The sequence below is a fragment of the Calditrichota bacterium genome, from assembly GCA_020637445.1.
Lineage (GTDB): Bacteria > Electryoneota > RPQS01 > RPQS01 > RPQS01 > JABWCQ01.
Window position 1 is genome coordinate 1,211,103 of record JACJVZ010000001.1, and the last position, 57,671, is coordinate 1,268,773.

Genomic DNA, 57,671 nt, shown 5'->3' on the forward strand with positions numbered 1-57,671 from the left:
GAGGGAGATAACGCGCTGGACGGTGCTCATGTTACTGCCCTGCCGGAATACTATGAGCAAAACGAGTGGTATCCGCAAGACGTCGTTCGAATCTCCGAACCGGCAACGCTGCGCGATGTGCGGTTTGTGTTGGTAACCGTATTTCCCGTGCAGGTGAATCCGGTGACGCATGAAGTCAGGACATACACGAGCGTCGATATCACGGTAGAAAATCACGGCGGCCACGGAGCGAACGAAATCACCCATACGCCGCGGTTCATTTCACCGGCCTTTAAGGAACTATATCGAACCATTCCGAATTTCGAAGGCAGTTGGCTTGACGAGTTGCCCGTGCTTCCGGGCAGCCATTTGTATGTATGCGATCCAAACGCAACTGTCGTAGCGGCCGTTCAGCAGCTTGTGGATTGGAGGAGAAAGCGCGGCATCGACGCCCACATTGCGACACTGACCGATACGGGCCCGACGTCAACGAACATTCGGGACTACATTGTCAACGAATTCGCGGCCAGCAACGGCGCTCTGGAATATGTCACATTGGTTGGCGATCCGGGTTCGTCGGCTCCCTTGACGGTTCCGACCGGCGGAACATTGGATAACTTCTACGCCATCATGGGCGGCGGCAATCCAGATCCGGTCCCTGATCTTGCAGTCGGGAGATTCCCGGCGACAACCACGACGGACTTGGGCGAGATGATCAATAACGTGATTGATTACGAATCCAATCCGTACATGACCGACACAGGCTGGTATGAACGCGCATGGTGCGCTGCGCATACGAGTTCCGTGCCTTCTAATCCTTCGACGAAGGAATACATGCGCCAAATGATGCTTCATCACGGAATGCCGACCGTATACTTTGACGTATTTGGTGGTCACATTAATACGACGACTCTTCAATCACGATTGAACGGCGGGGTGTGCTTCTTCAATGACCGTATGTCCTGGATCAGCGAATTCACGACTTCGGATCTGTCAGGCGTGAATGTTGGGCCCCGCTTGCCGTCAGTTTGGGTTGTGACTTGCGCAACGGGCACTTTCAGTTCAATTGGCTCGGCTCTCAATGAAGAGTTCGTGCGTGGCGGTCATTCAATCGGTTGCGTAGGGATGTCCGGTGCGGGCACGCACAGCCGTTATAACAACATCCTTGACGGCGGAGGCATGCAGACGATTTTCGTTGACGACGTCCGCGAAACAGGCATGGCCGTTGTTGGCGCAAAACTTGAGCTATACAGGAATTATTGGGACGTCGCGGGCGGCGCTGAACAGCCCGACGTTACAAATTTCGCAGCGTGGTGCAACTTGCAGGGCGACCCGGGTGTTCCGGTGTTTCTTGCCCGGCCGCAAACATTGTCGGTTACGCATCCGACTTCCGTATCACGCGGAACAAACAACATTAACGTCACCGTTATGAGCGATGGCAACCCCGTTGCCAATGCACTGGTCGGATTGGTCAAAGGAACCGAAACTTTTTCACGCGGCTACACGGATGCGGCGGGACAAATCAATCTTGCCACAAGTTTGCCGACGACGGGCACGATGTACATTACGGTTACCGGCAAGGACCTCTACCCCTATCAAGGAACAATCAGCGTAGTCAGCGTCGGCGCATCGCTTGCTTTCAGCTCGATCGGCATCGACGACGACAACACGGGTGGAACAGTCGGCGACAACAATGACATTCTGAATCCGGGCGAAACGGTCGATTTGGATATCGTTTTGCAAAATACAGGAACGAGCTCGACGGTAACCGGTATCACCGGTACATTGACAAGTGCGACGCCGGGTGTGAGCATTGTAAATGGGGTTCAGAGCTATCCGAATATCGGAGTCGGCGCAACGGGTTCTCCTACTTCGCCATTCCGTGTATCCGTCGGCGCAGTGTTCAACAACGAACCCGCGACACTTTACTTGTCGGTCAATTCGTCGGCCGGAAATCAAACGGTCAGAGTGGACTTGACGCCTGAAGCGGCAAGCGTTGCTTATTCAACCGCATCTTTCCCAGACGGAAACAACCGACTCGACCCGGGAGATACGGGAACTTTCACCGTAACGATAAACAACGACGGATCACGTGCGCTTTCCAGCGCCTCGGCAATTTTGCGTTCGCTCAGTCAGTATGTGGTTGTCAATGACTCTCTGGGAACATACGGCAATGTGAGTGCAGGCGGGAACGCGAACAACTCAGGCAATCCGTTCAACGTTTCCGCACTGATCACGACACCGGCAGGATACCAAGCTCCGATGCAACTCGTCGTCACGGACGTAAACGGCGTGCGCGATTCAACGAATTTCCTTCAGGCAGTGGGAATAGCCGCGGCGACGAGTCCGACTGGACCGGATGCATACGGCTATATTGCTTATGAGAACAGCGACACTCAACCTCCGGGCGCCGCTCCCCAATTTGAGTGGATTGAAATCTGTCCGGGATTGGGTGGAACGGGTACGTCTCTTGGCTTCACCGACGGCGGAGAAGACCAGGACGATATTTCGACTCGCGTGCTGCCATTCTCTTTCCAATACTATGGACAGAGCTATGACACGATTACGATTTGTTCTAACGGTTGGGTTGCATTCGGCAATACGACTCAAATTGACTACCGCAATTATCACATCGCTTCGCCGTTAGGACCTCCCAACATGATCGGCGCCTACTGGGACGACCTCGTGGTGGACAGTATTGCCAACGGCGGTGTTTATGTAAAGAGCGATGCCGCGAATGGTCGCTACATTATCGAGTGGATCACGCGCTGCATGTGGACTGGACACGTCGGCGACGTACCTGTGGCACCGCAAGTTTTCCAAGTGATTCTTTACAGCCAGGATGCGGAGCCTTCGCCGACCGGCGACGGAAAGATATTGGTGCAGTACCAAGTTGTAACTCCTCATCCGAATTCCGCGTCATTCGACAACGACTATGCGACCGTAGGAATACAGAACTACGACCATACGCAGGGCCTTGAGATTTGTTATTGGAATGCCTACACACCGGGCTCGACTACACTGGTAAATGGTCGCGCGATTATGTACACGACTGATGAGACTGGCGTTGTTAATCCGCACTTCGCCTTGCTTTCACCCAACGGCGGAGAGTTGTGGCTGCAAGATTCGACCGTTAGCGTCGTGTGGTCTCCGGGGCTTGTGACCGGAAACGTCAACATTGACTTGTCGCGAAATGGCGTTTCGGGCCCGTGGACAAGCATCGTATCGAACACTGCAAATGACGGGCAGTATACCTTTGCGGCACCTGCGCCGACGTCGGCGACATGCCGCGTCCGGTTAACTTCGATCGACATGCCGGACTCCACGGATATCAGTGCGGGCGATTTCACGATTGCTACGGTTCTGACTGTCATGAGCGACGACTTTGAAAGCGGAGCGGCAGGTTGGACTCACACGTCACCGAACGGCTGGGGTGACCAATGGCATATTAGCACTGAACAAGCCAACAGCCCGACCCATTCGTACAAGTGCGGCGACACAGGCACGGGCACTCATGCGAGTCTGCTGGACGCTCAGCTAACGTCTGCGGTGGTCAGCGCGATACCCGAGAACGCGGTGATGCAGTTTGAGCACATAATCGACAGCGAATTGTCATCGGCATTTCCGGACTCTGCCTACGACGGCGGCTGGGTTGAAATTTCCGTTGACGGAGCGCCGTTTGAAACGATCTATCCGCTTGAAGGATATCCCAAGACGACCCGCTACTCTGCGGGCAGTGGCGCTCCGTATTCCGGTCCCGTTCCGGGGCAGCCTTGTTATGCAGGCTCGATTTCGGAATGGGCAACTGAGCAATTTGACCTCTCTGCCTATGCCGGAAGCGACGTGCAGTTCCGTTGGAGATTTGCTTCAGACGGCGGGACGAACTTGGAGGGTTGGTACATTGACGACGTGCAAGTCTATGGCATCGGATTTTCGAATGATCCGACCATCCCGATTGCGGTCGTCATTACGGTGTCTGGAGAAGATGTGACGTTGAGCTGGGAGCCGGACGGAAATCCCGGCTACCGGGTCTTCAGCAGTACAACGTCTGACTTCCAGTTCCCAACGCTTGAAGCCGAGACGACCTCGACTTCCGTAACGTTGACGGGCAATGCTTCCGTGGACCTGAAGAAGTTCTACTACGTGGTTGGCTGGAACGGCCAATAATTAGGATTTTGTGTAAATTGAAGGGCCGGCGCCGCAAGGTGTCGGCCCTTTTTTCGGGCTATTGAGGATGTGAGAAAGATTTGGCAGGTCACTTATCCAAAATTTCTTATTAATATTTGAAAATATTATAATTAGACAAACAAATCGAAATTTCCTAAAACGCTTATTTAATTGCAATCCGGCCGGAAATCGATTAAATTATAGGTTCAGAGATTTTATGTGCTAACATGAGAAAGAGCTCTCCGATGCCAACGAAAGTCAGATTTTGCGCCACGCATGTAATGGCAGGACTAATAGTCCTGATGACATTGAATGCTTTTGCAGGGACTGCCCAGACCGGACAGTCGACCAGTCGAATTCCAGCGACTCCGGCCAACTTTTGGGAATTTGCGGGTCCTCAGGACGTCCAGCCAATTCCATTTGAAGTAATCGACCCGGATCAAAACGCAGTGCAAGTTCGTTTTCACGATCCCGTGCTGCAATATGATCAGGTAACGCTTGAAGGTCAGATGTTCACCTCCGTCAAGATGCACGGAGAAGGAACGACGATAGAACAGGGCGAACCTGATCTGCCGCGCTCCACAAAACTGATCATGATCAGCCCGACGGGCAACGTGCGGGCGGTTGTAACATCTTCGTCATACACAGTAGTTCCCAACATCGACGTCGCTCCGAAGCAGCCCTATGAAGGCGAACCGCTTGCGAACCGCCTCGACGGAATGAACTTCGCCTATGACAGCGATATTTATTCGCAGGATGCTTGGTATCCTCAAGATATCGCTGTCATTTCTTCGCCTGCCACTCTTCGCGACGTACGATTCGTATCACTTGCCGTGGCGCCGGTTCAATACAATCCGGCACGCCGTGAGCTTCGAGTTTACGACAATCTCGAAGTCGAAGTCGAGAACATTGGCGGAATTGGCGAGAACGAAATTGTGATCACGCCGGTGTTTGTTTCGCCGAGTTTCAAGAAGCTATACTACCGCTTCGAGAATTTTGCGGGAAGCGCGTTGGACGAACTGCCGGTGCTGCCGGGCAAGTACCTTATCATCTGCCCGAACAATACGAACAATACGAGTCAGGCTCAACGGCTTGTCGATTGGCACCGCCGCAAAGGATTGGACGCGTCTTATGTAACGCTCGCACAGACGGGTGCGACGGAACCGCTTATCAGGTCGTATATCTCTACTTTGTACTACAGTACGAATGGAGCCCTTGAGTACGTATGTTTCTTCGGTGATCCGGGCGCAAGTTCGACTTTTTCCACTCCGACGAATTCCACGACTTTCGACAATGAATATGGCGTCGTGACACCGGCAGGCGGACCAAACCCTGATCCCGTACCGGACATAGCGGTTGGCCGCCTTCCCTCGGAGAGTGACTTGACATTGGAAGCGCTGGTCAACAAGACGATCAATTACGAATCAGCGCCATACTTCGGTGATCCCACGTGGACCAAGCGGTCCTTTTGCGCCGCGCACACGGCACAAATTAATTCTAATCCTTCCACGAAGGAATATACGCGACAAATCATGCTTCAGGATGGCATGTCGTGTCCGTCAGTAGGCGTGTTTCCAGGCTCCATTAACTCGACCCAAATAAACGGAATCTTGGACGATCTGATCACGGTGTTTAATCACCGAATGTCTTGGATCAGTGAGATGACGAATTCGGCATTGGCGAGCGCGCCTGCCGTGGGCGGAACGGATTCGACCGGCGGCGCCTTGCCTTTGGTCTATTCAATGACCTGTGGTACGGGTAACTTCCAGACTACTGGCCAAGGGTTGTCAGAAGAATGGTTGATTCCGCCGACACAAACTCCGGCGTCGCCGCGCGGCGCGATTGGCTGCGTCGGCCTTCAAGGATCCGGAACTCACGTTCCGTACAACAATATCGTGGACGCCGGTGCGATGTACGGAATTTTCGCGTTGGACATTCATGAGATGGGCGTCATCAATATTGCCGGCAAGCTTGAACTCTACAGAAACTACGCAACGTTTGACAACACACCTGTAAACAACTTCTGCCATTGGGCGAACCTGATGGGCGATCCGGCGACAGCGATTTGGACAAAAAGCCTTTATCCCACCACCGTCGTTCACGCGAACACGATCAATCGTGGAACAAACAACGTAACCGTGACGGTGACGAACCCTGGTCTCCAAAATGTCGAAGGCGCGCTGGTTTGCCTACTGAAGGGAACCGAGACTTTTGCCCGCGGCTATACGAATGCAAACGGACAGGTTAACCTTCCGGTCGCGACTCCGACCACGGGCACGATGCTCGTTACAGTAACAAAGGAAGATCAGCGCCCTTATCTTGGCAATATTACCGTTACGAACGTTCCGGCGAATCTTACTTACAATTCGGTCAGCATTGACGACGACAACATAAGCGGCACGATCGGCAACAACGACGACGTACTGAATCCCGGCGAAACGATTGACCTAAATATCAACGTGACCAACACGGGAACGTCAACGACCGTGGCAAGTATCAGCGGCACGCTGACGTCGCCATCGGCAGGAATCACGATCGTGAATGGTTCACGTTCGTATCCCAACATCGCTCCCGGCGGCAATGCGAACCCCACTTCGCCGTTTAGGATTTCGGTTTCTTCGGTATTTAATAACGAACCGATTCAGTTGTTCCTTGATCTTTCGACGGATCAGGGACCTTACACTGTTCGGCTTGACTTGACGCCCGCGGCACCGGACGTTGCCTACACAAGTTTCTCGTTCGGCGGTCCCGGCGGCAACCTGAATCCGAATGAATCGGGTACTTTCACTCCGACAATCACAAACAGCGGAGCACGACCGCTAATTGGCGCGGACGGAATTTTGCGTTCGCTCGATCCGCGCGTAAGTGTAACGGACTCGGTAGGTATTTTTGGAAACATCAGCGCAGGCGCAACCGGCAGCACAGCAAGCAACACCTTCTCTATTGCCATAAGCAGCGCAATGTTCAACGGCCATGAGACGACGATGCAGCTTGTCGTGTATGACGACAGTGGTTTTAGAGACAGTGTGAATTTCGATCTGACGATCGGCATTTTCACGTCGACAAGTCCTTCCGGTCCGGACGCGTATGGGTATTACGTCTTTGACAACACGGAAACTCAGCCGGCCAACGCGCCGTCTTCTTACGAGTGGTTGGAAATTGCGCCTGCCATCGGCGGAAGCGGAACGAATTTGAACATGAGTGATACTGCGGAAGACGATGACGATACACAAGTCCTAACTCTTCCGTTCAACTTCATGTTTTATGGAAATACTTTCAGTCAAATCACAGTTTGTTCTAATGGCTGGATTGCCTTCGGTTCTTATCCGACAATGATCGACTTCCGCAACTACCGCATGGGCTCGCCGATAGGCCCGCCGAACATGATCGCGGCTTACTGGGACGACTTACGGGTTTCGGGTGCGACTGAAAATGTTTACACGTACTACGATACAGCAGAGAACTACTACGTGATCGAATGGAGAGCGCGCACATTGTGGACGAGCGCCGTCGAGATCTTTGAAATTATTCTCTACGACCCGGTGCACTATCCCTCTGCGACGGGCGACGGCAAGTTCAAGGTGCAGTACAACACCGTTAACCTTAGTGCCAACAATGCAACGAACGACAATCCGTATGCCAGCGTTGGTATTCAAAATGAAGATCACGCGATTGGTCTCGACTACTATTACTGGAACAGCTATGGTCCGGGTGCGGCACCGCTTACGGCCGGCCGCTCTACCATGTACACGACCGACGAAACCGGGCAGTTGAATCCGTCCGTTGAAGTCGCAACACCGAACGGCGGCGAAACGTACTACCTTGGCCAGCCGCTCAATGTACTCTGGTCGAGCTCAGCAATTTCCGGCACCGTAGACATCGAGCTAAATCGTAATTATCCCGGCGGCGCTTGGGAAGACTTGTTCACCGGTACGACGAATGACGGTGTGCAATCGTGGATTCCGACGGGTTCCGCGACGAACAATGCTCGTATTCGAGTTATGTCGGTTGATTTCCCGGCGGTTGGAGATACTTCGGATGCGGACTTTACGTTGATCGTTCCCACTGTTTCGCTCAGCACACCGAACGGCGGCGAGCTTTATGCGCCGGGCGGTCACGTTGAAATCGTTTGGTCCGCGACGGGATTGGGCCCGGCGAAGGTCGAACTGAACCGCGACTATCCAGGTGGAACGTGGGAAGTGCTTTCGGCAGCCGCGCCAGGCGGTTTGGCTTGGACTGCAACGGGACCGACGACCAATCACGCAAGAATTCGTGTTTCGGGCGTGGGATATCCCGCTGCATTCGACGAATCCGATGCCGACTTTACAATCGGCGTCGCACCTGTCGTAACTCATAAGCAGAAAGCTGACCAGGCCTCCGGCGCCGCAACGTTTGTGGCGTTGCTGCAGGATGACACGCCTGGTTCCGACGTCATGCGCGCATATTATCGTGTCGTGGGCGGAGGTTCGTTTGATTCCGTAGCATTCTCGGCAACCGGAAACCAGAATGAATATGCGGCAACACTTCCGGGGTTGGTGGACGGCAACTATGAATACTATGTGCAAGTTGTTGACGCCGAAACACTGACCGATCGCGTTCCCAACAGTGGAACGTATAAGTTCCAAGTTGGAGACATTTGCACGCCGTGGATTTCGCACGACGACGGTACTGCCGAAAACTACAACTGGGTGGACGGACCGGACTTTGAGTGGGCTGTCTACTATGACGTAACCAATTACCCGTTCAACCTGTGCTCAATTCAATACGCTGTGAATCCGACTGCACCGACGGAAATGAAGGCTTCGGTCATCGTGAGCGTATATCTGGCGGATGGTCAAGGCGGGAGCCCGGGAACGTTGGTTGTGCGCGACACCACCGGAACTACAAATGTGGTGGGCGGATTGCCCGGCGGCGCGGCATGGACGAATGTCGTATTCGGCAGCGTGCCGGTTACCGGTCCGTTCTATGTTAGCGTGAAGAACATCGAGCCTCGCGATTGTCCGGTGGCATTCGCATTGGATACGGATTCTCCGACGGGCAATTCTTATTTTTACGATGCCTGCGACGATACTTGGTATGCTGAAAGCGCTGCGACCGACAATGCCCGCAACGGTAACCGCATGATTCGGGTGAGCGGATTTAATTTCGATGCGCCGACGATAACGATTATCAGCAGCGGCAGCGACGTCGTGCTGAACTGGACATCGACCGGTGCACCGTTCTACAGAATCTTCTCGTCGACGAACGTGAACGGACCGTACGATACGTTGGTGGGATCGACGTCCAACACGACATTTACGCATGTTGGCGTGGCTAACACGCTGCTCCAGAATTTCTACATCGTCGTTTCTTCTGCAACGCCGTAGTTTTTCGGAACTGAATACAAAAAGCGGCGCGTCCCTCATGGGCGCGCCGCTCTTGTTTCTGCACGAAAGGAAAAGCCGTCGAAACATCGACGGCTTTTTTGTAGCGGGGGTAGGATTCGAACCTACGACCTTTGGGTTATGAGCCCAACGAGCTACCAGACTGCTCCACCCCGCAATAAGACACGTAATATAGGGGCTTAGGATTGGAGAGTCAAGTGCTTATTTACTCCGGTTTTCCTCATCATAATCTGGGGGAAGTTTTACGAGACAGCTCTCAACGCGGCGCGGGGTAGCTCCCAGCACTCGGATGACAATTCCATTAATTTCAATCTCTTCACCCGGCCTTCCGATATGACCCAGTTGATCTGACAAAAGGCCAGAAAGAGTTGCATAGTCGCCGTCTGGCGGCCTCCACCCTGTTGCCTCAGCAATATCCGAGAGGTCTGCGAGGGCTGAAACAAGGTACTTTCCTGCGGCCAGTCTTTTGATGTTGCCGCTCGGAATATCCTCGCTGGCCTCATACAATGGTCCAACCATCTCGCGGAAGATGTCTTTGAGCGTGACGATTCCATCCGTTCCACCGTGCTCATCGACCACAATAGCCGCAGGAATTCGCTGCTGTTTGAACTGCTCGAGCATCTCGACCAAAATCTTGGACTCTGGAACAAACGCCGCGGGCCGCATTACCTCGCGAATGGAGTCGCGAGGAAACAGGAGGTCGCGCGAATACAAAAACCCGACGATATTGTCGATGTTTTCGTCATAGACGGGTATGACGCCGTGGCGTGAATCAGTCACGGTCTCGATGACTTCCTGCATACTTGCATTTGCCGGCAAAGCGATCAGGACGGGCCGGGGAGTCATGATGTCTCGGGCGCGCACGTCCTTGCTGTGGAGATACCGTTCGAGAATCTCCGACTCTTTCTCTGTAACCGTGCCCTCACGTTTTGCCCGGCTGAGGACAGAGTCGATTTCACGTCTAAACAAAACGTCATATGTGTGCACGTTTTTTGTTGCCGGATCAGCGCTGCGGCGAATCATCCGTTCGAGCGGCGTTAGAATTGCCCGCACTGGCAGGAACAGCCAGAACAAAACATAGAGCGGCGCGGAAAGAAATCTGACCATCGGGTTGGCAAAGGCCATTCCCAGAGTTTTGGGGATCACCTCGCCAAAAACAAGTACGATCAGAGGAGAGATCACCATGGTCAAGAATTCCGGTAGACCTGCCTGATCCGCCCAAAGCACGAGCACAAACGAATACCCGACCATCGCCAGATTGTTGCCGACGAGTGTAGTGAACAGGTACCGCTCCGGAACAGACGACATGAAGTCCGCGAAACGCACACCAATCCGTCCGGCCTTTTTCCATCCGCCGATGATAATCCGGTCAAACGTCGTATAGGCGATCTCCATGGACGAGAAATACGCGCTAAGTGCCAACGCAATTAGTACGAGAATCAGGAGGTCCATGGTTTTCCAATTGTTGCAGCGAGTTTGCCTGCGGACAGTTCAAGCAATGCGGACGAAAACTCCTCTACTTGATTGTGACGCAGCTTGACACAAAGCCTTGTGCCGTCTCCAGTGGCGGAAAAGTCAACCGGCGCAGAGAATTTTCCGGCCAATTGATAGACAATACTCTGCAAGTCGTAGTCTGCTTCGATTTCCGCAGTCACTCCCGTTCGATGTCGTCTTTTGGGCGTCGCATCCAAGGCGAGCGCAACACACTCACCATAGGCTCTGACCAGTCCGCCCGTGCCGAGTTTTGTGCCGCCGAACCAACGTGTCACGATCACACCGCAATTTTGCAATTCATGTTTCTTGATTTCCTGCAAGATCGGAATTCCCGCCGTACCTTTGGGTTCACCGTCATCGCTCTGTCGCTCTATCAAGTTGTCATTCCCTCGTACTATGTACGCCCAGCAATTGTGCGTCGCGTCGTAGTGGGTCTTTCGCATCTCGGCAAGCAACGTCTCAAACGCCGGTTCATCATCGATGGGACAGACATAGGCAGAAAAGCGCGAGCCCAGCACGCGCGTTTGCGCCGTGCCGGGCTCTGCCAGAGTTAGGAAATCTTCAGTCAGCATCGACCGATGAGTTACCCCTTGCGATGCATTAAGGTAGCCTGCGCCGCGGCCAGTCGAGCGATCGGCACGCGGAATGGACTGCACGAAACGTAGTCCAAACCGGCTCCATCAAAGAAAATCACGGACGACGGTTCGCCGCCGTGTTCACCGCAGATACCGACTTTGAGTTTCGGCTTCGTCTGACGGCCGCGCGACGTACCCATTTCGACCAACTGGCCGACGCCGTTTTGATCGATTGCTTCAAACGGATCCGCGGGAAGCAGTTGACTCGAAACATAGTGCGGTAAGAAGCGTCCGGAATCGTCGCGGGAAAGTCCCATGCAGGTTTGCGTGAGGTCATTCGTACCGAAGCTAAAGAACTCGGCCTGCTGAGCGATTTGATCGGCGCAGAGCGCGGCGCGCGGCAACTCTATCATCGTGCCGACCAAGAAGTCCACGGACACACCGGCTTCTTTAAAGACTTCTGCAGCGACGCGGCGAATTACGTCGCCTTGCGATTTCAGTTCACCGGGAGTCATGACGAGCGGCACCATGACTTCGGGATGCACGTCAATACCTTCCTTCTTCACGATTGCGGCCGCGGAGAAAATCGCGCGCGCCTGCATTTCTGTGATCTCAGGGTAAACCACGCCCAAACGACAACCGCGATGTCCGAGCATCGGGTTCATTTCGTGCAAGTCTTCGACCTTGGCTACAATCTCCTTAGCGGATACGTTGAGCTTCTTCGCGAGGTCATTCACGGCAGCGTCGCCATGTGGCAAGAACTCATGCAGCGGCGGATCGAGCAAGCGGATGGTCACAGGCAACCCATTCATTACGCGGAAAATGCCTACGAAGTCTTCCCGTTGATAGGGCTCGAGTTTCGCAAGAGCTTTCTTGCGGCCTTCGAGATTGGGAGCGAGAATCATTTCACGAACGGCATCAATGCGGTCACCTTCGAAGAACATATGCTCAGTACGAGTCAAACCGATACCTTCGGCGCCGAACGCGAGCGCATTGCTGCACTGATTGGGCTGATCTGCGTTTGTGCGAACTTTCATACGGCGGTATTTGTCGGCCCAGCCCATCATCTTTGCATAGAGCTGGAACATCGGCGCATCTTTGGGATCAAGAGTTTTGTCGAGCAAAACTTGAATCACTTCGGACGGCTTGGTGGGAATATTGCCTTTGTAGACGTCGCCCGTCGATCCGTTTAGAGAAATCCAATCACCCTCTTTGACAGTAACTCCGCTGGCCGAGAACGTTCCCTTCGAATAGTCGATGTGAATCGCTTCGCAACCCGCGACACAGACTTTACCCATTTGCCGCGCGACCAACGCCGCGTGCGACGTCATGCCGCCGCGCTGCGTGAGAATACCCTGCGCCGCGTTCATGCCGCGAATATCTTCCGGACTGGTTTCGATACGCGCGAGAATCACCTGCTCACCTTTGGCGGCCCACTCTTCAGCGTCGCTGGCATGGAAGACGACTCTTCCCGTGGCCGCGCCGGGACCAGCGTTCAAACCGCGTGCAACCGGAGTTTCAGCTTTGAGTTTGTCCATGTCAAAAATTGGACGAAGCAACTGGTTCAACGCATTCGGATCGACGCGCAGTACAGCTTCTTCTTCGGTCAAGAGTTTCTCATCGACCATTTCGACGGCAATACGAATCGCGGCCATACCGGTACGTTTGCCCGCACGGCACTGCAGCATCCACAATTTCTTGTCTTGGATTGTGAACTCGATATCGTTCATGTCCTTATAGTGCGACTCGAGTTTGTCGGAGATATCAAGGAGCTGTTTGTAAGCATCAGGCATCGCTTCTTCAAGGGACGGATATTTTGACTTGCGGTCGCCTTCGGGAATCTTGTGATTCTCTGCCCACGTCTTGGATGCCTTCAGAGCAACTTGCTGCGGAGTGCGTGTACCGGCAACGACGTCTTCGCCTTGAGCATTAACCAAGAATTCGCCGTAGAAAACCTTTTCGCCGGAGGCAGGATCACGCGTGAAGGCCACGCCCGTCGCGCAGTCGTTTCCGAGATTGCCGAAGACCATGGCTTGCACGTTGACGGCAGTACCCCAGCTTTCGGGAATCTTGTTCAAACGGCGGTAGACGATCGCGCGCTCGTTCATCCATGAACCGAAGACTGCGCCGACGGCGCCCCAGAGTTGTTCATACGGATCATCCGGGAAGGCCATGCCTTTGCGTTCACGAATTGCTGCCTTGAACTCGCCGACGAGTTCTTTCAATTGATCAGCCGTGAGTTCGGAGTCATACTTGACGCCGGCTTTTTTCTTCTTGGCATCAAGCATGTCTTCAAACGGATCGTGTTCTTCTTTGGTTTGCGGCTTAAGATCCAGTACGACGTCGCCATACATCGCGACGAATCGGCGGTAGGAATCATAAGCGAAGCGCGCGTCACCGGAGCGCTTGATCAATCCTTCTACGGTTTTGTCATTCAAACCGAGGTTGAGAATCGTGTCCATCATGCCGGGCATCGAAGCACGTGCGCCGCTGCGGACGGAAACGAGGAGCGGGTTTTGGTTGTCGCCAAACTTTGCTCCGGTGAGTTTTTCAACGTAAGCAATGCCGTCTTTCACCTGTGCAGTCAACTCTTGCGGATAAGAGCGGCCGTTTGCATAGTAATATGTGCAAACTTCGGTCGAAATTGTAAAGCCGGGAGGCACGGGAAGTCCCATGTGGTTCATTTCGGCGAGGTTCGCCCCTTTTCCGCCCAACAGGTCTTTCATGTCGGCGCGACCGTCCGCTTGGCCGTTGCCGAAGGTATAAACGTACTTACTCAAGGTTTTCTCCGGAAATGTAGTCTTAGGAGGACGATATGAAAACCGTCCAAAGGAATGTAGGCTATTTGAGGAGCACGGCCTTAACCGTGCGTGATTCGTTCTTGGTATTCAGACTTAACATGTAGATTCCCGACGCTTGCGCGGAAGCATCCCAGTCAAGCGAGTTGCTTCCGACATGTGCGAGGACCTTTTGCTCGTAAACAAGTTGGCCCCGAATATTGTACGCTATAAACAGGACTTCTTGCGCGACTGGGGAATCGTAAGATAGAGTGATTGCAGGATTGAACGGATTGGGGTAGGCAGTCTTTAACTCGAAACTCTTCGGAAGGGAAATCTGTTCCAAAGAGGACGTTATCACACGGTGGACGGCAGACTTTAGAATCCAACCGTTGGGATCCAGCAAGACGGAGTCGAAATCGGCAATATCGGCAGTGGACCACTCACCATTTTGATCCGGTATCACCCAGATTGTATCGAGAATAACGGCATCGTTAACATATCCGGCGAGCTCGATGGGCATCGTGTATTTGTTCGTGGATTGAAGCTGGTTGACCGTGAGCCGCGGCGCGCCAGAAATATCGTAGAGCACCTCGTAGCGGGGATAACCAACTCCTTCGAACACCCATTCGTCAAAGAACCACTGCAGCGTCGAGTCATAATGGGATTCGCACACAGATTGAAACTCTGCGGTCGTCGCGTTGGCGAAAGCGTATTGCTCGCCATAGTCTCGAAGTGTCTCGAAGAACAGCGAATCTCCTAAGACCCAGCGCAGCATATGCAAAACACAGCCGCCTTTGGCATAAACGATGTTTCCCCAATAGTAATCGGGATCATAGATCGTGGACGAACTTCCGGCATTTCGAGCGCCGACTTGAAGATCGACCCGGACATAGTTTCGAAAATCCGGTTCGCCGCGCGTCCACTCCATGCCAAGCGCTTCGCAATAGGAAGCAAATCCCTCGTTCAGCCAAAGATCACGCCAATCCGCGATAGTCACCCAATCACCCCACCACATGTGCGACATTTCGTGGAACAAAAGCCAATCGTAAGCATTGTTGGACCCGACGAGGTCATCACGGTGCGAAACGCACGTGACGTGTTCCATGTCACCTTTGCGGGTCATGTTGTAGCCAAAACGGTCAAAGACAAACGGCCCGAAATGCGCTGCAAACGAGTCCAGACAGGCCGGAACGGCCGTGAAATGAGTTTGCGCCTGTGTCCAACGCGACGGGTAAACGAAATTCTCGATTACGGGATCACTTTCGCGTTGCGTCATGATCAGGTAATCCGAGACTGACACAAAGAGCAAATAGGTCGATACGGGTTGATCGAGCCGGTAGTGCCACGTACTGGTGCTATCCGCATGCAAGACAGAGTCAAGTCTGGCCCCTGCGCTCACACCAACGAGATGCGGGGGGACGTGCAGCCAGATTTCCCATTCGGTTTTGTCATTGGGATCAGAGTAAATCGGAATCCAATTGTAATTTGCAGGCGGCGGATGAATGTCTAATCCGTCTCCCATCGAATAGCAAATCTGCGGCTTCCAGCTTAATTCCCCGGCGAAGCGCATGCCTCCCCAACTGTCAATTGAATCCGGAGTACCTTGATAGAACAACGTGAAATCAACCGTATCTCCAAGCTGCAGCGATGGACTCAAGTATACCTGCAGGGAGTCCTCGCCCACTCTGCCGATGGAATCAACCGTGTGAGAAAGGCTCGATGTTGAGTCAATGGTCAAGCCCGAAGTGAGCCTTAGGTCAATTCGCGGCAAGGGTGCTTCATCAACCGCTACCAAGTACCGCGCAGACCCGCTGATGTGCTCTTGGTCGAGATCGACGGTTAGATCTGACCAGATTTTGATCGTGTTGTATTGATGAAGCGAGTCGTCGAGTGTACCGATCCTGCCGTGTCGGCACAGCGCGTGCCGGTTCGGCTCGGAGTAGTCAACTATGCCGAATTTGTCCCGGGGCTGGCCAAAGGCAAGAGCGGGAATCAATATCAACAAAAACAATATCATAAGTAATCAGTTTTACCGAGCAGAAAACAACTCAAGTTACGCTTTTCTGACCCAATATGCAATAATTCGCTTTGGAGACAAAAGCACAAAAGGCCCTTTTCGGGCCTTTTTATTCAGAATAAGAGCGTTCTGTTAGAGGGTTCTGCGCAGGAAGGACCGTGCAGTCTTCTCAAAAATAGGTGAATCAGCGCGCTTACAAACAGTCGACGGTCCACTTTCCTGAATTGCCTCGACTCGGTAGAAGCGCTGGTTTTGGCTGGCACTCTCGTGGTCGTCATAGGTCGTATCCGTTGTGACGGCAATTGGAATAAAGGGTTCCTGCAGTGACGGAGCCGCATATATTTTGTAAGTCGCGTTCTTACTCGTTGATGGCGACCATTTAAGCCCAATGATCTCTCCGGGAATGACAATGAGATTTCGCGCAGGCGCGACTTTGGGAGTGCCTTCACTAATTTGAGCTTGCGAGATTTCCCAGTACTTGTTTGCGTAATAAACAAACTTTAGCACAACCGAATTCTGCCCGGCCAGCGCATTCAAGCCGCCTTCTTCAATCCAGTTGTGACCCGGCGCATCCATGTCGTCCGCACGCCAAATTAGAATCGGGAACGACGTACCGTTGTCCGTGCTCGCGAGAATTCTCGCCGCCGAGGTTTCACCGGTATTGTGTCCAGTCAGCATGCTACAAAATGACAAGGTCGGGCTCGCAAAGGAACTCAAATCAAACGGCGTGGTCACATAGGTCGAGACTCGCCCCGGTTCCTCACCCATCAGAACGATACTCCTCTCCCCTTCTTGATCTTTGATCAAAGAGAAGGTTCCATTCGAGCCGCGTTTTCTCATCCAATTGAGAGTTTCGGCTACGGGAGTAATTTCTACGATTCGGTCCGCATAGTTTTCCACGACCAACTGGTATTCGTCCGTAACAGTCGTATTGCTCGGGAGGGAGCGATCCGCCGCACGCAAGCGATAATAAACGGTTGTGCCAAGCGGCTGCGCGGGAAGTTGAGCGGAATAGCCACTCACTCCACCTTGCATAGAGACAGTTTCAAATCCGCCGTTGTTAATGCGATAGTCGCAAGCGACGAAGTCTATCTCGCTTTCATCTTGTACGTCGGCAAAGATCGGAATCGGCGCACCGGGATGATGCCACGCTCCAATCGGAATATGTGTGATCACCGGAGGTGTCAAATCGTGTAGCACGGGAATTTCAAACCACTCGAGAATACTGCGGATCAGGTGTACGCGGGTGGACGGAGCATGCGCGTCATTGAGTGCTCCAAGCTCGATTGACGCGCCGACCGTGCGATAGGTCTCGCCGGCATTGGCAACACCAAGACAATAGACCGCGTTCGATCTGTCATTATTCAGAATCTCGAACGCGCCATCTCGTGCTTGGATCCGGTCAATGAAACTGTTTTCACCGCTGTAAGAGAATTCCATGCCGTCCGTAAACCGTCCACGGACACCGGCAATCGGCCCGGCATCGCCATAGCCGTCGGAGACGCCTTCAATGCCGAAATAGGGATGAAGAGCGGTCTGATAGTCGAAGGCCCATACGTCACCACCTTCCCAATAGCACGCACCTCCGTCGTCCAAGTAGGCGGCGATACGCTGCGCGGATTGAGTGGACAACGGTTGTTGGTTCGGATGGACGCCGCAGAATATCCATATGGATGCGTAGCGAGAGAGATCCGTCGGCAATACTGTGGCCGTTTCATGTTCTATACCCAAGACGTCCAGTGCTCCGACAATCCCCGGAACTTGCTGAGGTTCGGAATCGAGCACGTAGAGCAGCACAGGTACTTGGCCGATGCGATAACGTCCCCAAAAATCCTGGTCATCGTTATTGGCGGCGGTTAGTGCAACATTGTATTCAAATGGAAAACCGCGCGGGGTAATCGAGTCACATACAAAATCGAAAGTAACCGTTTCGGTCGCTCCGGCATCAATGCTGTCGGCAGTCCAGCGCGTATTTTGAATATGCAGATAATTGTGGTCGGGCAAGCAGTCTGCTGCCGGCAGCCGCAAAGGTTCTCCGCCGCGATTGACGAGCGTGAGTACAAGTTCCAACTGCTCGCCTGCTTCGGGAAGACCGTCTCCGTCCCCTTCGAGTTCAGAAAGTGACTGCGACTCCAGTTCGATTTGCGGAGCTTGCAGTAAGATTGAAAAACTTCCGGCGAACCGCGCATTCGTTCCGGTGCCCAGCCACGCCTGAATAACTGCGGCAGCACCATTTTGCGCGGAAGACGAGATCGAGTACGATGCAGTCGCGTCGAGCCAATCTTCTGTTTGCGGAGCGAGCGCGGGCACACTCAACGTTAGCGGCGATATGGCCAGCGCACTGCTGCTGCACTCGAGCCGGAGTGTCGCTGGAGTCGAAACGGCCGTTCCGGCATTTCGTAAAAGCACCCGCAGAGTTCCACTCTCGCCTCTGTCGGCGTGTCCATCCATGTCACCTGACGATTCGTCCAACTCAATTTCCTGCAATTGGACGAGCGGACCAGCAATGGGCACAACCGTTACCGTACGTTCAACCGTCATGATGCCGCTGCCTCGAACGACTATGGTCCACGCATGTTCTGACGAGAACGGCAGCGTTACCAAAGCTAATCCATCCGAATTTGTCTGCGTCAGTCGCGGCGGAGTCGTCGGACTTGATAGAATGACGTCCGCATTCGTTACTGCGTGTCCACCCGCAAGGACTGTTATGGGAATTTGCGCCGTGCCGACCGGCACGACCTCAGGCACGGTTACGTTAGAAACAACCGGCGCGCGGGTGAAAGGTCTCAATGACGGATCACCCAGCAATTCAAATTGCTGAATGGTTTCCTCGGTGAGCTCGCCGGGTCCTTGCGGAAACGACTCCGCGCACCGCAGCTTGCCGTAATCAAGCGCCTTGCCGACGCTCGTATAGCCGTGCTCAAACACTGCTTCAAGCGTCGCGATGCCGATCGTGTCACTGAAAAAGAACGCCGTGCTTTCGGTTGCACCGATGTAGCACAATGCTCCGCCGTTCAGTAAATCAAGCGTCCATTCTTCGGCGATAGATTGCTGTGGCTCATCGAAATCGGCCGTCGCACAAGCAACGGAGACGACGATTGCGGGACGAGAATCTTGAATTTGCGGGAGTGAGTTGTCCGTAAAATGCGGTGCAACCGACGACCACGCGGTCGACGTGCCGTGGCCGATGTAAAACGTCCATAGCGGCTGTTCGGTCAGCGACGCAATTAGAAGCGGAAGCGCGCCGCTCTGCGGCTGCTGCAATCTCGTCGAGTTTAGTCCGCCGGATTCGAACAAAGCGTCGACGTGGAGTCCGTGCTGAGGATCGAGCGCCACTGAGCTTGAGAAAACCGTGGCATTCCCCGATTGTGAAACTTGTCCGTCGCGCTCGTACGCGAGCGCACGATTCAGCCACTGCGAGAGCTGGGTTGCACTTTGAACAGGCAACCTTCCCACTGATATGTCAGGCAGATAGTCTGAACCTGAAAGACAGCTATAGGGATGATCCGTCAAGCTGGATCCCACGCCGTAGAAGGCAGGAATGTCTTCGTGGTCTCCGATGATGAAGAGGAACTCGGGCGGCGTTTCGGCTTGATCGAATTGAGACTGCAGATAGTTCTTTAGTGTGGCCGATGTACTGGCGACTTCGGAATAGATAATCAACTCAGACGGAATTCCGCATGTTCTCTTGAACGCGCGCCATTCCGTCAATAGGTCGACATATTCAGGCTGCGTAACAATCCACATGCGGGGCGAGCTTAAGTCTGCCGGCGGTTGGTTTTGTTGATTGGTTCGCGCCAGATCGGCCATGAAATCGTTTTCGTACTGAGAGCCTGTTGAATTGGCATCCAGGCTCTGACCTCTGCTCAAACTTACCACAAAGCTCAAACGATCATACACCGTAAGTTCGCGCGACGCCGGTACGTAGAACAGCGGATTGACGCGGACAAGCGTCATATTCGATCTTCCGAGTAAACCGCCACAAACGGTTTCGACGAGCTGGCTTGGAAACGGAGTGGATTGAGCATAGAGATCTTCGTTGGGAAGATACGTGAGACTTGCTTCGACCGCACGGTCCAGAAATTCGGGAGCGGGCAGCGGCGGTGCGCAAGACGTCGCATGTGTCTGTTCGGAAATTAAACTAAAATCACCGACCGACACATCCGCCGGAATCCACACCGAGATAAACGGCAACGCGGGTTCTCCGGGGTGTGAGTTCTTGGGCAAACCTTCCACGTGGATATCCGTCCAGCGAACACCGGAGAGAGTCAGGCTGTCCATTGTGAGAGCCGGCAGAACGACATCAAGCTGCCATTCACTCCGGCTAAGTTGCCGCCAAGTGACAGCATGTGAGTTGTCCGCACGCGCGGCCGCGCCCAAAGCACAAGTGGCCTGGCAAAACAGCACAAGCAGAGTAATCGCAACAAGCCGTTTCATTCCATCAACCTTTTCAGGCAATTCATAGCGTACAATGAAGCAAGAGCAAACCACACGCCCGGGACTAAAAAAGGCTCTCGGCGAAACACCGAAAGCCTCCTCGCGATTCCCCTTCAGTGGGAATCAGGACAAAACTTCAACATGAAAAGCCTGATCGCCTTTGGGACCGGGCACAGTCTCATATTTCACGCGGTCACCGGGTTCCAGCACGCGATATCCGCGGCCTTGAATCGAAGAATAATGCACGAATATTTCGGCACCGGACGAAGACTCGATGAAACCAAAGCCCTTCTTCTGTGAGAACCACTTGACGACTCCCGTATCGGACACGCCGGATGCGACGGAGGATTTTGCGTGAATAGAGGTAATCATTGAACTCCTTATCGTTTAGGCAGCCAGTCCGACGGAATGTCGGCATCGTGGCCGAGATAGTGCAGTCTATACTGAACATAGCGAGCGGCTGTATCTAAAAGTCCCTGCCGCTCCTCGGGACTTAAGTCTCTTTTCTTCTTGGCAGGCACTCCAGCCCATAACTCGCCGGGCGGAATAACCGTCTTTTCCAAAACAACAGAACCAGCAGCGACGAGTGCCTGTTCACCAACGACAGCATGATCCAAGACCCGAGCGCCGATTCCAATGAGGCACCCTCTTTTTAGAGTGCAGCCATGAACAACTGCGGCATGCCCAACTGAAACCTGATCTTCCAGAGTCAACGGCGCTTTGGCAATGGTGACGTGGCAGATCACGCCATCCTGCAAGTTGACCTGCTTTCCGATGCGGATCCAGTTGACGTCGCCGCGAACCACGGTCCCGAACCAAAGGGAGGACTCTTCACCGATTTCGGTGTCCCCGATCACTACAGCAGTTGGAGCCAACCAAACGGAGTCATGGATGACCGGAGCCTTGTCTTGATAGGGCAAGATTAGGGCCATCTTGGGGCCTCCACGATACGTCCAGAATTGTCGAGTCCGGCCCATCGCGCGATCGAGCCGGACTCATTAGGCATTGCCCCCCGCCGGTGTCTTTCAATTATTCTTACGCGAGGCGAAGTCGATAAGTTTCCACCATTGAAGGACTTTTTGTCTGGGCTTTTCATCGACGTGTTGCAAAAATGCTTCCTGTTTATTAACTTTTGTATAATCATAATTTTAGATATGAAGTTCTTAGCTGCATCGTCTTGAAATGCCCCAAAATTCGTGTAAATGAACCGATTTCCTTTTTTGAAATCTCCTTGAATTTGCTTACGTTTGGTCAAACACAAAAACAACTTGAATCGAGCATGAGTTCATTGGTTAAATTCTGGATTGCATCCACGCTCATATTGTTCCTATTGGCCCTGTGGCCAGCTCTGCAAATGGCAAAGACCGGGGGGAATGTGGAAACGGCCTCTCGGATCGGAGAAGAGGCAAAACTCGTGGACTATTTTTGTCTCGCGAAAATTCCGACGGGAGGTCGCGTCAACATTCCCACCGAGTGGGAGAAGGTCTTAAACGCGGACATAAAGGTCAGAGAGTCAGCGGGTGAAGCTGCGGGCGATATTGGCCTTCCGCGGGAACGTCAGGATGAAATTACGTCCTTAAAGTCCGGCGGCGGTTTGCTCCATGCGGACAAGGACAATGTAAGCTATGTTCTGCGTTCCGGTCAAGGACGCGACTGGTACTTGGTTTTAACCAAGAAAAACACGGGCGGTATTGTGTCCGAGAAAAAGGATGCTCAGTCTCCAAGCCCGATCGCACTTGCAGTTGCTTTCGCGCTCGTGGGTGGCTTATTGATGACCTTATTGGCGAAGGTCGCGCTGAGAGGAAATCCGGACAAGCAGTAGCAAAAAATCGAATCAAGTATGCGGCTGCATGACGATTCGTGCAGCCGCTTTTTTATTTGCCGAAAGCGTAGTCGTAGGCTTTTAAGAGCTTCGTGACACTGTGATCCCACGAGAGTTCTTCGCGCAGCCTCGCTCCCCCGAAGGCACCCATGCTCGCCCGCCGGTCCGGATCGTCAAGCAGTGCGAGAATCTGCCGGGCAAAATCCTCGACGTCATTGTCTTTGGCATAGACCGCGGCATCACTCGCGGAGAACTCTGACTCTGTCAAGCGGTACGAAACGATGGGCTTGTTCATCGCCATATACTCAAGAATCTTGTTCATGGTGCAATGTGTGTTGAGCGGGTTGATCGGATCCGGAGCGCAGCACACGTCGGCTGTCGAAAGCACTTCACGAACTTGTTCATTTGAGACGCGGCCCGTAAATTCGACGACGTTTTCGAGATTCAAGTCGCTCGCCATCTGTTTCAGGACACCGAGATTTTCACCGCCGCCCATAAGCAGAAAGTGAATATCCTCTCTACCCCACTCTTTCGATATTAGTTGTGCAGCGCGGAGAAGATGGTCAAGCCCGTCCTGCGCGCCCATCGTGCCGAGATAAGTTGCAAGAAACTTTTTGCCGCGCTTCCACTCGGGATTCGCAGGCAAAGGAGAAAACCTTTTGAGGTCCGGCGCACTTCGGACAACAAATACTTGTTCGGGTTTTAGGTTTCCCCTCTGAATGGCAATCTTCTTGTACGATTCATTCGTTGAGATCACAGCTTTCGCGGTGCGGTAGGTCCAACGTTCGAGTTTTCGAAGGATTTTCAGGATCGCGCCGCCTTTGCCGGGATACTTTGACTCGAAAGTCTCAGGGCTTAGGTCGTGCTGGTCGAACAGGAAATTCACTCCGAAGAGTTTGAATGGCAACGCGACCAAGAAAAAGAGGTCAGGTGGATTGCAGGCATGAATGACTTTGAATCCGCGGCGAAAGAAAACATACAGCGCGAAGAAGAACGTCCACGCTATAGCCCATGAGTATTCCCAGGCATAACCGATCGCGCGGTTGGCCGTGTAGGGCATGGGATACCGGTAGATATGAACGCCTTCGAGGGTCTCGTAGAGCTTTTTGTCCACCATTTGCGGACAAATGACACTGACCTGATAGCCGGCGCGCGAAAGAGCCAGAGACTCTTGCCACACACGCCGGTCAAAAGGTACCGAAAGGTTTTCGACTAAGACGAGAACCTTACCAGCAGACGCCATGATACTCCGCATGAATTTTGTCGGAATCCGGCACGCGGGCCAAGTCGTAGACGATTTGCTGCCTTGTCAGTTTCTGCAGCACGGGACCGAACTCGGCGTCGTTGTAGGTCACCATAACCACTTCGGAATGCGCGGCGATGTCGTCGGGATTCTCGCAAAGTAATTCGGCCAAATGCGGTATTGCGGACTCGATGAAAGCCTTGTTCGATCCCATCAAACGAGCAAGCGAGACGTTTCGATCGTAAATCTTGATATCGAAGCCCTTGCCAAGCAGCGTCTCGACCAGTTCGACGACCGGGCTTTCGCGCATGTCGTCCGTACCTGCTTTGAACGCGAGTCCCAAAACTCCGATCTTCTTTTTGCCGAAAGACTGCACGGCTTTGAAGGCACGCTTGACGCTCTCTAAATTCGAAGACATCAGCGAGTAAAGCAGCGGTGTTTCGAGGTTGTTTTGACGGGCGCAGGCCGTGAGTGCACGGACATCCTTGGGAAGACACGATCCGCCAAACGCGAAACCGGGTTTTAGATAGTAAGGCGAGAGATTGAGTTTCGTATCCGTGCAAAAGATTTCCATGACACGGTGGCTGTCGACGCCGACCGATTTGGCGATTGCGCCAATCTCGTTGCCGAATACGACTTTCACGGCATGGAAGTTGTTGTCGGCATATTTGACGAGTTCGGCTTCTTCGATTTTTGTGTAGTGAAAGGCACCGGGCAAGCCTTCATAGAGCGCCGCGACTTGCTTTGCGGCCACGTCGTGCTCGGCGCCGATGACGGTTTTAGGCGGATCGAAGAAGTCGCGAACGGCCGTCCCTTCGCGCAAGAACTCCGGATTGTAGGCGACGTAAAAACCGCTCCCTTCACCTTTGCCGGAGAATTTCTCGAGGCGCGGAAGGAGTTCTTTGCGAGTCGTGCCGGGCAGCAAAGTGCTGCGCACCACAACCGTGTGCGGGCGATCCAAAGTTTTGATGGTTTCGCCGATTTGCTCGCAAACACGCCGGGCATACTCGGTGTTCAAGGCGCCCGAGGGAAGCGACGGAGTGCCAACACAGATCAGGGATATTTCCGTGTTGCGCACCGCTTCTTCGATGGACATTGTGGCATTCAATCTTCCGGCTGCCCGGTGTTTTGCGATCAGTTCCGGAAGTTCTTTCTCGACAATCGGACTCTTTCCTTCGAGGAGGAAGTTCACTTTTGTGGAGTCCACATCGATGCCCCAGACTTCGTGTCCGGATTCGCACAAACACGCGGCGGATACGCAGCCGACATAGCCGAGGCCAAATACGCTTATCTTCATGTAACTCTAATCAAAAATTTGATTTGTATAGACCATAAGTGTAACGAAACTCTTGGAATTGTGCAAACATCGCGGCAGGAAGATTGTGCTTGTCGGTGCTTGCCTGTTGGGCGTTGTTTCTAATCAAACGTTCAACAGATGTGTCTTGATATTTCAGTAGTTTAGGCTTATCTTGAAGAACAGGAGGCACAATTTGAATACGAAGACCAAACTCCGCATCATGCGGGAAAAACTAAAGAGTGCGGGCATTCATGCCTACCTCGTCCCCAGCTCCGATCCTCATAACAGTGAGTATACACCGGAACGCTGGCAAAGGCGAGCCTATATCAGCGGATTCACCGGGTCTGCCGGTGAGATTTGTATTACGACAAAATCTGCGGCGCTGTGGACGGATTCGCGTTATTTTCTTCAAGCTGAGCGCGAACTTTCAGGTTCGGGCGTCAAACTGATGAAGATTGGCGTGCCGGGTACGCCGGGACTGACTCAATGGCTCACGTCGCAACTGCCGAAGAACGGCAAGGTCGGCGTAAATCCTCAAGTAGTCTCGCGGCAACGATTTCTGGACTTGCAGAAAGAGTTTTCCGAAGCTGGACTGCAGCTTGTTCCGGTCGCTCGCGACCTTGTGGACGCCGTATGGGAAAACCCGCCTGCAATTTCTTCTCTTGCGCTTGAAGTTCATGAGCTGAAGTATGCGGGCGAGTCCGTCGCCTCAAAATTGAAGAGCGTACGCAGAGAAATGAAAGCTCACGGCGCGACGGCACATGTGCTCAACGAGTTGGACGCGATCGCGTGGCTGCTCAATTTGCGTGGGCGGGACGTGGAATACAATCCCGTCTTCGTTTCGTACGCAATCATCAAGGAAAAGACCGCTCATCTCTACGTCGATTTGGGAAAGGTGACGCCAGCAGTCCGCAAACACCTCGGCAAGCACGTTCAGGTTCATCGCTACGACAGTTTCGGTGACGCGATGAAGAAACTCGGCAAAAGCCGGGGCAAAGTATGGGTTCACGACGCGACGGCATCGCAATGGATGTACTCGCTGTTGGGAAAAGCGCAACTCGTGACCGAGCGTTCTCCAATTACGCTGCTCAAGGCCATGAAACTGCCGGCGCAAATTCGCGGCATACGTTCCGCGCATATTCGCGACGGAGTGGCGATGGTGAAGTTTCTTTCGTGGATTGACGCAAATATCGGCAAGATACCGATGAGCGAATTGTCTCTCGAAGTCGAGTTGGAACGTGCTCGGTCGGCAAGCTCGCTATATCGTGGTCCGAGTTTCTCTCCGATTATCGGCTATGCGGCCAATGGAGCGGTGGTGCACTACCGCGCCGTTCAAGCAACCAGCAAGCAAATCAAAGCCCGCGGTTTGATGGTTGTGGATTCGGGCGGACAGTACCCGGACGGGACGACGGATATCACACGAGTGGTTCCCTGCGGCAAACCGACCCGCGAGCAGAAAGAGAATTTCACGCGCGTCCTTAAAGGCCATATCGCGATTGCGACCACTCCGTTCCCGATTGGAACGCGAGCCGTGCAACTGGACACCCTTGCCCGCAAGTCGCTTTGGATGGCCGGACTTAATTATGGACACGGGACAGGGCACGGGATCGGGCACTTTCTGTGCGTTCATGAAGGACCCGCCTCGATAGCCATTCGATTCCCCAACGAAGTTTTGCGGCCCGGGATGGTTCTTTCCAACGAACCGGGTTACTACAAGAATGGGGAATACGGAATTCGAATTGAGAATCTCGTCTACGTCACTCAAGACATGGACAGGCCGGGATTCCTGACGTTCAAGAACTTGACATTTTGTCCAATCGATCGTCGATTGGTCGAAGTGAAGTACCTGACGGATTTTGAGCGAAAGTACCTGAACGACTATCACGCGGAAGTGCGCAAAGTTCTTGCACCCAAGTTGCGCGGCGCGGCGAAGGCATGGCTATTGAAGATGACGAAGCCGCTCTAAACTCGAAATAAGTGAATCGCAAAACGGGACTCAATTTGAGTCCCGTTTTCTTTTTCTGTAAATGATAACCCGCTCGGAGAGTTTTAAAATGTCAAGATCGAATATCTCTGCAATCCATCTGATAGTGCGTTCCGTGTAGAACACCACGTGGGTAGGGTCTTGCGCATACCACCACGTCGAAACATCGGCGTCGCTGGGAAGCAGCAGCGTCATCACGCCGAGCACTCCACCGGGTTCCAGCATTTCAGCTAGCTTCTTCCACTCTCCGCGCGGTTCGCGAAAATGCTCCGCCGTTTCACAGCAGACGATTCCATCATAACGGCGTTGCAGCACATTTTTGTCATCCGCGAAGAAAGGATCGTAGATCGAAACGGTGTGGCCGGATTCCCGCAGCAGCATCGCCAATACCGGTTCCGGCCCGCTGCCGTAATCAAGCACGTTTGCGCCCGCGCGAAGCTGGCTTTCAAACGGTTCGGCAAGGTTTTGCAGAAATCCTACATAGCGTTCGTCTTCGCGCGAATTATTGTGCTGTTCGTAGCGTGCCCTTTCGGCTTCCGCGGAAAGATGTTCATCCGGGTGCACAAACGCCAACCCGCAGGAGTTGCAACTTGCTCCAAGCCGCGTCGAAATCCGGCGCGGATTGAGTGCAGCAGTTTCGTTGCAGAGCGGGCAGGTCATGAAGTCAGTACAGTCTACTTCATCAACACAAGTTTCGTGATACGAGTCTCCTCGTGGTGCGTAATTCTGGCAAAGTAGGTGCCAGACGGCAGACTCGCACCTGAGAACTCGAGCACGTGAGAACCTGCGGAATACAATTCGTCGGCAAGCATCTCAACAAGCCGTCCAGTGATATCGTAGATGCCTAATTTGACATGGCCGTCCTGCGGGAGATCGAACTGTACACGCGCAGCCGGATTGAACGGATTTGGATAGGCTGCCAAAGAAACCTCATTGGGCAAAGCAGACGGTGATTCCACATCGCTCGCATAGTCGATTCTAAACTGCCAAGTGCCGCTTGAAGTCGAGACCGTGTCCGTACCGTCTGTTGCGTCAACGTACCAATCAATAAATGACGATTCGTCCAACCTGTCGAGGGGCACGTCGATTTCAAGGTTGTAAAAGGTATCTGCCAGCATGCCGTTGGGATTTTGCAGAAAGGCTGTACCTCCGTTGAGTTCGGCATGGAAAAGATACGTGACCTGGTCCATATTGAGATCGCGGGCAGCGTGCCACGTACAGGTTAACGGGAAAACTTCCTGCAAATTGATGATTGCGCCGTCGGCAGGTTCTGCAAGTTCAAAGGGATCGGGTGGGATGTTTGTGGGGTCGGGCGTGGTTTTCAGAACCCATCCGTCGTTGCCCGCACCCGCAATGTTCGATGCGCCGCAGAAGACATAGCCCAAGTCTCCGCCCTGCACAATGTCCCACAGGAACTGCCAACGCGAGTTGCCGAACGTCTGGCTGAACAATGTATCTCCCGCGGAGTTTACACGCAATAGCCAGCCATCGACGTTGCCGGCACCGAACGAAAGTGTATTGCAGATCATGGCAAAACCGGAATAGACAGGCACAATCGCGTAAGCCGCATCATCATCCGCCCCGCCGATCGTGCGCGACCAGAGCGAATCTCCCGTCGCGCTGATTTTCATCAAGAACACGTCGCCAATAAAATCATCAGCCGGGACAATCGTTCCGCACAGCATATATCCGCCCTCAGGATCAACGGCGACGTCAAAGAAATCTTCGTCATCCGGACCGCCGTAATAGTATCCCCACAGCGAATCACCGTTCGCATCCAGTTTCATCACGAGACCTTGCAGATTTCCAACCAATGGGTCCCAATAGTCACCGACAAGAATAAATCCGCCGTCCACGTCCTGCGCAGCTTCCCATACATAGTCACTCCATTCACGGCCATAAATCTTAGAATCAAGACTGTCACCGTCTTCAGAGATTTTCAGCGCATGAAATTGAGTTTGCCCACCTTCCGTTGTTTGACCGAAAACCCAATAGCCGCCGCCGGACGCGGGAAAAATAGCTTCGGACGCGTCTGCCGAAGCGTCGGCCCCGATGATCGACGTCCAGAGCGAGTCTCCGTTTTGGTCTAATTTAACAATATACTTCTTTGTGGCACCTGGTTGATTGGGAATTCTGGTTTGGCCCGCGAACACGAGTGTCCCGTCGTTTCCTTCAGTGACGGCTCGGAACCACCCTAACCCCAATCCACGAAAACCGTTGACCCATTGGGTGGCGCCGTCTGGAGATAATTTGTAGGCTCCGTTAATAATTCTGGAGGAGTCGGGGTCCATCACTCCACCCGCGAGGACTACTGAACCATCGTTCATCGCGAGTGCCTCGTAAATCGTTTCCGACTCATGGCTCTGGCCCGGAAAAACAGTCCATAAGGTATCAACTGACTGCGCCACCGCAAAGGATGACAGGGCCAAGACAATTAGCGTACGAATCAAAAGGGTCATCATTTCTCCGGTATTATTCACAAAACAACACGTAATTTACTGAACCTGACTCGGAATGTCAACAATTTCAATGTGTTTTAGAATTCCGTGGTTTCCGACAAAAAGAAAGCGGCGCATGCTGCGCCGCTCTTGAGCGGATGACGGGACTCGAACCCGCAACCTCCAGCTTGGGAAGCTGACACTCTACCATTGAGTTACATCCGCAAGACTTCCCGAATTTACACATTCTCCACTAATTATCAAAGTCTGCCGCGAGCGTCGGGTGGTCGCGCAAATCTATGCTGCAAGTCGTTGAATTCAATTTGATCGAAGTTATTTGAAACCTTTTCGGGTGTTCATATGACTAACTAAGTAGGGCACGCTGTAGACGGAAGCGTTAGCCGGGTTACCCGCCTGAAGATATCCGTCAAAGACAGAATCGCGGTGATAAGCGAATCTCTCGCACCGCAAGGAGTACCCTATGAAAGCTCTTTGGAAATACCTTCCGCTGTTGCTGCTTGTGGGCTGTTCCGCCGACATGGCGACTCAACCCACCGCCCCGGACAATGCAACTGTACAGGCTCAGTATCCGAACGAAAAGGACGTTCCCATCATGGATATCGAGCCCGGTGATCCGTTGTGTGAAACGAACAACACGGGTTTTGCGGAGCTCACGAATCCGTGCCGGCATGCAATCACGTGCGTAATCGGGAATCAGTATTCGTTCGTCGTAAATCCGGGTGAAACGATCACAGAAGTAATCATCACCGGAGCGCACGAAATTCAATGGTGGGGCGGCTGCCAAGGACACTACACGGCACCTTTGTTGATTTCAAAGTGCAAAACGACGACTTCGCGATTTGAGCAAGCGAAGGCTAACCGAAACCCGGCAATTCAATAGCACGATCAAATGGTAGAGAGCGGCGAGTGCCGCTCTTTGTTTATTTCGGCACGTACGTATTCAAAAACTCCGCGGTCTTGGTGTAGGCGTCGAGTTTATTTTCCGTTTTGCGCAGGCCGTGGCCTTCATCGGCATAACGCAAATACTCGACGATTCCGTCGCGGTTCTTGATGGACTCCACGATTTGATCCGCCTCCGATTGCGGCACGCGCGGATCATTAGCGCCCTGTATAACAAGCAGCGGCGCTTTTATTTTGTCCGCATGATTCAAGGGTGAAATCTCTTCAAGGAACTCGCGGTCGTCCGCAAGAGAGCCATACTCTGCCTCCCGCAGCGCACGGCGGTATTTTCCAGTGTTTTCAAGGAAGGACACGAAGTTCGATATGCCGACGATGTCGATTCCCGCGGCAAACAGATCCGGGTAGTTTGTCAGCCCGGCCAGCACCATGAAACCGCCGTAGCTTCCGCCAAGCAAAACAATCTTCTTTTTGTCGATGCCTTTTTGCTTTGCGAGCCATTTTGCCGCATATTCAATATCCTTGACGGAGTCCATGCGCTTGCGAACATTATCCAACGCAATATATTCCCGCCCGAAACCGGCAGAACCTCGGACATTGGGCTCAAGAATCGCGTACCCTTTGTAGAGGAAATACTGAAAAAGTCCGCTCAGATCTGGCCGCGCTTGACTCTCAGGTCCGCCATGAATGGAGACGATCACAGGCGTTTTGTCCGACATCTCGTGCGGCTTGTAGAAAAACGCGGGGATCATTCGCTTGTCAAATGTCTCGTACTCAATCAGTTCGGGCGTGACAAATATCTCGGTCGGAACACCGCCTGTAGCAGAATATGTCAAACGTGACATCAGATCCAAACGAGTTTCGTAAACCCAAACGTCAAAAGGCTTGTTCGCTGAACCATAAGTGATGGCGATGAAGCGGGAATCAGGTGAGAACGACATATCGCGAATGATACCTTCCGGCAACCTGTATGCACCGACGCGCTTGTCTTTGGCGACGTTTACATAGGTAAACTCGGAAAGTCCTTTCGCATTTTTCGCAAAAGCGTAGCCGGTGCCGTCAGGCGAAACCGAAAGCACATCGATATCGGCATCGGGCGTTTCCAGCCACGACCACATCTGCGTACTCAAATTGTACTTGGCAACACCGACAAAGTCACGATCACGATTGGTCAAGACGTAAAAACTACTGCCAGCTTCGTCAAACTGAGGTTGATCATAGTAAACGTCGCCTTCATGCTCCGTCAGTACGGTGGTCTCTCCGGACTCGCGGTCAAACAACAAGATGTCGGTATTGACATTTGAATGCCACTTCAGAATTAGCAAGTAACGGCCGTCCAGCGAATAATCCTGTGCCGTATTGTCTCCGTCGCCTTGAAAAATCATAACCGGTTCGCGGTCGTCGATGTGATGGTCGTAGATATCAAAATCAACGCCATTTCGTTTGTTTGACGAATAGCTAAATCTCATCCCGTCGGGTGACCAGCAGCCAAAACGATAGATCGCGTCGTCATCTACAGACGTTAGCGGCATCAGCGGCGTGTAGCCAGGAGTCATCATATAGAGCTTGGAGCGCTCGTTGCCGCCGCGCGATGCCGCGACTATGACTTGAGCAGGGCTCTTGGGGGACCACCAAACACCATCCACGCCATCCGATTCGAAAGTCACCTGCTTCGGCGCTTTGAGCCTGTCTCCGGAAATCCACACTTGCGGTTCGCCGCTAATGTTGGAAATGTATGCAACTTCGGTACCTTGCGGATTATAAGAAGGTCGAGTCGCATACTGCACATTGAGAAACTGGGATAACGTGAACTCCTGAGCGAAAGAGTTTGCACTCAGCAGCAGCAGCAGAACGATTTTGAGACTGAAACGAATCATGTGATTTGTGGTTGTATTTTGCTATTCCAAAATTCGAGGACTTGGTCACGCAGATCAGCCAAAGAGCCGTCGTTATGGATTACGAAATCCGCGCCTTCGATCTTCCGTTCGTCGGAAAGCTGGGAGCCGCGGCGCAGTTGAAAATCTTCGCGCGAAAATCTGTGATGTGACCGCTCGAATGCTGCTTCCTCGGACGACACGACCGTCAAGACAAGATCAAAGCGATCTTGAATATTCCATTCGAAAATCAGTGCGGCATCGAAGACCGCAACGGTTCTCACCGCTCGTTGCGCGAACTCTTCCCATCTGCGGAGAATTCCCGGAAAAGTAAGATCGGTCAACCAACGACTAAGCTCTTTGCTGGCAAAGACTCTTTTCGCAATCAAGCCGCGGTCCAAAACGCCGCGAGCGTCACAAACGTCTGAACCCAGTTTCACGACGAGTTCATTCCGTACGGCCTCATCTTCTTCAAGCACTGCCCGTCCGAATTCATCTCCGGAAACTACGCCCGCTCCGAGATTTCTCAGCAAGTCCGCGACTGTAGATTTGCCCGATCCGATGCCGCCCGTAAGTGCAACCGTAATTCGCTTCAACGTGCCACCGCAATCTTGCCCGCAACTTTGTCGCCGTTCGACTCTATCGTGTAGATGTACACACCAGACGATACGGCATCGCCGGAGTCATTTCGTAAATCCCATTCCGCAAATCCCGTCGCACCGTTGTGTTCGATTTTCCTTAGCAATGCGCCGTCAATTGAAAAGATTCTGATCGTGGCGGTGGTTGGCAGCGCGGCGAAGTAAACGCCATTCCCTCCAGCGGCACCCCTCCCTTTGAACGGATTCGGATAGACGTATGCGTCGTCGATATTCTGTGCACTTTCAGAAATCAGCAAGCTCGACGCAGCGAATGGATTACCGCTTTGCGCAGTCAACTCAGAAATCTCGATGCGAACTTCCACTCCGACCGCGCCGACGGGATAACGGGAGTCCAACTCAATTTCCACAATCTTGTGCGCGTCATCGACAAAACCGACGAGAGCAACTTGCGAAGGAAGTGCTCCGCGACGAGGGTCGAGGGTTTGGTAACTCGCAGCGCTCGCAGCGGCATCTTGCATCGGCTCGGAATATTCAATTTGCAAAATGTGGCCGACCGGTGCGTCTACCAATGTATGGCTCGCAATGTAGACTTCTCGATCAGGAGAAGATTCGACGACAAAATGTACAAGCTGCTCCGACGACGGCAAAGGCGTGCCCTGCGCGTCGCGCAGATTTCTCAACATCAAGTCATAGGTTCCGGGCGCAAACGGATCATCAAACACGAGTTGAAATTGTCTCGAGCCTCGGGATTCGGCAATAACCGCGGGCATCGAACCGTCGCCGAGTCTCCAGTTTCCCTGGACAAAGGCCGACGGGCCCATTGGTTCGCTAAAGTCTACGGCGATTGCTTTTGGCGCCACCACTTGCGCCGTATCCTCGGTAATCGGCGGAGTGTTCGCCGTCAAAGCTATTTCATTTGAGGGCGCACTGTAGGGTTGCACAAACGTCGTATCATAGGAAACTACAATGAAGTGTTTTTCAACGTCCAACGGAGCTTCGGTCCAAACATACGACGTATCGGCGGTGGTTTGAAGCAGCGTTTGGTTGCCAGTTTCGGTCAAATAGAGATCGTAGTGCATTGCGCCGGGAACAACCGACCACGTCAGTACGACGCTCGTTTCATTCAGGGGATTGCCTGACAGCACAGGGGGAAACGGCGCATCGGAAGCAGCGATTGCATTCTCGATTCTCAAATGTCTCGATCCGTCCGACATTAGAAATTCGTTGATACCGTTCCCGTTAAAATCATAGGCGACCAAAGCGCCTGCCTTTGAAGGGAAGTAATACCAATTTGGAAGATACCTTCCGGACGTTTCATCTTTTGAGAAAACGTACAAGTCCGGAAAGGCCGAGATCAACAGCTCGCCGCAACCGTCTGCATTCACATCTGCAATGTTGACGGATGCCGGGTTGAGCGTTACATTTTCATTTCCAAGAATCGCTATGCTGTCGACGACGGCAAGACTGTTGTCGCCATCTGATTCGAAAATGAAATAGTCCCAACCGAGTTTTAGCCGTTGGCTTTCGGAGGACGCACCGGCATTTGACCGGCAGCCGGCGACGAGTTCTTGTTCGCCGTCGCAATCGATGTCTCCGCGGGCCATCCACGTCGTGGCGTCGTTTTGCGGCATGCGGTACGACCAAACTTGCGAAAGTTCTGATCCCGTCCATTCGCACCAGATCACGTCACCGTCGTAATCACCGTAGAAGATATCCAGTTTGCCGTCTCGATCAATGTCGCCGACTGCGGCGCCCGGAGGCCCCATAGTGTTGGATCCTGCGGTCAAATTCGGAAGTGTATCCCGAATCGTGAGCGTGAATTGCGGATCGACTTCAAACAGTGCGAGTCTCGAGGAACTTCCGAATTTCGCACGTGCGAGAATGTCTTGGCGGCCGGTCGTGCTGTCTACGGTAACATAGCGGCTAATCAGGAACTCCGGAAAAAGATCCGGACTTTCGAAGACAATATTGTTATGCACGCCGCACGCTTCGGATTGCTCCCAAATACGGCTTTCGAGGAACCTGCGCGCGCCCATTTCCATCAAGCCGTTGCCATTGGCATCACCGTAGCACTGCGGAATGTGCGGGCCGTATGTATTTTCAGTTTCGACGAAGTCAGCGCCGTTCCATTCGTATGGCTCAAGTGTATCCACGATATTAAACTCATCTACGGGCAGCAGCCAAACTTCTTCCCTGCCGTCGCAATCATAGTCGCTGACAAAATTCCCCAAAATTCCGTGCGGCAACGTGGTGTTGTTTGGGTAGAACAAGTAGGGCAAAATAGTGCTTTGTGAAGACGAATAGTCGAACGATTCACTGCGGACGGACTCGCCGATCAAGTTTGTAAGCTGCAATACGGCCTGCCAATCGCCTTGGTACCTTGACTGCGATATTACGGCTACATGTTCGTAATTGACATAGCCGAAATCTTCACGGATGGAATCGCCTGAGCTGTTGGTCATCAAAAGGGACGCGCGGCAGATTTGATTACTCCATGCCGTTATTTGCTGGCCGTAGCCGGGTCCGTCGAGCACGGTGCGTACGTACAAACTGTCGATCACCGGGCTTCCGTTTTGTACATATACATGGGACATGTCCACGGATTGGCTCTGGTTTGTGCCGTGAACAACCAGACGGATCACGAGAACTGAATCAGAAGCGGGTGCTTCGATCTGTCCAAGTGTGTCGTCGAGCACCACACGCGAAGAAGTGGAAATTGGCGACCAAGTCCTCGGGTTTTCACCGAGACCGTAGCTGAGTTCATAGCTGTCGTAGGCTGTGCCCCGCGCGGTTCCGATCACAGCAAAAATGCCGCGCACGCCGCTGTCTACGCCGGGAGACGAGATGCGGGCTTCGACGTCCGCACCGAAGGCCGCCACTTCAACAGCGCGCCGCGCATTGATACGTCCGTTAGACGTCTCCGGATCCCACCCCGGAGTACGAATGTCGTCCGCACTCGAACGGATGACGTCCAAGACTTGATCTGGAGTCAGATCGCGATTCACGGAGAGAATCAACCCCGCGAGACCTGCGACCATTGGCGCGGCATAACTTGTGCCCGACGGGTAAACCCATTCGCCGCATTCACCGCCGAGGATCGTGGAGAGAATATTTACACCCGGCGCCATTACATCGACAGACGGTCCAAGATTTGAAAACGAAGCGCGAAAATCCAAAGAGTCCGTTGCGCCGACCGAGATGACTTCCGCGAAACCAGACGGATAATGGATGCCGTCATTGTTGGCATTTCCCGCCGAAGCGACGAGAACGACTCCGGCCTGATGTGCAATCTGTACAACTTCACGCAGAAGCGGCGACGCAACCACGTCGCCGAAACTCATGTTGATAACTGCTGCGCCGTTTGCCGCGCCGTAGAGCAGGGCAGCCGCGACGTCATCTTCTTCAAGTGTGCCGTTGGCGTTTCCCGCGCGCAAAGGCATAAGTTTGCAATTGAATCCAATCGAAGGATAGCAGATTCCGTTGTCACTTGTCGCGGCGGCGCAACCGGAGACATACGTGCCATGTCCAAAATCATCCATCGGATCGTTGTCACGTTCGAGATAGTCTCCGCCCGCAGGCAAACTCGGAGCATCGACGAAATCCCAGCCGATCACGTCGTCGATGAATCCGTTTTGATCGTCGTCGACGCCGTTGTCCGGGATTTCACCCGGATTGTGCCAGATGTTGTCACGCAGATCACGGTGAGTGTGGTCGACGCCGGTGTCAATAATTCCGATCAAAACGGATGGGTCACCGCGTGTGATTTCCCATGCCAGATCCGCGGAAATCCTGCGCAGCCACCACGCATCGCTCCATCCCTCATCGTTGGGAACGTACGGATCGTCCAACGACTGAACAGTCGAATAGCGGTTGTTGAACGCCACCCACTCGATCTCGCTGTCGCTCCGCAAAGCGGCCGCGATCTTCTGCAGATCGCTGCCTTGCGGAAGTTGCAGTTCAACCACTCTGTTCAACGAACGAGCGAGCGTCGAATACACGGAAAATGGCAAGGTTCCCGACGCATTCGCCGCAAGCAAATCATTCAGCGCGGGCGAAGAGGTTTGAAGCATCCCGTCCAGAGTCGAAACTCGGACTTGTCCGCGAGTTTTAACGAATAGAACATCCGGAGAGTAGTCGGCCAAGGCAACGCTGACCGTGAAGAGGCTCAGCAGCAACGCGAAGAGCGCGCTCATCTTTCTTGCTCCTTTGGTTGGGTTGTCGATCATCATGAAACCGCTTTCGCGAAAGTCAGCACCTGTACGCGCTCGACGCCTTGGTTCTTCAAGACGCGCGCGCACTCTGAAACCGTCGCGCCGGTCGTAACAACATCATCAATCAACAACACGGATTTGGGAGTCTCCTCGCTAAATGAATAACTGAATGCGCCTTTGACATTCTGGTGGCGGGTACGAAAGCCTTGCCCGCTTTGCGCGGGAGTGTTGCGTGTTCGTTTTAGAAGCGGCTGTGTTTCTCCGCCAATTCTTCCGGTCAGTTCACGGCAGAGCAGCATGCTTTGATTGAACGACCGGTCGCCGAGCCTTAGCCAATGCAGCGGAACGGGAGTCCAGACGACGTCTTCTTGCACAAAACCGGGCGGCAGAGTTCGAATCAGAAAATCCGCCATCTTCGGAGCAAGCGAAGTATGGCCGTCGAATTTCAGGGCATGTACGATTTCACGTGTGATACCGCCTTCCCGGTACGCAAAACCGGCGTGCAATCGGTCGACATGCCGCGGAGTCTTTTCAGAGGGAGTCTTTTCAGCACGCGGGAGCTCGGCCCAGCAGGCATCACAGAAGAGCACGGACGATCCGGGCATTTCCTTGGCGCAATAGACGCATCTCGAAGGGAAAAGCAGTGACCAGAAAGACCATTCGCGAAGACGGGAGAACACGAACTATACCTTGGCGTTTGCGCGTGACTTCTTGTGGTTCGCGGATTTGAGAGTAATTTTTAACGCCTGCTCGAGTTCATGAACGAAGTGAAATTTCAAGCGGGACTTGATGTTTTCAGGAACGTAAAAAAGGTCCTTTTCATTCGCCTTCGGCATGACGATCGTCGTGATACCGCGACGGGCGGCGGCGACGATTTTTTCGCGAATACCACCGACTGGAAGAACTTGGCCGGTTAGGGTAATTTCACCGGTCATACAAAGATCATTGCGCACGGGCTTACCGGAAAGTAATGACGCCAAAGACGACGTCAGTGCGATACCGGCACTGGGCCCTTCCTTCGGTTGTGCGCCTTCGGGAACGTGCAGATGAATGTCTTTCTTAGTAAATACGTCCGAGTCAATATTCAAGCGGTCGGCATGGGCACGCAAGAAAGAGAGCGCGATTTGTGAAGACTCTTTCATAACGTCGCCGAGTTGTCCGGTCACTTGGAGCTTTCCCGTGCCGGGCATAGACGTCGACTCGATGACGAGAATTTCTCCGCCAACTGGAGTCCATGCCAAACCAAGTGCGACTCCGATCTGCGGTTCTTCCGGCAAACCATCTTCAGCAAACGGAGCGGGGCCCAGATACTGTCCTACAGACTTTGACGTAATAGTGACGCGTTTGCGTTTGCCGTCGGCGACAGTGCGCGCAATTTTGCGGCAGATCGCGCCGATGCGTTGTTCCAGTTTGCGCACTCCGGCTTCGCGGGTATACCCGCGAATAATCGCACGCATTCCATCTTCGTTAATGCTCAAATTGGAAGGCTTAAGACCTGATTCCTCGACTTGCCGCGGCAGCAGGTAGCGCAAACCGATTTGTATCTTTTCGTCCGTGATGTAACTTGGGATTTCAATGATCTCCATCCGATCCCTCAAAGGGCCGGGAATTTGGCCGATGTCGTTGGCGGTCGTAATAAAGAACACGGACGAAAGGTCGAACTCGACGTCAAGATAGTGATCGGAGAACGAGTTGTTTTGCGCCGGATCGAGTACTTCAAGCAATGCGGAAGCCGGGTCCCCGCGAAAATCCATACCGAGCTTGTCAATCTCGTCAAGCATGATAACAGGGTTTTTGACGCCCACGCGCTTGATCGATTGAATAATTCTGCCGGGCATAGCCCCGACGTAGGTTCTGCGATGCCCGCGAATTTCCGCTTCGTCCCGAACACCGCCGAGACTCATGCGCACGAATTCTCGATTCATGGAACGCGCAATAGACCGCCCGAGCGAAGTCTTCCCTACTCCCGGAGGTCCGGCAAAACATAAGATCGGCCCTCGATTGTCTTTCTTCAGTTTGCGAACCGCCAGGAATTCAACGATACGTGTTTTGACTTCGGACAATCCGTAGTGGTCTTCATCGAGTTCCTTTTCTGCCTGCGTCAGATTCAGTTCGTCGATCGAAGCCTTGCTCCACGGCAAACTGACCAACCATTCGACGTAGGTACGGGACACCGAGTATTCGGCTGAAGAAATGGACATGACCCGCATGCGGTCGAGCTCTTTGCGAGCGGCCTCAGCGGCTTGTGCGGGCAATCCTGCTTCGCTAATCTTCTTCTCAAACTCCGCAACGTCGGTGCTGGTTTCAGATTCTTCGCCCAGTTCTCGCTTGATGGCCTTTAGCTGTTCGCGCAGGAAGTACTCTTTTTGGTTTGACTCAAGCTCTTTTTCGACTTTGCCGCGAATTTCCGAGCCGATGCGCAGCAGCTCAAGTTCCCTTGACAGATGAGTTGCCACGAGAGTCAGGCGTAATTCGAGCTCGTTTGTTTCGAGAAGTTGTTGTTTTTCCTCGATAGAGAGACTAAGATTCGACGCCACGATGTCGGCAAGTGCGCCGGGATCATTGATGTTATGCACGGCAATACGCACTTCATCAGGCAGCGAATTTTCTTCCGCATATTTGGAGAAATCGCTGATCACCGTGCGCGTCAGCCCTTCGATTTGAATCGTGCTGTCGCGTGGGATCGCCATCGGCAGAATCTTGACCTGCAAATAGGGATCGGTTTGGAGAATATCCAGACGTTTGACGCGAACCATGCCTTGGATTAGTACGCGAATCGACTCGTCGGGCATGCGGAACATCTTCATGATATGAGCAGCCGTTCCGACAGAGTAGAACTGGTCCTCCGGTTTGTCACTGCGAGGAGCCTGTGCCCGCGAAAAGGCGGCGACGACACGATGACCGGCGAGCACGTCGTTAATCATCGCGATCATGGCAGGCGACGAGATGGCCAGCGGGACAATCGTGTTGGGAAAGATCAGCACGTCGTTTAAGAGCAGCGCAGGGCAAGTTTCGGGAATACGTATAGGTTCCGGGACACCGTTTGAAGACTGTGACGGCGGAGTATTGTTTTTTTCAGCGTTGCTCATGACCACTCCTCGGGAAATCGTGCAGACCTGACAGCAACCGCCCACTCGCGATTGATCCATGGAACAACAATTTTGAGAACTCCCAGTTCAAATTTGGCTTCCGCCTTTGGGATGTCGACGCCGTTAGGAAGCACAACTTCACGTTGGAAATGTCCCCGTGGAATTTCGACGTGAAAGAACTCGCGGCGACCGGGCAACCCAATGTCCTTGCGCTGTCCGGAAATGCGGACGCGGTTCTGGATAAACTCGATTGTAGTTTCTTCTGGCGCGATATCCGGCAAATGAACTTCAAGGACGACGACACTTTCATTTCCATAGAGATCGATCGCCGGACTCCATTGTGTGTGTTCACTCCATGGAATTGGACGGTGGCCGCTTTCGATTCTCAGGTATTCGAATCGAAAGGACCCGCCGGACTTCTTTCCAGAGTACTGTAGGGTAGGCATGTTCATTGTGGCGGATATTGTCCTCCCAACTCCTCGAGACCATTTGGAATCGGGAATCTTGAAAGGCTGTTTATTTTGGTTTTACGGCAAAGAACCACCAATCTTCAATATATCCATTCCCAATCTAAAGGTCAAGGATATTATTGATTTAGAGTTGCGTACTTGCAATCGGGTGGTCTGTGTCGTAAATTATGAGTTGGACTTTATATGAACCCGAACAAACCCGACCCCAAGATGAGACAGACATTTCGATTGATTTTGTTCTTTGTTGTTTCCGCCTTTTTGTGGACCGGAGTCGTTTACGCGCAGACCTACGACACACTGCGCGTCATGACCTATAATCTCCTGAATTACCCGGGCACGACGTCCTCAAGTCGAAACCCCGAGTTTCAGAAAGTACTACATGCCACAGATCCGGACATCCTCATTGTCCAAGAGATGCAGTCGTCTTCCGGGGTTAGCGAATTCTTGAGTCAGGTATTGAACAACGGGCAGCCGGGGACGTACACAAACGCGCCGTTTTCCAACGGTCCGGACACGGACAACGCATTGTTCTATAAGCCGTCAGTAGTGAGCTTCCTGTCGCAGACCGTACTTTCCACACAGCTCCGGGATATCAACGGTTACCTCCTTCGGCCGGCTGGGGTCTTTGCCGACAGCCTTGATATTCGCATCTATTCGGCTCACCTGAAGGCCAGCCAAGGGTTTGAGGCCGACCGCGAGGCCGAAGCTACTATAGTGCGCAACCACCTGAACGGGCTCGGACCGGGCTACTACATATTCGGCGGCGATTTCAATTTGTATACGAGTTCCGAAGGCGCATTTCAAGTTCTCACTGAAAGCCAGGCGGACAACGACGGCCGGCTCTACGACGTTTTGAATGAACCCGGATCGTGGCATAACTCGGCATCGTTTGCGGATATTCATACACAATCTCCACGAGTTACTGACCTTGGAGACGGCGGTTCCACCGGTGGGCTGGACGACCGGTTTGACTTCTTGTTGCCCACCTACCTATTCCAAGGACTTCCGGGGTGGCAAGTGATTCCGAGCAGCTATACGGAGTACGGAAATGACGGGCTGCACTTTGGACAGGCAATCAACAGCGGCACTAATTTCGCCGTGCCGGACAGCATTGCAGACGCGCTGCATGCCGCGACAGACCACCTTCCCGTTTTTATGGAGATTGTAAGACAAGTGGCACCGTCACCGAGCGTCGCTGTACTTTCTCCGAATGGCGGTGAGAGTTTCGGACAAGGCGACACCATGTCGGTTACGTGGAACACGACCAGCTACAGCGGCACGGTATCGATTTCGCTATCGAGAAACGGTGCGGTCGGAACCTATGAAACTTTGGCAAGCGGCACGGCAAACGACGGACAATTCTCGTGGTTGGTCACAGGTGATCCCACGACTCAGGCCCGCATCAAAGTTGTGCTGGATAGCGCACCTACTTTTTCGGATATCTCTGACAATGATTTTACGGTTTTCGAGCGCGATATTTCAATTTTCACTCCGGTGGCAAATGATTCGCACTATGTTGGATTCAACATGGATATTCAGTGGACAGCGCTCGGCGTCAGCGGAAATGTCCGGGTTGAGTTGAACCGGCTTCCGTCTTCTCCCGGCTGGGAAGTGCTCACGACCTCGACTCCGAACACAGGATTTTTTGGTTGGACAGTGACCGGTCCCGTTACCGATTCCGCGCGCGTGAGAGTATTGAGTCTTAGCGCACCTTCGATCGGCGACACTTCCGCGATGTTCAAAATAAAAAGTCTGACGAGCAACCAGCCTCCCGAGATTCTGCACAATCCCATCTGTGACCCACTTCCGGGAAATGTGGCTTTCTTCTGCCAAGTGCTGGATGACGGAGCCTTTTTCGCTCCCTATCTCATTTGGACGACCAACGATTTTGCGACCAAGGACAGTCTGCAGCTTTCATCCGTAACCGCCGGCTATTCTGGGACCATACCGCTGAGCGAAGGGTTCATCCGATATTTCTTGAAAGACACGGATGCCGGCAATTTGACAGCGCGCACGGACACTTTTGACGTGGTCGTTGCGGCACAGTGTCCCAGCGAAATCGCCTATGATGATGGATCGGTGGAAAGCTATCAATGGTCTGCCGATCAGGGAATGACTTGGGCTGTGTTGTTCACTCCTCCGATCACTCCGTTTGTGTTGTGCGAAACAGAATATGCCGTTTCGGTGCGCAAGCCTGACTCCGCACACGGCTTGATGAACGTGTATGTATTGGACTCCAATGGTCCAAGCGGTCTGCCCGGTGACACGCTCGGCGCGTTCACATCGGGAACGGTTCCGAATTCGCTCAATGGAGCGGCGGGCAGCAGCCCGGGAACGGGCAGAACTGTTTTCCAGAAGAACGGGGAACCGGCCATTGCAGTTTTCGGTGACTTTTATGTCGGCGTGAGCCAGACTTCGACGGCCTTTGGATTGGATGAGGACGGAGCTGCCACGGCCCGTTCATACCTCTGGGATGCCTGTGATATGCTGTGGGTTCCTGAAAACGGCGTGCATCCGAATTCAAGGCCCGGACAACGAGTCATCAAAGTCAGAGGCTTTGGACTTATTCCGCCGCAGGTTGTGATTGCTCCGAGCGGAAACGATGCCGTACTTCACTGGTCTGATACGGGGGCTCCCTCTTACACGATCTACCGCTCGGCACTGGTAGACGGACCATTTGACACGTCCGTTGGAATAACTTCAGACACAACGTGGACGGACAGCGGCGTTTTGACGTCACTTGGTGAGGCCTTTTACGTCGTGCGGGCCACGCTTCCCTGAGAGACTTGAATTTGGCTTTGGGATTCCGTTAATTTGCTGAAGTTGCGATATTTGAGTCTATTCTAAAAGGAAACCGAGATGCGGTTCGGCTGGGTAGAAATTCTGCTGATAATGGCCATCGTTTTGCTGCTTTTTGGCGGGAAACGAATTCCTGAGCTTATGCGCGGGCTTGGCCGGGGCGCCCGTGAATTCAAAGAGGGCCTGTCCGGGGAAGACGAGAAGAACGGTAAGTCCTAAGGTGACTGCGGGGTCAACTGGGCTTGACTTAGAGTCGAAGGTTGGTTATATTACTAACTATAACTACTATAGTGAGGTATTATGACCGGACGTGACGGCAAGTTCTATTCTTCCAAGGATGTCTGTGAGAATCTCCAGATATCTAAGTCTACACTTTTCAAGTGGGAACGAGAGGGGCTGATCACCAAAGTGCGTCGGGACTGGCGTGGTTGGCGGCTCTATGATGAGCGCAATCTCGAAGAAATCCGACAAAACATCGAAAAACAGAAGGCATCAGAAACCAAGCCTCGGTCATCATATGTGCTGGTCGTTGACGACGACACGATGATCTTGCAAGTGATGTCTGACCTGTTGCAAGCCGCAGGCTATGAGGTTTTGACCGCCCCGACAGGTGAAGAGGCCGTCTCCCTTCATCTCGAGAAGCAACCGGCATTGACCTTCCTCGATGTTAAGCTCCGTGGCAAGAGCGGTATCGACGTTTTTCGCGAAATCAAGACGGTCGACCCGGGAGCAATGATAGTCATTTTGACGGGTTACCCGAAGATTGAAGACACGGTTCAGGTAATCAAAGAAGGTGCGTACAATTATCTGACCAAGCCCATCAAAAGCGAGGAGCTGTTAGAGATGGTCGCTGAAGTACTTGGTCCGTAGCTGAATGGTGGCTGAAAAGGTCAGAAAGAAGATTTGCGCCCCGCAGCCTACAGGCACGGGGCGTTTTTTGCAAAATATTGGAAACTTGTGTGCTTGGGACGGAGTTCTCAGGTGTAGGGATTTTGCGCACAAGCGGAGATTTACATGTCAAGACTGTTCACATTCCTAATCATATTGACTGCCTTTGCCGTGTCCGGGTTTGCTCAGGGATTCGGCAAAAACAAAGTGCAGTATGTGGACTTCGATTGGAGGTACATCCAGTCGGAGCATTTTGACGTGTATTATTCCGCAGGACAAGAGCGGATCGCCGAGTTTACGGCGGAGACGGCCGAGCGCGCGCTGAGTTTGATTGAGGCTAGTTGGGACTACACGCTCGAGGGCCGCGTTAGGTTCATCATTTATGCGTCGCACAATCGCTTCCAACAGACAAACGTTTCACTGCAAATTCAAGATGAAGCGCTGGGCGGATTCACGGAGTTCCTGAAGAACCGCGTTGTGCTGCCGTTCACAGGGAATTATGAGTCCTTTCGCCACGTGATTCACCATGAGCTGAGTCACGCCGTGAATCTGCGGATGTTTTATGGCACGGGATTTCAGAGTATTTTGATCGGCGTTGCCACGTCGGATATTCCATTGTGGTTTACCGAAGGACTGGCCGAATACGAATCGCGCGGCGGATGGGACGTTGAAGCGGACATGTTCATGCGTGACGCGACGATTTCGGGCTACCTCCCCCCTATCGATTACCTTGGCGGGTATTTCGCGTACAAGGGTGGACAATCGGTTTTCTATTACATTGACCGACGCTACGGCAAAGAGAAAGTCGGCGAGCTCGTAAACAAAGTGAAGTCTTCTCGGGAAGTGCCTCGTTCTCTCAAGAGTGCTACGGGACTCAAGATGGAGGAATTTAACCGCGCGTGGCAGAATTGGCTTCGCAAGCTCTATTGGCCGGGAGTCGCGAACTACGAATCACCTGAAGATTTTGCGGAACGCGTGACCAACCACCGCGAATTGCGGAATTTTGTAAACAACGGCGGATCAATTTCGCCGGACGGTTTGCGAATCGCCTACCTCTCCGACCAATCGGACTATTTCGATATTTGGATGAAGGATTTGGAAACGGGGCGTGCTCACAGGCTACTTCAGGGCGAACGCAGCGGGGATTTCGAGCAGCTCAAGTGGCTTGACGCGCGCATCTCTTGGTCACCTGACGGAGAATCGATAACATTTGCGTCAAAAGCCGGAGCTTATGACGCGATCAATATTTTGAATGTCAACAAACGCGACGTGGTCAAGCGCTTTCGCCCGAAACTTGAGGGTGTTTTCAATCCGGTGTTTTCCCCGGACGGCAGCAAGATCGCTTTTGTGGGTTTGAAGTCAGGCGAATCGGACCTCTACTATTACGAAATCGAGTCGGGCAAACTTGTTCAGGTTACGAATGACGTGTTCAGCGACGACGATCCGGCGTGGAGCGCTGACGGAAAGATGCTCTACTTCTCTTCAGATCGAAAGGATTCGCTGAGAGTGTCCGGATACGACCCGTCATTCAACATGTGGGAATTTGACTACCGGTCGATGAATATCTACCGCATTTCGATTGGCGACGATTCGTGCGAGCAGCTAACCACAGGTGAGTACACTGAAAAGCTGCCGACACTTTCACCGGACGGCAAGAACATGATTTTCGTTTCCGATGAAAGCGGGATATCCAATCTTTACCGCATGGATTTGGAAACCATGGAGACGGTCGCCATCACGAACGCATTGACGGGATGTTTTCAGCCGAGCTATTCCGCTCTGTCGAACAGGCTGGTGTTCACGTCGTTCTTTGAAGGCGGGTATGACTTGTACTTGCTGAAAGCGCCGGATAAGATGGAAGCCAAGACTCCGGTGTTGACCGCATTCAGACAACACGGAACTCCCGAGGCCGTTGAACCCGAAGTCGGCGAGCAGGCGGAAACAAGCGCCACATCACTCGAGTTCAGGGAAGATACTCGCGAATATTCGCGTTACGTTTTTGCAGACGGCATTGGAGAGGTTTCCGAACACAACGAACGCGCGATGGCCGACACGGTCAACACTCGCAAGCCGGGCGGCGGATTCTTCAGCAAGAAGTACCGGGTAAAATTCACGCCGGACTACGTGTATGCCACGGCGGCCTACAGCTCGTTTTTCGGTGCGCAGGGTACGGGACAAATTCTGTTCAGCGACTTGATGGGCAACCAGCTAATTGTCTTGAACACGGATCTGTACTACGATTTCAATAATCTTGACAATTCGAACTTCTCACTACAATACTACTACTTGCCGCACCGCATCAATTACGGCGCTGGACTCTACCGCTATGTTTACTATTTGGACGCGGGCAACGTGCGCGACCAAACGATGCAGTTGCAGTTCGATCTTAGCTATCCGTTTTCCAAGTACACGCGCGCGGAACTGATCGTCGGCGGGTACGGTATCGACCGTGCGGACTGGCAGCCGGACCAGTACGGATACTATGACTACCGCAAGATTGCGCGGCGGAGAATTTTGCTTCCGGAACTCGGCTACGTTCACGACACAGTCGTGTGGGGCAGCACCGGCCCGGTAAACGGAACTCGTTATCGCGTATCCACTTCATATAGTCCCAATCTGCAAAGCGACCGCAAGAACAACGAGATATGGAGTTCGGAGTTTTACACTGCGAAAGGTGACTTGCGGCAGTACTTCAGGCTTGGCCGCGACTATTCGTGGGCGTCGCGATTGACAGCGGGACTTAGCGGCGGACCGGAACCGCAGAGGTTTTTCATGGGCGGAGTATCAAACTGGATCAACCGCCGTTTTGAAAACAACGAGATTCCGACCGACGAGATCAATGATTTCTATTTCTCCTCGTTCGTGACACCGTTCCGTGGCGGCGACTATTTTGAGAAGCGCGGAACAGGCAACCGCTACTTTCTGACCAACCAAGAATTCCGTTTCCCGCTCGTACGCTATCTGCAAATGGGCTGGCCTCTGCCGCTGGCGCTGGCAGACGTGCGCGGCGCATTGTTCACAGACGTCGGTGCGGCGTGGTTCAACGATTCGTTCAGGCTGACTTCGGTCGGAGAAGACGGAAACCGCAGGCTTCACGACTTGCAGGCGGCCTATGGATTCGGATGGAGATCAAATCTCGGATTCTTGCTATTGCGGTGGGACGTCGCTTGGTCGACCGACGGCGTGGACACGTCGAAGCCGCGTTACTACTTCTCATTGGGAGCGGAGTACTAAGACTTGGCGAAGCCTCCCATTACGTCGAACATTTTCCTCGCTCCGATTCAAACGGCCGGCAGACTGCTGATCGAGCTGGTCGCAGAGTTTGGAAGATTTGGCATACTGATGGGTCGAATCTCCACTGAGCTTGGAGCGGTCTTCTCGCGGCGTCATTTGTTTGTCCGGGAATGCGTTCGACTTGGCGTTGACAGTTTACCGCTTGTGTTGTTAGTAGGTATATTTACCGGTGCGGTTTCGGGTTGGCAGCTTCACTACCAGCTCGATGGCTATATGCCTTACGACATGATCGGCCCCGGAGTTTTCAAAAGTATCGTCTTGGAAATGGGGCCGGTGCTGACGGGGTTGGTTATTTCGGGCAGAGTGTCCGCGTCTATCGCAGCAGAACTCGGCACAATGCGGGTCACGGAACAGATTGACGCGCTGGAGTCCATGGCGATTTCTAGCACGCGTTACTTGGCGGTGCCGCGCATCGCAGCGATGACGGCTATGATGCCGGTGCTGGTGTTGCAGGTGAATTTCATCGCGATTGTCGGAGCCTGGTTTGTCGTAACGGTATTTTTGGGCATGACGTCGTCTCAGTTTTTTGGACTGATTCCGGCGTTTTTTCATTTATATGATATTTTCTCAGGTCTGCTCAAGTCGCTTTTCTTCGGACTTAGTTCTTCGATGATCGGGTGCTATGTCGGCTTTGACGCAAGCGGCGGCGCGGAAGGCGTCGGCACCGCGACGATCAAAGCCTTCGTTTGGAGTTCGATAACCGTACTTGCGCTTGACTTTCTGATTGCGATGATCTTATTCTAATGATAGAAGCACGCAACGTCAAGAAGAATTTCGGCTCCAAGCAGGTGTTGCGCGGAGTAAATATGCGGATCGAAGACGGAGAAGCGCTGGTGATCATCGGTCAATCCGGCTGCGGCAAATCCGTTTTTTTGAAACACCTCGTGGGATTGCTTGATCCTGACGAGGGTGAAGTTCTGGTCGACGGCGACAGGATTTCCCGCGCCAAGCGAGCGGACGTATACCGAATTCGCATGAAGTTTGGAGTCTTGTTTCAGAGCGCCGCACTGTTTGACTCGATGACCGTGGCGCAGAATGTCGGCTTGGGACTGGTGGAACACACGACCATGACTCAAGGTGAAATTGACCATCGAGTCGCCGAGTGCCTCGATCTTGTCAGTCTGTCAGGAACACAAGAATCGATGCCGTCAGAGCTGTCCGGCGGTATGCGAAAACGCGTAGGTTTGGCGCGTGCGATTGCATTGAAACCGCAGTACGTTTTGTACGACGAACCGACCACGGGTCTCGATCCGATTACCGCCGACTCGATCAACGATTTGATCGTTCGACTGCAAGAAGAATTAAGAGTCACGTCGATTGTCGTCACACACGACATGGTCTCGGCATTTAAGATTGCCGATCGAATCGTCATGCTGCATCTGGGACAGGTGGTCTTCTCCGGCAACGAAAAGCAAATTAAGACGGAGAGTATCGACATCGTACGCAGATTCATCGCCGGCGAATCGGAAGACAAGCTGGTCGTCACGCACTACTGACGTAGTTTCAGGAAATGAAAGAGCCCCGCCGATTGGCGGGGCTTTTGTTTTGAGAGAGATTCTCCTAAATTTTGCTTAGGAGATAGATTCCCGCCGACCCGACAGCGAAAATTCGCGCCGAATTGTGTGCGCTGGCATCGTAAAGAGAATCAGCGACGAGGTATTCGGAAATTTCATCGTAGTAATAGAGTCCATCGAGTGAATCACCGGAAATTTTGTTCAGCAGCATGCCGTCGTTCAACCAGACGGCACCGGTGGCGGGCACCGCAACCAAGACATCGGGCAACGGAAAGTTTAGTCCGGTGACGTAGACCGCCGGGATACTTGACACGCCGGTGGAGTCAACAATGCGCTCCGCGAGTATGGCACCGTCGTCAAAGTCGCAGGTATAACGTGAGACATGATCTGTCACGACTTCATCAAGCGGGCCGTCAAACCCGCGAGCAACAAGTTCATCGCCGACCGACAAGGCGTTCGATTCAAGATAAAGAAAATAGTCGCCGCGACGGCCAATCCGCGGAGCCGTGCCGACATCCGTCAGGCGATTGACCGCAAAAGACCGCAAGTCGATCATCCAAATACCGGATTCCGCAGAAGACGAAGTCGGCCCTTCGCACAATACATAATTGTCGCGCGCGTTGTACGCCGGAGCGGATCCGCGGTTCCAGAGTTGAATCGTCCGACCGTTTTCGTCGCGGATTATCAATGCCGCTCCATTGCCGGGCTCGCCGGGAATGGAATACACGAAACCGTTTTCGCCGGTGACAGACCACGAATAGTCAGGACGCGCAGTGAGTCCAGCCGGTGAAACGCGCGTGACAACACCATTGTCCCACAAGAACAGACCTTCACCTTCACGGAGAAAGAGCATCTTGGTCTCGTCCGGCGAAATGGCCGGTGCCTTGCCGCGAGGCACCACTAGCTGTGCCCTCCATACCGGTTGGGGTTCAGGTCGAATGTAGCCGCCAGTGCTATCATCGTTGCAGCCTGACAGCCAGATTGCCGCCAGAATGACGAAACAGATCGATGTCCTATTCATGGTGCAAGGCCTGAATGGGATTAACTCGCGCCGCGCGAATCGCGGGGTATAATCCGGAGAAGATCGTCACCAATCCGATCATCATCGCAGAAACATACATCGTTTTCTCCGAAAGTATCGGCGGTGCGACGCCGTCCGGAAGCTGGACACTATTCAGCAATTCGATCAACCCCCACCCGACAAACATACCGCCGACTCCGGCCACAACGGTGATGATCAAACACTCGAGGAAGAATTGTTTGACGATGTCAATCGCATTTGCTCCGATCGCACGGCGAATTCCGATCTCACGCGTACGCTCGACAACCGAAACAAGCATGATGTTCATCACGCCCAAGCCACCAATCATTAAGGTTATCGCACCAATCGCGACCATAAGGGCATTGATTGCGTCAAAGACCTGCTCGGTTTCCATCGCACTTTTGTGCGTGTCCCAAAGGCTAAGCGCTTCTGGATCTTCGGGATCGAATTTGTGAACTTTCGCAACGATGTTCTTGAATTCTTTGACGGCGAGATCGTGATGATCGACATTCTTTGGGGAGAAGATCACGTTGCCGAACCAATAGCGGTCATAGAGGGCAAGTTGAGTCGTATAGGGAATCCAGACGACATCATTGTCCGGACCATAGTAGGTTGAGTTTTGTTTCTTGTTGGATTTCCAGCCGATAATCAAAAACTCACGCCCGCCGACCAAGACTCGTTCATGCAAAGGATCCGATCCGTCGCCAAAGAGCTTTTTGCGAACTTCATCACCGATAACGCAAACACGGCGAGCTTCTTTGATGTCTCTATGCGAAATCCAGCGGCCGTGATCAGGGATGACATTTCTGAGTTCACCGTAAGTTTCGCCGACTCCGGCCAAACGAGTATTAAACAACCTCGGTCCCGCGCGCATTTCGGTGCTCCATGCGGACAACTCAGGCGAAAATTCGAAGAGCTGGGCCTTCGCATTTAGTGCGTCTACCGTTTTTTCGGTGAACCTGATTGTCTCTCCTTTGCGCGTCGAACCCGTGGCGATGCTCTTCCGTCCGCCCCAAACGATAACGACGTCTTTTCCCAAAGAGCGAATGCCACTCAAGGAATCTTCGGAGAAACCCGTTGCCAGTCCGGAAAGCAGCATGACGGACGCGATGCCCCATGTGATGCCAAACATGGTCAATGCGCTGCGGAGTTTGTTCATCCCCAAGGTGCCAACCACCTGCCGGATGAGTTCGAAGAACCCCATGCTTAGCCCTCCTCTTGCACCGTTCCCGCGCTGACGATCTCGCCTCCCTCCAACCCTTCCGTAACTTCCGTCCTGATTCCATCGGAAATTCCCAATGAAATCGCACGTTCTTCGGTCGTGCCGGCAACGGTGTCGGTCACAATATTCACGAAGGCGGAATCGCCTTTAAAGAACAGAGCCATTTCATCGAGAATCGGAACGTCCTTGCGTTCGTCGACGACAATCTTCGCCGTTGCACTCATCCCGACTTTTAGTTGGCCGTTTGGGTTGTCCACGGATGCTTTCACATTAAAAACAATCTGCTGTTCTTTGTCGCTGTACTTTCCGACCGGCGAGATATGGTAGATTTCACCTTGGAAAGTTTCGCCTTGGTACGCCTGAACCGTGACGTTTGCCGTTAGTCCGGGCTTCAGTTTTCCGATGTCCGCTTCGTCAACGTCTCCGCGAAACTCGATTTCCGTGTGATCTCCCATAGTTATCACGATAGTGCCGCCCGAGGCGGATGTGGTTGGAGTTACGGAAGCGCCTTCGTCTAATTCACGCGTGAAGATTAGCCCGGTAATAGGCGCAACGATAGTCGTCGAGGTTTGGACGATATCCAAGTCCCCGGACGGCTCGCCAATGCGTTCGCGCTGAATCAAAGCCCATTCAGCTTCCGCTGCCGAAAGACGGGCCTTTGCACGTTCCAGCACGCGCTGAGCATCCCTAAGGTTTTGCTCGGGAGCCAGATTCTTGTCGGCGAGCTCCTTAGCGATCCGAAGATCGTCTTCCGCCTGCTTCACTTCCACTTCAGCCGTGCGCAAGTCTTCACGGGCGCGTACCTGTTCCGCAGGCGACGCTTCCGGCGTGATCTCACAGAGCGGCTTGCCCTTTTCGACCCAATCACCTTCTTCCACAAAGAACTTGCGGATCGACCCGCCGGTGGTGGACCGGATTTCAATTTGATGCAACGGGCGGATGCTGCCGGTGGCGACGACAGTTTGAGTCATATCACCGCGTTCGACCGTGCTGAGTTTCAATTTGGGTTTCGCTTCCGAGTCTTTCTTGCAAGCGATCGTGGAAAGCATAAGACTCAGGGAAACAAGACAGAAACAGGTTCTTGTAAGGAATTGCATATCATTCTCTGAAATAGGACGTCTTTTCATAGGAGTCCCGGAGTGGCCGATTTGTTTCCGTTTTGAGAACAAAAATGGCCAGTGGGATGTTCTGGCCAAGGGTGGAAGAGGCTCCTTTGCCTCTCGCAATCGGAAATATCAGTTCTACAAACACTGAAGGGTATCGCAAGAGCAAATATTACATATCATTAAACTACGAGATGAGATGTGTAAATCTCACGACATACCCTTGACTTTCGGGTCGGCTGGCAGTATCTTGAGGGTGAAAGTGGAGCGTATTGGGTCAAATAGGAACATCCACCCTAATGGGTATCCTTCCTTTTGTTGGCAAACATGAAGCGACAGTAGATGATAAGGGTCGACTGTCGATTCCCGCTGAGTTCCGGAACGCGTTGCCGTCGGACACCCAGCGGCATGTGGTGCTCACGGTTGGTGATGGTGACTGCCTATTTGTGTTCCCAGTAGATTATTTTAATTCAATTTACGCGCCATCCGAGAACCTGACAGCCAATTTTGTCCTGGAGGACAATCTGGATCGTGACATGGCCTTGCTGCCTGATGCCACAGTTCGTCCGATTGACGCACAGGGTCGCGTAACAGTTCCGCAAAATCTTCTAAAACAAGCAAATATCGGCTCAAAAGTAGTTTTCTTTGGCCGCCACAAGTTCTTCACGATCTGGAGTGAAGAAGCCTACAATGCTCGGGCCGCTCAAGTCAAGCTCTCAAAATCGCAGGCTTGGGCCATGCACGCGGATAAAGAAAAGAGCAAAGGATAATCAATGGGACTGCACCTTCATACGAAACAATCGCACGGTGAAGCCGAAATCACGGTAAGCGGCAACATGTCAGGAACGGCATTGGCTCAGCTTCAGGCTGCCATCGAGCATTTTCAGTCCCGAGGCTGCAAAGTCATTCAACTGAACGTGGATTGGGAATCAGTCGAAGCACTACAGACGCCGGCCTCTCGTCCCTTTGTCCTTGCTCACAAAGAACTCGAAATCGCCATCCGTTAGGCCTTTGGCCGTGACGGATTCCCTGCGGTTACCGCAGATGGCCGCAGGGATATTTTTTTACATCGCTGCTCATTGACGCCAGACCGAAAACATGAATTCGCCCAACACCTACCACGTACCCGTCATGGGAAAAGAGGTGGTGCAGTGGCTGGTTTCAGATCCGAATGGAACGTATGCTGATTTCACCGTGGGGGGTGGCGGGCATTCTCGGCTGATATGGTCTCAGCTTGGCGAGTCAGGCAGGGTGGTTGGAATTGATCGCGATCCAGACGCGATAGCCGAAGCGCGGCCTACGTTGCCGGAAAACAACGACCTTTGGAATATACGATTCTCGGAGACACTGAGCAAGTTTTTTCCGCTGTATGGCTCAGTTTTTTCAGGAATTTTGATGGATCTCGGCGTCTCCTCGCATCAATTGGATGAAGGAGCACGCGGGTTTTCCTATCGTGACGACGGTCCACTCGATTTGCGGATGTCGCAAAAGGGGGAAACGGCCGCAGAGTTATTGGCTGGGCTGGACGAGAAATCGCTGAAAGACATGTTGAAATCTCTTGGCGAAGAACCGCAGTCGGCCCGAATCGCGAAGGCGATTGTCAGATCTCGGACAGAAGAACCCATTACCCGCACGGCTCAGCTCGCCGAGATCATTCGTAAGTCCGTGCCCGCGACGGCTCGCAAATCCCTTCCAAGAGTCTTTCAGGCTTTGCGCATGGCGGTCAACAGCGAGCTTGAAGAATTGGAAAGCGGACTTGAAGCTGCGTGGCAGCTCTTGAAGCCGTCGGGCAGGTTGGTCGTCCTGACCTACCACTCTTTGGAAGACCGTCCGGTCAAGCAGTTTATGCAATCGAAGGCGAAGCCGGTGACTCCGCCATTGACCGACCTGCTTGCACCGCCACCTCGTCCGACCGGGAGCTATCCCGTGCGCGGACCTCTCCTCCCCACTCCAGAAGAAATCGCGGACAATCCGCGTTCACGCAGCGCCAAACTGCGTGTCATAGAGAAGATCTCGTAATCCTCGTGTCCACCGTTTCCATTCCAGCATCCGTTTACCGACCCAAGCGGGTCCCACGTGTCTTGCGCAAGCAGGCCACGCTTCTGCGTATGCTTGGGTTTCTCGCGTTTGTTGCGGTTGTGGCGATGTTGATTGCATGGCGCAACTTCACGGCACAGCAATTGACCATTGACGTCGCCCGTCAACGGACCCAACTTCTCCAACTGAATCAAGAGATTTCACATCTGACCGGCTCGATTGAAGCTGCTGCCCCTTACAATGAAGTGGCGGACTGGGCTTTTCGGAAGCACGGCTGGAAGTCGCGCGCGGGCCGCGTGGACACGGTGCGCGTTGCCAAGTCCGGAACCAGAAACTAAGAAATGACTCCTCCGCTTTCCTCCAAACTGCAACGACAACGCAAGCGTGAGATATTGCTCGCCTGCGTCTTTCTGCTCGTGATGGCGGCATTTGCCGGCCGTTTGGTGCAGCTTCAAGTCGTCGAGCACAGCCGTTGGCGAGAGTTGGCTGAGCGGCAAATGTACAATACGGCGCACGAACCTATGCCGCGCGGAGAGATTCGTGACCGCAACGGCATGCCCATGGCCGTGACATTGCCCTTGTCGTATGCCGTGGGATTCAGGCCTTCAGACAATATACCTCGCGACAGTATGACGACGATTCTGTCGGAGTATCTACCTCTTTCAAGTGATGTCATACGCCGCAAGCTTGATGCTCGGGGCTATACATATTTGGCTCGGCGGGTTGACTGGCAAGTCCAACAACAGATCGAAGACCTTGAACTTCCCGGAATCGAATTCGTGCGCGAAGCACGCAGAAGTTATCCGGCGACGGTTGCCGCAGGGACGGCGGTTGGGTTTACGAATGTGGATGGAATCGGCCAGAATGGAATTGAACAGGCGCTCGACTCACTGTTGAGCGGTGACAAGCGCGACGTGCTGGTTTGGAATGACGCACGGCGCGCCGTGCCCGCGGTAATGAGTCCGATGGACGACGCGTTGACGTACTCGGGCGCAAACGTCTATTTGACGATCGACTTGCAGCTTCAAGCGATCCTTGACAATTGCATGTCAACCGGACTGGCCGACAAAAAATTTGAGAAGGCGTGCGCACTCCTGCTTGATCCGCATACAGGGGAAGTCCTGGGACTCTCAACCGTGCCCCAATTCGATCCGAACTCTCCGGGCGACACCGACGGAGAGTTTCGCCGTTGCTGGCCCGTGACGGACTTGTTCGAACCGGGGTCGATCTTTAAGGTCGTCACCGTGGGCGCGGGGCTTGAAGAAGGAATCGTACAACCTTCGACCATGATCGATTGCGAAGGCGGCAATTACCGAGTGCCGGGCAAGACTCTGCACGACGCGCACTCATACGATGTTCTCTCGGTCTCCGAAGTCTTCGCGAAATCTTCGAATATCGGTTGCGCAAAAATCGCCGAGCGAATGTCGGCTGACGTCGTCTACAAGTGGATTACGCGGTTTGGTTTTGGGACGAAAACCAACACCGGACTTTATTACGAACCGAGCGGCATTGTTCCCAAACCCGCGCATTGGAGCGGCCCGACGAGGTCCAACTTGGCCATCGGACAAGGCGTGTCCGTAACCGCTTTGCAAATAGCCGCGGCATATGCTTCAATCGCCAACGGTGGACTGTTAATGCAGCCGAAACTGATTCGCGCACTGGAATTCCCGACCGGCGAAAAGGTCAACTTCGATCCAGTCGCGATGGGACCAGTGCTTTCTCCCGAACATGCCACTGAATTGACGCGCATGATGGAGCTCGTGGTGAAAGATGGAACCGGAAAAGCCGCCGGAATTGAGGGCGTGCGCATCGCTGGAAAGACGGGCACGGCGCAAAAAGTAAACTTTGCCGAAAAGACCTATTATTCGAATCGGTACGTCAGTTCGTTCGCGGGCTTCTTCCCTGCCGACAATCCGCTGTATGTGTTAATGGTGGTTGTCGACGATCCGCGCGGCGCAGGTTACTACGGCGGACAAATATCCGCGCCGGTTTTTGCGTCGATTGCCCGTGAGATACTGGAAGAACGCCATCCTGAATTGTTGCCGGAGCCGAAAGTTGAATCCGCCGGCGATACTCTCAAATCCGAAATTGAAACGGATTCGTCCGAACACGAGAAATTTGCTTTCGACACATTGAAATACGTCGACGTGCCGCGCGTACGCATGCCTAACCTGATTGGATTGCCGTTGCGGTCCGCAGCCAAGCAAATGGAATTCGCGGGACTCGACATCGACTTGGAAGGTTACGGAGTCGTTTTCTCGCAATATCCACCGGCCGGCGAAATGGTGCCGTTGGGTTTTTCGTGTCGAGTTGCAGCGCGTCCGATGGGATCAGCCGCGTATGCTTCAACTAACTGAACTGGCACGCGCAGTCGAAGGAGAAATTCTCGGAACTGCGAAAAATGTTGGCGTGCGCGGAGTGGCCTACGATTCGCGTAGAGTATCACCCGGCGACGTGTTCGTTGCGATTTCCGGATTGAAGGACGACGGATCGAGGTATGTGCGCGACGCGATTGCCAAAGGCGCCGTAGCAGTTATTCAAGATCGTACTTTGAAAACTTCATACGAAGTACCCGTGGTCGGAGTTGCGACTCCCCGTGCGGCGCTCGCGAAGGCTGCATGGAGTCTTGCGGACACTCCGAACAAGAAGTTGAAACTCGTCGGCATCACGGGCACAAACGGCAAGACAACGGTTGCTGCAGCGCTGGCGAATCTATTGACGTTGTGTGACAAGCCTTGTGGAGTCTGCGGCACATTGGGCATGTTCTTTGGAGAGCACAAACTCGAAAGCGACCGCACGACGGCGGAGGCTCCTGAACTTGCCAGGGCTTTTGCGGATATGCTTGAGCGCGGAGCGACTCATGTGGCCATGGAGGCTACGTCGATTGGCTTGGTGATGCACCGTTTGGATGAACTTCAATTTGAGGTCGGCATCCTGACCAACATGTCACGCGATCATCTCGATTTTCACGGCACATGGGAGAACTACCGTCAA

37 protein-coding genes and 2 tRNA genes (2 of these 39 cut by a window edge) are annotated in these 57,671 nt (G+C 53.3%); 17 read left to right on the forward strand and 22 right to left on the reverse strand.

Going from position 1 to position 57,671, the window contains the following annotated elements; genetic code table 11:
• Together H6507_05115 and H6507_05120 are read left to right on the forward strand one after the other, a co-directional pair.
• Positions 1–4,146, forward strand: partial view of an immune inhibitor A gene (locus H6507_05115; protein MCB9368468.1) — the 3' portion only. The gene continues 327 nt to the left of window position 1, outside the view; only the last 4,146 of its 4,473 coding nucleotides appear in the window; the start codon falls outside the window, past its left edge; its stop codon occupies positions 4,144–4,146.
• Positions 4,147–4,391: 245 nt separating this feature from the next.
• Entirely contained in the window at positions 4,392–9,512 is a 5,121-nt protein-coding gene (locus tag H6507_05120) for a hypothetical protein (protein MCB9368469.1), read from the forward strand.
• Positions 9,513–9,613: 101 nt separating this feature from the next.
• On the opposite strand, the gene H6507_05125 is transcribed toward H6507_05120, so the two are convergent.
• The 8 genes from H6507_05125 to H6507_05160 all read right to left on the reverse strand — a co-directional run bounded on the left by H6507_05125 (position 9,614) and on the right by H6507_05160 (position 21,765).
• Positions 9,614–9,687 (reverse strand) — tRNA-Met (locus tag H6507_05125).
• 44 nt (positions 9,688–9,731) lie between these two features.
• A complete protein-coding gene (locus H6507_05130) occupies positions 9,732–10,982 on the reverse strand; it encodes an HlyC/CorC family transporter (GenBank protein MCB9368470.1) in 1,251 nt (416 codons plus the stop codon).
• Positions 10,970–11,680, reverse strand: a complete 711-nt coding sequence (locus tag H6507_05135; protein ID MCB9368471.1) for a YigZ family protein — start codon at positions 11,678–11,680, stop codon at positions 10,970–10,972. The genes H6507_05130 and H6507_05135 overlap by 13 nt, the downstream gene beginning before the upstream one ends.
• Positions 11,608–14,379, reverse strand: a complete 2,772-nt coding sequence (locus H6507_05140) for a pyruvate, phosphate dikinase (protein MCB9368472.1) — start codon at positions 14,377–14,379, stop codon at positions 11,608–11,610. Before H6507_05140 ends, H6507_05135 begins: the two co-directional genes overlap by 73 nt.
• 61 nt (positions 14,380–14,440) lie before the next feature.
• On the reverse strand, positions 14,441–16,396 hold the full coding sequence (locus H6507_05145) for a T9SS type A sorting domain-containing protein (protein MCB9368473.1): 1,956 nt from the start codon (positions 16,394–16,396) through the stop codon (positions 14,441–14,443).
• Between the two features lie 132 nt (positions 16,397–16,528).
• Positions 16,529–20,833 carry a hypothetical protein gene (locus tag H6507_05150; protein MCB9368474.1) on the reverse strand — a complete coding sequence of 1,435 codons (4,305 nt, stop codon included), beginning with the start codon at positions 20,831–20,833 and terminating at the stop codon, positions 16,529–16,531.
• 123 nt (positions 20,834–20,956) lie between these two features.
• Positions 20,957–21,205, reverse strand: a complete 249-nt coding sequence (locus tag H6507_05155) for a cold shock domain-containing protein (GenBank protein MCB9368475.1) — start codon at positions 21,203–21,205, stop codon at positions 20,957–20,959.
• A gap of 8 nt (positions 21,206–21,213) precedes the next feature.
• Entirely contained in the window at positions 21,214–21,765 is a 552-nt protein-coding gene (locus H6507_05160) for a gamma carbonic anhydrase family protein (GenBank protein ID MCB9368476.1), read from the reverse strand.
• Between the two features lie 347 nt (positions 21,766–22,112).
• On the opposite strand from H6507_05160, the gene H6507_05165 reads away from it, so the two are divergent.
• Positions 22,113–22,655: a hypothetical protein gene (locus H6507_05165; GenBank protein MCB9368477.1), complete on the forward strand. Its 543-nt coding sequence runs from the start codon at positions 22,113–22,115 to the stop codon at positions 22,653–22,655.
• Between the two features lie 52 nt (positions 22,656–22,707).
• On the opposite strand, the gene H6507_05170 is transcribed toward H6507_05165, so the two are convergent.
• Complete coding sequence (locus tag H6507_05170) at positions 22,708–23,898, reverse strand: glycosyltransferase family 4 protein (GenBank protein MCB9368478.1); 1,191 nt, start codon at positions 23,896–23,898, stop codon at positions 22,708–22,710.
• Positions 23,882–25,195 carry a nucleotide sugar dehydrogenase gene (locus H6507_05175; protein MCB9368479.1) on the reverse strand — a complete coding sequence of 438 codons (1,314 nt, stop codon included), beginning with the start codon at positions 25,193–25,195 and terminating at the stop codon, positions 23,882–23,884. Before H6507_05175 ends, H6507_05170 begins: the two co-directional genes overlap by 17 nt.
• 193 nt (positions 25,196–25,388) lie before the next feature.
• Here H6507_05175 and H6507_05180 point away from each other — a divergent pair, with 193 nt between their 5' ends.
• Positions 25,389–27,161: an aminopeptidase P family protein gene (locus H6507_05180; GenBank protein MCB9368480.1), complete on the forward strand. Its 1,773-nt coding sequence runs from the start codon at positions 25,389–25,391 to the stop codon at positions 27,159–27,161.
• Positions 27,162–27,191: 30 nt separating this feature from the next.
• Here the strand turns inward: H6507_05180 and H6507_05185 are convergent, their stop codons facing one another.
• The 3 genes from H6507_05185 to H6507_05195 form a co-directional block, all read right to left on the reverse strand.
• Positions 27,192–27,839: a class I SAM-dependent methyltransferase gene (locus H6507_05185; protein ID MCB9368481.1), complete on the reverse strand. Its 648-nt coding sequence runs from the start codon at positions 27,837–27,839 to the stop codon at positions 27,192–27,194.
• A 14-nt stretch (positions 27,840–27,853) separates the two neighbouring features.
• Complete coding sequence (locus H6507_05190) at positions 27,854–29,641, reverse strand: T9SS type A sorting domain-containing protein (protein ID MCB9368482.1); 1,788 nt, start codon at positions 29,639–29,641, stop codon at positions 27,854–27,856.
• 129 nt (positions 29,642–29,770) lie between these two features.
• Positions 29,771–29,842: transfer RNA gene (locus H6507_05195), tRNA-Gly, on the reverse strand.
• A 256-nt stretch (positions 29,843–30,098) separates the two neighbouring features.
• On the opposite strand from H6507_05195, the gene H6507_05200 reads away from it, so the two are divergent.
• Positions 30,099–30,518 carry a hypothetical protein gene (locus H6507_05200; GenBank protein ID MCB9368483.1) on the forward strand — a complete coding sequence of 140 codons (420 nt, stop codon included), beginning with the start codon at positions 30,099–30,101 and terminating at the stop codon, positions 30,516–30,518.
• 40 nt (positions 30,519–30,558) lie between these two features.
• Here the strand turns inward: H6507_05200 and H6507_05205 are convergent, their stop codons facing one another.
• The 6 genes from H6507_05205 to H6507_05230 are packed head-to-tail and all read right to left on the reverse strand — an operon-like array spanning position 30,559 to position 40,754.
• On the reverse strand, positions 30,559–32,412 hold the full coding sequence (locus H6507_05205; GenBank protein ID MCB9368484.1) for a S9 family peptidase: 1,854 nt from the start codon (positions 32,410–32,412) through the stop codon (positions 30,559–30,561).
• Positions 32,409–33,005 (reverse strand): dephospho-CoA kinase, encoded by a 597-nt coding sequence (gene coaE / locus H6507_05210; protein ID MCB9368485.1) that lies wholly within the window; start codon positions 33,003–33,005, stop codon positions 32,409–32,411. The genes H6507_05205 and coaE overlap by 4 nt, the downstream gene beginning before the upstream one ends.
• Complete coding sequence (locus H6507_05215) at positions 33,002–37,201, reverse strand: S8 family serine peptidase (GenBank protein MCB9368486.1); 4,200 nt, start codon at positions 37,199–37,201, stop codon at positions 33,002–33,004. The genes coaE and H6507_05215 overlap by 4 nt, the downstream gene beginning before the upstream one ends.
• Before the next feature lie 32 nt (positions 37,202–37,233).
• The gene (locus tag H6507_05220) at positions 37,234–37,899 is read right to left on the reverse strand and encodes a ComF family protein (protein MCB9368487.1); all 666 of its coding nucleotides are present in this window, start codon (positions 37,897–37,899) and stop codon (positions 37,234–37,236) included.
• 3 nt (positions 37,900–37,902) lie between these two features.
• Positions 37,903–40,308 carry an endopeptidase La gene (lon, locus tag H6507_05225; protein MCB9368488.1) on the reverse strand — a complete coding sequence of 802 codons (2,406 nt, stop codon included), beginning with the start codon at positions 40,306–40,308 and terminating at the stop codon, positions 37,903–37,905.
• Positions 40,305–40,754, reverse strand: a complete 450-nt coding sequence (locus tag H6507_05230; protein ID MCB9368489.1) for an Hsp20/alpha crystallin family protein — start codon at positions 40,752–40,754, stop codon at positions 40,305–40,307. The genes lon and H6507_05230 overlap by 4 nt, the downstream gene beginning before the upstream one ends.
• A gap of 207 nt (positions 40,755–40,961) precedes the next feature.
• Between H6507_05230 and H6507_05235 the strand changes: the two genes are divergently transcribed.
• From H6507_05235 to H6507_05260, 6 genes are all read left to right on the forward strand, one after another.
• Entirely contained in the window at positions 40,962–43,559 is a 2,598-nt protein-coding gene (locus H6507_05235; GenBank protein MCB9368490.1) for a hypothetical protein, read from the forward strand.
• Between the two features lie 78 nt (positions 43,560–43,637).
• Positions 43,638–43,796: a twin-arginine translocase TatA/TatE family subunit gene (locus H6507_05240; GenBank protein MCB9368491.1), complete on the forward strand. Its 159-nt coding sequence runs from the start codon at positions 43,638–43,640 to the stop codon at positions 43,794–43,796.
• An 81-nt stretch (positions 43,797–43,877) separates the two neighbouring features.
• Positions 43,878–44,447: a response regulator gene (locus H6507_05245; protein ID MCB9368492.1), complete on the forward strand. Its 570-nt coding sequence runs from the start codon at positions 43,878–43,880 to the stop codon at positions 44,445–44,447.
• Between the two features lie 144 nt (positions 44,448–44,591).
• A complete protein-coding gene (locus tag H6507_05250; GenBank protein MCB9368493.1) occupies positions 44,592–47,699 on the forward strand; it encodes a PD40 domain-containing protein in 3,108 nt (1,035 codons plus the stop codon).
• Positions 47,700–47,807: 108 nt separating this feature from the next.
• Positions 47,808–48,503: an ABC transporter permease gene (locus H6507_05255; GenBank protein ID MCB9368494.1), complete on the forward strand. Its 696-nt coding sequence runs from the start codon at positions 47,808–47,810 to the stop codon at positions 48,501–48,503.
• Positions 48,503–49,255, forward strand: coding sequence for an ABC transporter ATP-binding protein (locus H6507_05260; protein ID MCB9368495.1), 753 nt, complete (start codon positions 48,503–48,505; stop codon positions 49,253–49,255). Before H6507_05255 ends, H6507_05260 begins: the two co-directional genes overlap by 1 nt.
• Before the next feature lie 64 nt (positions 49,256–49,319).
• Here H6507_05260 and H6507_05265 read toward each other — a convergent pair whose 3' ends face one another.
• Genes H6507_05265 through H6507_05275 form a run of 3 tightly spaced genes read right to left on the reverse strand, consistent with a single transcriptional unit; the run spans position 49,320 to position 52,586 of the window.
• Positions 49,320–50,294, reverse strand: a complete 975-nt coding sequence (locus H6507_05265) for a hypothetical protein (GenBank protein ID MCB9368496.1) — start codon at positions 50,292–50,294, stop codon at positions 49,320–49,322.
• On the reverse strand, positions 50,287–51,519 hold the full coding sequence (locus H6507_05270) for an ABC transporter permease (protein ID MCB9368497.1): 1,233 nt from the start codon (positions 51,517–51,519) through the stop codon (positions 50,287–50,289). Before H6507_05270 ends, H6507_05265 begins: the two co-directional genes overlap by 8 nt.
• A 2-nt stretch (positions 51,520–51,521) precedes the next feature.
• Positions 51,522–52,586, reverse strand: coding sequence for an efflux RND transporter periplasmic adaptor subunit (locus tag H6507_05275; GenBank protein MCB9368498.1), 1,065 nt, complete (start codon positions 52,584–52,586; stop codon positions 51,522–51,524).
• 353 nt (positions 52,587–52,939) lie between these two features.
• Between H6507_05275 and H6507_05280 the strand changes: the two genes are divergently transcribed.
• From H6507_05280 to H6507_05305, 6 genes are all read left to right on the forward strand, one after another.
• Positions 52,940–53,410 (forward strand): hypothetical protein, encoded by a 471-nt coding sequence (locus H6507_05280; GenBank protein MCB9368499.1) that lies wholly within the window; start codon positions 52,940–52,942, stop codon positions 53,408–53,410.
• A gap of 3 nt (positions 53,411–53,413) precedes the next feature.
• On the forward strand, positions 53,414–53,647 hold the full coding sequence (locus tag H6507_05285; protein ID MCB9368500.1) for a hypothetical protein: 234 nt from the start codon (positions 53,414–53,416) through the stop codon (positions 53,645–53,647).
• A gap of 91 nt (positions 53,648–53,738) precedes the next feature.
• Positions 53,739–54,659, forward strand: a complete 921-nt coding sequence (gene rsmH, locus H6507_05290) for a 16S rRNA (cytosine(1402)-N(4))-methyltransferase RsmH (GenBank protein ID MCB9368501.1) — start codon at positions 53,739–53,741, stop codon at positions 54,657–54,659.
• A gap of 5 nt (positions 54,660–54,664) precedes the next feature.
• On the forward strand, positions 54,665–55,015 hold the full coding sequence (locus H6507_05295) for a hypothetical protein (GenBank protein ID MCB9368502.1): 351 nt from the start codon (positions 54,665–54,667) through the stop codon (positions 55,013–55,015).
• Between the two features lie 3 nt (positions 55,016–55,018).
• Positions 55,019–57,034, forward strand: a complete 2,016-nt coding sequence (locus H6507_05300; protein MCB9368503.1) for a transpeptidase family protein — start codon at positions 55,019–55,021, stop codon at positions 57,032–57,034.
• Positions 57,018–57,671, forward strand: partial view of a UDP-N-acetylmuramoyl-L-alanyl-D-glutamate--2,6-diaminopimelate ligase gene (locus H6507_05305; GenBank protein MCB9368504.1) — the beginning only. It continues 813 nt past the right edge of the window; only the first 654 of its 1,467 coding nucleotides appear in the window; the start codon lies at positions 57,018–57,020; its stop codon lies off the right edge, out of view. Before H6507_05300 ends, H6507_05305 begins: the two co-directional genes overlap by 17 nt.

Bases quoted from the DNA above. Each gene is read 5' to 3' on its own strand.
- H6507_05120 (MCB9368469.1), top strand. From the start codon at position 4,392: ATGCCAACGAAAGTCAGATTTTGCGCCACGCATGTAATGGCAGGACTA.
- H6507_05130 (MCB9368470.1), bottom strand. From the start codon at position 10,982: ATGGACCTCCTGATTCTCGTACTAATTGCGTTGGCACTTAGCGCGTAT.
- H6507_05145 (MCB9368473.1), bottom strand. From the start codon at position 16,396: ATGATATTGTTTTTGTTGATATTGATTCCCGCTCTTGCCTTTGGCCAG.
- H6507_05150 (MCB9368474.1), bottom strand. From the start codon at position 20,833: ATGAAACGGCTTGTTGCGATTACTCTGCTTGTGCTGTTTTGCCAGGCC.
- H6507_05155 (MCB9368475.1), bottom strand. From the start codon at position 21,205: ATGATTACCTCTATTCACGCAAAATCCTCCGTCGCATCCGGCGTGTCC.
- H6507_05160 (MCB9368476.1), bottom strand. From the start codon at position 21,765: ATGGCCCTAATCTTGCCCTATCAAGACAAGGCTCCGGTCATCCATGAC.
- H6507_05165 (MCB9368477.1), top strand. From the start codon at position 22,113: ATGAGTTCATTGGTTAAATTCTGGATTGCATCCACGCTCATATTGTTC.
- H6507_05170 (MCB9368478.1), bottom strand. From the start codon at position 23,898: ATGGCGTCTGCTGGTAAGGTTCTCGTCTTAGTCGAAAACCTTTCGGTA.
- H6507_05175 (MCB9368479.1), bottom strand. From the start codon at position 25,195: ATGAAGATAAGCGTATTTGGCCTCGGCTATGTCGGCTGCGTATCCGCC.
- H6507_05185 (MCB9368481.1), bottom strand. From the start codon at position 27,839: ATGACCTGCCCGCTCTGCAACGAAACTGCTGCACTCAATCCGCGCCGG.
- H6507_05190 (MCB9368482.1), bottom strand. From the start codon at position 29,641: ATGATGACCCTTTTGATTCGTACGCTAATTGTCTTGGCCCTGTCATCC.
- H6507_05200 (MCB9368483.1), top strand. From the start codon at position 30,099: ATGAAAGCTCTTTGGAAATACCTTCCGCTGTTGCTGCTTGTGGGCTGT.
- H6507_05205 (MCB9368484.1), bottom strand. From the start codon at position 32,412: ATGATTCGTTTCAGTCTCAAAATCGTTCTGCTGCTGCTGCTGAGTGCA.
- H6507_05215 (MCB9368486.1), bottom strand. From the start codon at position 37,201: ATGAGCGCGCTCTTCGCGTTGCTGCTGAGCCTCTTCACGGTCAGCGTT.
- lon (MCB9368488.1), bottom strand. From the start codon at position 40,308: ATGAGCAACGCTGAAAAAAACAATACTCCGCCGTCACAGTCTTCAAAC.
- H6507_05230 (MCB9368489.1), bottom strand. From the start codon at position 40,754: ATGCCTACCCTACAGTACTCTGGAAAGAAGTCCGGCGGGTCCTTTCGA.
- H6507_05235 (MCB9368490.1), top strand. From the start codon at position 40,962: ATGAACCCGAACAAACCCGACCCCAAGATGAGACAGACATTTCGATTG.
- H6507_05240 (MCB9368491.1), top strand. From the start codon at position 43,638: ATGCGGTTCGGCTGGGTAGAAATTCTGCTGATAATGGCCATCGTTTTG.
- H6507_05245 (MCB9368492.1), top strand. From the start codon at position 43,878: ATGACCGGACGTGACGGCAAGTTCTATTCTTCCAAGGATGTCTGTGAG.
- H6507_05250 (MCB9368493.1), top strand. From the start codon at position 44,592: ATGTCAAGACTGTTCACATTCCTAATCATATTGACTGCCTTTGCCGTG.
- H6507_05255 (MCB9368494.1), top strand. From the start codon at position 47,808: ATGGGTCGAATCTCCACTGAGCTTGGAGCGGTCTTCTCGCGGCGTCAT.
- H6507_05260 (MCB9368495.1), top strand. From the start codon at position 48,503: ATGATAGAAGCACGCAACGTCAAGAAGAATTTCGGCTCCAAGCAGGTG.
- H6507_05265 (MCB9368496.1), bottom strand. From the start codon at position 50,294: ATGAATAGGACATCGATCTGTTTCGTCATTCTGGCGGCAATCTGGCTG.
- H6507_05270 (MCB9368497.1), bottom strand. From the start codon at position 51,519: ATGGGGTTCTTCGAACTCATCCGGCAGGTGGTTGGCACCTTGGGGATG.
- H6507_05275 (MCB9368498.1), bottom strand. From the start codon at position 52,586: ATGCTTTCCACGATCGCTTGCAAGAAAGACTCGGAAGCGAAACCCAAA.
- H6507_05280 (MCB9368499.1), top strand. From the start codon at position 52,940: ATGGGTATCCTTCCTTTTGTTGGCAAACATGAAGCGACAGTAGATGAT.
- H6507_05285 (MCB9368500.1), top strand. From the start codon at position 53,414: ATGGGACTGCACCTTCATACGAAACAATCGCACGGTGAAGCCGAAATC.
- rsmH (MCB9368501.1), top strand. From the start codon at position 53,739: ATGAATTCGCCCAACACCTACCACGTACCCGTCATGGGAAAAGAGGTG.
- H6507_05300 (MCB9368503.1), top strand. From the start codon at position 55,019: ATGACTCCTCCGCTTTCCTCCAAACTGCAACGACAACGCAAGCGTGAG.